At 68.6% G+C, this 55,629-nt stretch carries 55 protein-coding genes and 2 tRNA genes (2 of these 57 running past the window's edge); 37 read left to right on the top strand and 20 right to left on the bottom strand.

Annotated features, from left to right (window positions below):
- Positions 1-383, bottom strand: the 5' portion of a protein-coding gene (locus tag BMX93_RS05100; RefSeq protein WP_091968661.1) for a MogA/MoaB family molybdenum cofactor biosynthesis protein. It extends 130 nt beyond the left edge of the window; the window shows 383 of its 513 coding nt (coding positions 1-383); the start codon lies at positions 381-383; its stop codon lies off the left edge, out of view.
- Positions 384-557: 174 nt separating this feature from the next.
- On the opposite strand from BMX93_RS05100, the gene BMX93_RS05095 reads away from it, so the two are divergent.
- The 3 genes from BMX93_RS05095 (at position 558) to BMX93_RS05085 (ending at position 2,453) form a co-directional block, all read left to right on the top strand.
- Positions 558-1,427 (top strand): class I SAM-dependent methyltransferase, encoded by an 870-nt coding sequence (locus tag BMX93_RS05095; protein ID WP_091968660.1) that lies wholly within the window; start codon positions 558-560, stop codon positions 1,425-1,427.
- Positions 1,420-1,836: a cupin domain-containing protein gene (locus BMX93_RS05090; protein ID WP_245725735.1), complete on the top strand. Its 417-nt coding sequence runs from the start codon at positions 1,420-1,422 to the stop codon at positions 1,834-1,836. Before BMX93_RS05095 ends, BMX93_RS05090 begins: the two co-directional genes overlap by 8 nt.
- Before the next feature lie 188 nt (positions 1,837-2,024).
- A complete protein-coding gene (locus BMX93_RS05085; RefSeq protein WP_091968658.1) occupies positions 2,025-2,453 on the top strand; it encodes a universal stress protein in 429 nt (142 codons plus the stop codon).
- 55 nt (positions 2,454-2,508) lie between these two features.
- Here the strand turns inward: BMX93_RS05085 and BMX93_RS05080 are convergent, their stop codons facing one another.
- The 4 genes from BMX93_RS05080 to BMX93_RS13405 all read right to left on the bottom strand — a co-directional run bounded on the left by BMX93_RS05080 (position 2,509) and on the right by BMX93_RS13405 (position 4,790).
- Positions 2,509-3,084, bottom strand: coding sequence for a flavin reductase family protein (locus BMX93_RS05080; RefSeq protein WP_177170073.1), 576 nt, complete (start codon positions 3,082-3,084; stop codon positions 2,509-2,511).
- Positions 3,085-3,245: 161 nt separating this feature from the next.
- Positions 3,246-3,614 carry a DUF488 domain-containing protein gene (locus BMX93_RS05075; protein WP_177170072.1) on the bottom strand — a complete coding sequence of 123 codons (369 nt, stop codon included), beginning with the start codon at positions 3,612-3,614 and terminating at the stop codon, positions 3,246-3,248.
- 97 nt (positions 3,615-3,711) lie between these two features.
- On the bottom strand, positions 3,712-3,981 hold the full coding sequence (locus BMX93_RS05070; protein WP_091968652.1) for a DUF2249 domain-containing protein: 270 nt from the start codon (positions 3,979-3,981) through the stop codon (positions 3,712-3,714).
- Positions 3,978-4,790 carry a helix-turn-helix transcriptional regulator gene (locus BMX93_RS13405; protein ID WP_091968650.1) on the bottom strand — a complete coding sequence of 271 codons (813 nt, stop codon included), beginning with the start codon at positions 4,788-4,790 and terminating at the stop codon, positions 3,978-3,980. The genes BMX93_RS05070 and BMX93_RS13405 overlap by 4 nt, the downstream gene beginning before the upstream one ends.
- A 177-nt stretch (positions 4,791-4,967) precedes the next feature.
- Between BMX93_RS13405 and BMX93_RS05060 the strand changes: the two genes are divergently transcribed.
- The 4 genes from BMX93_RS05060 to BMX93_RS05045 all read left to right on the top strand — a co-directional run bounded on the left by BMX93_RS05060 (position 4,968) and on the right by BMX93_RS05045 (position 10,243).
- Positions 4,968-6,083, top strand: a complete 1,116-nt coding sequence (locus BMX93_RS05060) for a hypothetical protein (protein WP_091968649.1) — start codon at positions 4,968-4,970, stop codon at positions 6,081-6,083.
- Positions 6,084-6,108: 25 nt separating this feature from the next.
- Entirely contained in the window at positions 6,109-7,386 is a 1,278-nt protein-coding gene (locus BMX93_RS05055; protein WP_091968647.1) for a hypothetical protein, read from the top strand.
- The gene (locus BMX93_RS05050; RefSeq protein ID WP_091968645.1) at positions 7,379-8,893 is read left to right on the top strand and encodes a multicopper oxidase domain-containing protein; all 1,515 of its coding nucleotides are present in this window, start codon (positions 7,379-7,381) and stop codon (positions 8,891-8,893) included. The genes BMX93_RS05055 and BMX93_RS05050 overlap by 8 nt, the downstream gene beginning before the upstream one ends.
- A 147-nt stretch (positions 8,894-9,040) precedes the next feature.
- Positions 9,041-10,243, top strand: coding sequence for a cobalamin-independent methionine synthase II family protein (locus tag BMX93_RS05045; protein WP_091968644.1), 1,203 nt, complete (start codon positions 9,041-9,043; stop codon positions 10,241-10,243).
- An 82-nt stretch (positions 10,244-10,325) separates the two neighbouring features.
- On the opposite strand, the gene cobF is transcribed toward BMX93_RS05045, so the two are convergent.
- Positions 10,326-11,093, bottom strand: coding sequence for a precorrin-6A synthase (deacetylating) (gene cobF, locus BMX93_RS05040; protein ID WP_091968691.1), 768 nt, complete (start codon positions 11,091-11,093; stop codon positions 10,326-10,328).
- Between the two features lie 247 nt (positions 11,094-11,340).
- Between cobF and moeB the strand changes: the two genes are divergently transcribed.
- The 3 genes from moeB (at position 11,341) to BMX93_RS05025 (ending at position 14,251) form a co-directional block, all read left to right on the top strand.
- Complete coding sequence (gene moeB / locus BMX93_RS05035) at positions 11,341-12,639, top strand: molybdopterin-synthase adenylyltransferase MoeB (protein ID WP_091968642.1); 1,299 nt, start codon at positions 11,341-11,343, stop codon at positions 12,637-12,639.
- On the top strand, positions 12,626-13,189 hold the full coding sequence (locus BMX93_RS05030; protein ID WP_091968689.1) for a YbaK/EbsC family protein: 564 nt from the start codon (positions 12,626-12,628) through the stop codon (positions 13,187-13,189). The genes moeB and BMX93_RS05030 overlap by 14 nt, the downstream gene beginning before the upstream one ends.
- A gap of 168 nt (positions 13,190-13,357) precedes the next feature.
- The gene (locus BMX93_RS05025; RefSeq protein ID WP_091968641.1) at positions 13,358-14,251 is read left to right on the top strand and encodes a TIGR01777 family oxidoreductase; all 894 of its coding nucleotides are present in this window, start codon (positions 13,358-13,360) and stop codon (positions 14,249-14,251) included.
- Positions 14,252-14,272: 21 nt separating this feature from the next.
- On the opposite strand, the gene BMX93_RS05020 is transcribed toward BMX93_RS05025, so the two are convergent.
- Complete coding sequence (locus BMX93_RS05020) at positions 14,273-15,862, bottom strand: ABC transporter permease (protein ID WP_091968639.1); 1,590 nt, start codon at positions 15,860-15,862, stop codon at positions 14,273-14,275.
- A complete protein-coding gene (locus tag BMX93_RS05015) occupies positions 15,859-16,761 on the bottom strand; it encodes an ABC transporter ATP-binding protein (protein WP_091968687.1) in 903 nt (300 codons plus the stop codon). The genes BMX93_RS05020 and BMX93_RS05015 overlap by 4 nt, the downstream gene beginning before the upstream one ends.
- Before the next feature lie 109 nt (positions 16,762-16,870).
- On the opposite strand from BMX93_RS05015, the gene BMX93_RS05010 reads away from it, so the two are divergent.
- The gene (locus tag BMX93_RS05010) at positions 16,871-17,461 is read left to right on the top strand and encodes a GbsR/MarR family transcriptional regulator (RefSeq protein ID WP_091968637.1); all 591 of its coding nucleotides are present in this window, start codon (positions 16,871-16,873) and stop codon (positions 17,459-17,461) included.
- Here BMX93_RS05010 and BMX93_RS05005 read toward each other — a convergent pair.
- Complete coding sequence (locus BMX93_RS05005; RefSeq protein ID WP_091968635.1) at positions 17,407-20,565, bottom strand: glycoside hydrolase family 2 TIM barrel-domain containing protein; 3,159 nt, start codon at positions 20,563-20,565, stop codon at positions 17,407-17,409. The genes BMX93_RS05010 and BMX93_RS05005 overlap by 55 nt on opposite strands.
- Positions 20,565-21,770, bottom strand: coding sequence for a galactokinase (gene galK / locus BMX93_RS05000; RefSeq protein ID WP_091968633.1), 1,206 nt, complete (start codon positions 21,768-21,770; stop codon positions 20,565-20,567). The genes BMX93_RS05005 and galK overlap by 1 nt, the downstream gene beginning before the upstream one ends.
- Before the next feature lie 227 nt (positions 21,771-21,997).
- Here galK and rarD point away from each other — a divergent pair, with 227 nt between their 5' ends.
- Positions 21,998-22,942 carry an EamA family transporter RarD gene (rarD, locus tag BMX93_RS04995; RefSeq protein ID WP_091968631.1) on the top strand — a complete coding sequence of 315 codons (945 nt, stop codon included), beginning with the start codon at positions 21,998-22,000 and terminating at the stop codon, positions 22,940-22,942.
- 73 nt (positions 22,943-23,015) lie between these two features.
- Positions 23,016-23,537 (top strand): cupin domain-containing protein, encoded by a 522-nt coding sequence (locus BMX93_RS04990; protein ID WP_091968629.1) that lies wholly within the window; start codon positions 23,016-23,018, stop codon positions 23,535-23,537.
- A gap of 92 nt (positions 23,538-23,629) precedes the next feature.
- Here the strand turns inward: BMX93_RS04990 and BMX93_RS04985 are convergent, their stop codons facing one another.
- From BMX93_RS04985 to BMX93_RS04975, 3 genes are all read right to left on the bottom strand, one after another.
- Entirely contained in the window at positions 23,630-25,084 is a 1,455-nt protein-coding gene (locus BMX93_RS04985) for a uracil-xanthine permease family protein (protein WP_091968627.1), read from the bottom strand.
- Between the two features lie 146 nt (positions 25,085-25,230).
- Positions 25,231-26,283, bottom strand: coding sequence for a YdcF family protein (locus tag BMX93_RS04980; protein WP_091968624.1), 1,053 nt, complete (start codon positions 26,281-26,283; stop codon positions 25,231-25,233).
- Between the two features lie 231 nt (positions 26,284-26,514).
- Positions 26,515-27,729, bottom strand: coding sequence for an MFS transporter (locus tag BMX93_RS04975; RefSeq protein ID WP_091968622.1), 1,215 nt, complete (start codon positions 27,727-27,729; stop codon positions 26,515-26,517).
- A gap of 142 nt (positions 27,730-27,871) precedes the next feature.
- On the opposite strand from BMX93_RS04975, the gene BMX93_RS04970 reads away from it, so the two are divergent.
- Positions 27,872-28,189 (top strand): ArsR/SmtB family transcription factor, encoded by a 318-nt coding sequence (locus tag BMX93_RS04970; protein ID WP_091968618.1) that lies wholly within the window; start codon positions 27,872-27,874, stop codon positions 28,187-28,189.
- A 56-nt stretch (positions 28,190-28,245) separates the two neighbouring features.
- Here BMX93_RS04970 and BMX93_RS04965 read toward each other — a convergent pair whose 3' ends face one another.
- Positions 28,246-29,811, bottom strand: a complete 1,566-nt coding sequence (locus BMX93_RS04965) for a dolichyl-phosphate-mannose--protein mannosyltransferase (protein WP_245725740.1) — start codon at positions 29,809-29,811, stop codon at positions 28,246-28,248.
- A gap of 111 nt (positions 29,812-29,922) precedes the next feature.
- Here BMX93_RS04965 and rsmI point away from each other — a divergent pair, with 111 nt between their 5' ends.
- From rsmI to BMX93_RS04935, 6 genes are all read left to right on the top strand, one after another.
- Positions 29,923-30,774 carry a 16S rRNA (cytidine(1402)-2'-O)-methyltransferase gene (gene rsmI / locus BMX93_RS04960; RefSeq protein WP_425438759.1) on the top strand — a complete coding sequence of 284 codons (852 nt, stop codon included), beginning with the start codon at positions 29,923-29,925 and terminating at the stop codon, positions 30,772-30,774.
- The gene (locus BMX93_RS04955; RefSeq protein ID WP_091968614.1) at positions 30,771-31,808 is read left to right on the top strand and encodes a TatD family hydrolase; all 1,038 of its coding nucleotides are present in this window, start codon (positions 30,771-30,773) and stop codon (positions 31,806-31,808) included. Before rsmI ends, BMX93_RS04955 begins: the two co-directional genes overlap by 4 nt.
- The gene (rsmA, locus tag BMX93_RS04950) at positions 31,801-32,670 is read left to right on the top strand and encodes a 16S rRNA (adenine(1518)-N(6)/adenine(1519)-N(6))-dimethyltransferase RsmA (RefSeq protein ID WP_091968612.1); all 870 of its coding nucleotides are present in this window, start codon (positions 31,801-31,803) and stop codon (positions 32,668-32,670) included. Before BMX93_RS04955 ends, rsmA begins: the two co-directional genes overlap by 8 nt.
- A 76-nt stretch (positions 32,671-32,746) precedes the next feature.
- On the top strand, positions 32,747-33,727 hold the full coding sequence (locus tag BMX93_RS04945) for a 4-(cytidine 5'-diphospho)-2-C-methyl-D-erythritol kinase (RefSeq protein ID WP_245725734.1): 981 nt from the start codon (positions 32,747-32,749) through the stop codon (positions 33,725-33,727).
- A 75-nt stretch (positions 33,728-33,802) separates the two neighbouring features.
- On the top strand, positions 33,803-34,321 hold the full coding sequence (locus tag BMX93_RS04940) for a MarR family winged helix-turn-helix transcriptional regulator (protein WP_091968608.1): 519 nt from the start codon (positions 33,803-33,805) through the stop codon (positions 34,319-34,321).
- Positions 34,314-35,087 (top strand): hypothetical protein, encoded by a 774-nt coding sequence (locus BMX93_RS04935; RefSeq protein WP_091968606.1) that lies wholly within the window; start codon positions 34,314-34,316, stop codon positions 35,085-35,087. Before BMX93_RS04940 ends, BMX93_RS04935 begins: the two co-directional genes overlap by 8 nt.
- On the opposite strand, the gene BMX93_RS04930 is transcribed toward BMX93_RS04935, so the two are convergent.
- Positions 35,075-35,731: a TetR/AcrR family transcriptional regulator gene (locus BMX93_RS04930; protein ID WP_091968604.1), complete on the bottom strand. Its 657-nt coding sequence runs from the start codon at positions 35,729-35,731 to the stop codon at positions 35,075-35,077. The two genes, BMX93_RS04935 and BMX93_RS04930, sit on opposite strands and share 13 nt — an antisense overlap.
- A 96-nt stretch (positions 35,732-35,827) precedes the next feature.
- Positions 35,828-36,871: an aspartate carbamoyltransferase gene (gene pyrB / locus BMX93_RS04925; protein WP_091968602.1), complete on the bottom strand. Its 1,044-nt coding sequence runs from the start codon at positions 36,869-36,871 to the stop codon at positions 35,828-35,830.
- A 164-nt stretch (positions 36,872-37,035) separates the two neighbouring features.
- Between pyrB and BMX93_RS12880 the strand changes: the two genes are divergently transcribed.
- The 14 genes from BMX93_RS12880 to BMX93_RS12875 all read left to right on the top strand — a co-directional run bounded on the left by BMX93_RS12880 (position 37,036) and on the right by BMX93_RS12875 (position 50,514).
- A tRNA-Gln gene (locus tag BMX93_RS12880) sits at positions 37,036-37,114 on the top strand.
- A 34-nt stretch (positions 37,115-37,148) separates the two neighbouring features.
- Positions 37,149-38,666 carry a bifunctional UDP-N-acetylglucosamine diphosphorylase/glucosamine-1-phosphate N-acetyltransferase GlmU gene (gene glmU / locus BMX93_RS04920; protein WP_281245638.1) on the top strand — a complete coding sequence of 506 codons (1,518 nt, stop codon included), beginning with the start codon at positions 37,149-37,151 and terminating at the stop codon, positions 38,664-38,666.
- A 62-nt stretch (positions 38,667-38,728) separates the two neighbouring features.
- Positions 38,729-39,715: a ribose-phosphate diphosphokinase gene (locus BMX93_RS04915; RefSeq protein ID WP_091968599.1), complete on the top strand. Its 987-nt coding sequence runs from the start codon at positions 38,729-38,731 to the stop codon at positions 39,713-39,715.
- A 302-nt stretch (positions 39,716-40,017) separates the two neighbouring features.
- The gene (locus BMX93_RS04910; protein ID WP_091968597.1) at positions 40,018-40,665 is read left to right on the top strand and encodes a 50S ribosomal protein L25/general stress protein Ctc; all 648 of its coding nucleotides are present in this window, start codon (positions 40,018-40,020) and stop codon (positions 40,663-40,665) included.
- 79 nt (positions 40,666-40,744) lie between these two features.
- Positions 40,745-41,335: an aminoacyl-tRNA hydrolase gene (pth, locus tag BMX93_RS04905; RefSeq protein ID WP_091968595.1), complete on the top strand. Its 591-nt coding sequence runs from the start codon at positions 40,745-40,747 to the stop codon at positions 41,333-41,335.
- Positions 41,336-41,461: 126 nt separating this feature from the next.
- Complete coding sequence (gene mfd / locus BMX93_RS04900; protein ID WP_091968594.1) at positions 41,462-45,160, top strand: transcription-repair coupling factor; 3,699 nt, start codon at positions 41,462-41,464, stop codon at positions 45,158-45,160.
- The gene (locus tag BMX93_RS04895; RefSeq protein ID WP_091968592.1) at positions 45,157-45,693 is read left to right on the top strand and encodes a hypothetical protein; all 537 of its coding nucleotides are present in this window, start codon (positions 45,157-45,159) and stop codon (positions 45,691-45,693) included. The genes mfd and BMX93_RS04895 overlap by 4 nt, the downstream gene beginning before the upstream one ends.
- Before the next feature lie 53 nt (positions 45,694-45,746).
- Complete coding sequence (locus BMX93_RS04890; protein ID WP_091968684.1) at positions 45,747-46,355, top strand: nucleoside triphosphate pyrophosphohydrolase; 609 nt, start codon at positions 45,747-45,749, stop codon at positions 46,353-46,355.
- 143 nt (positions 46,356-46,498) lie between these two features.
- On the top strand, positions 46,499-47,791 hold the full coding sequence (gene eno, locus BMX93_RS04885) for a phosphopyruvate hydratase (RefSeq protein WP_091968590.1): 1,293 nt from the start codon (positions 46,499-46,501) through the stop codon (positions 47,789-47,791).
- A 157-nt stretch (positions 47,792-47,948) separates the two neighbouring features.
- Positions 47,949-48,614, top strand: a complete 666-nt coding sequence (locus BMX93_RS04880) for an FtsB family cell division protein (RefSeq protein ID WP_091968588.1) — start codon at positions 47,949-47,951, stop codon at positions 48,612-48,614.
- Between the two features lie 49 nt (positions 48,615-48,663).
- Entirely contained in the window at positions 48,664-49,209 is a 546-nt protein-coding gene (locus BMX93_RS04875) for a DUF501 domain-containing protein (RefSeq protein WP_425438757.1), read from the top strand.
- Positions 49,209-50,162, top strand: coding sequence for a Ppx/GppA phosphatase family protein (locus BMX93_RS04870; RefSeq protein ID WP_091968680.1), 954 nt, complete (start codon positions 49,209-49,211; stop codon positions 50,160-50,162). The genes BMX93_RS04875 and BMX93_RS04870 overlap by 1 nt, the downstream gene beginning before the upstream one ends.
- A gap of 30 nt (positions 50,163-50,192) precedes the next feature.
- Positions 50,193-50,265: transfer RNA gene (locus tag BMX93_RS04865), tRNA-Leu, on the top strand.
- 30 nt (positions 50,266-50,295) lie between these two features.
- Positions 50,296-50,514, top strand: coding sequence for a GNAT family N-acetyltransferase (locus BMX93_RS12875; protein WP_177170071.1), 219 nt, complete (start codon positions 50,296-50,298; stop codon positions 50,512-50,514).
- On the opposite strand, the gene BMX93_RS04855 is transcribed toward BMX93_RS12875, so the two are convergent.
- Positions 50,489-51,106: an SRPBCC family protein gene (locus BMX93_RS04855; protein WP_245725732.1), complete on the bottom strand. Its 618-nt coding sequence runs from the start codon at positions 51,104-51,106 to the stop codon at positions 50,489-50,491. The genes BMX93_RS12875 and BMX93_RS04855 overlap by 26 nt on opposite strands.
- A 177-nt stretch (positions 51,107-51,283) precedes the next feature.
- Between BMX93_RS04855 and BMX93_RS04850 the strand changes: the two genes are divergently transcribed.
- Positions 51,284-52,135 (top strand): Bax inhibitor-1/YccA family protein, encoded by an 852-nt coding sequence (locus BMX93_RS04850; RefSeq protein ID WP_091968586.1) that lies wholly within the window; start codon positions 51,284-51,286, stop codon positions 52,133-52,135.
- A gap of 108 nt (positions 52,136-52,243) precedes the next feature.
- Here BMX93_RS04850 and BMX93_RS04845 read toward each other — a convergent pair whose 3' ends face one another.
- Together BMX93_RS04845 and BMX93_RS04840 are read right to left on the bottom strand one after the other, a co-directional pair.
- Positions 52,244-52,873 carry an NUDIX hydrolase gene (locus BMX93_RS04845; protein ID WP_245725738.1) on the bottom strand — a complete coding sequence of 210 codons (630 nt, stop codon included), beginning with the start codon at positions 52,871-52,873 and terminating at the stop codon, positions 52,244-52,246.
- A 177-nt stretch (positions 52,874-53,050) separates the two neighbouring features.
- Positions 53,051-54,013, bottom strand: a complete 963-nt coding sequence (locus BMX93_RS04840; RefSeq protein ID WP_143052815.1) for a hypothetical protein — start codon at positions 54,011-54,013, stop codon at positions 53,051-53,053.
- Positions 54,014-54,091: 78 nt separating this feature from the next.
- On the opposite strand from BMX93_RS04840, the gene BMX93_RS04835 reads away from it, so the two are divergent.
- Together BMX93_RS04835 and BMX93_RS04830 are read left to right on the top strand one after the other, a co-directional pair.
- A complete protein-coding gene (locus tag BMX93_RS04835) occupies positions 54,092-54,718 on the top strand; it encodes a DNA-3-methyladenine glycosylase (protein ID WP_091968581.1) in 627 nt (208 codons plus the stop codon).
- A 92-nt stretch (positions 54,719-54,810) separates the two neighbouring features.
- Positions 54,811-55,227: an SRPBCC family protein gene (locus BMX93_RS04830; RefSeq protein ID WP_091968579.1), complete on the top strand. Its 417-nt coding sequence runs from the start codon at positions 54,811-54,813 to the stop codon at positions 55,225-55,227.
- Between the two features lie 60 nt (positions 55,228-55,287).
- Here the strand turns inward: BMX93_RS04830 and BMX93_RS04825 are convergent, their stop codons facing one another.
- Positions 55,288-55,629, bottom strand: the 3' portion of a protein-coding gene (locus BMX93_RS04825) for a mycothiol transferase (protein ID WP_091968675.1). 174 nt of this gene lie beyond the right edge of the window; the window shows 342 of its 516 coding nt (coding positions 175-516); its start codon lies beyond the right edge, outside the window; the stop codon is at positions 55,288-55,290.

Genomic DNA, 55,629 nt, shown 5'->3' with positions numbered 1-55,629 from the left:
ACGCCCACGACCTCGCGCGACAGCGGGGACAGTGCGGTGTGCTCTGCGCCGTGGGCGCGGATCCGTTCGGCGATACCGGGGATCTCGACGTCGATCACGCTTCGGACCACCTCGGGTGCCTCGTTCGCCACCCCGAATCCGCTGCCCCCGAGGATGAGTACCAGACGGTCACCGAGGATCAGTGCCTGGCGCAGCGTCATGTCGAGGGCGCGTCGTTCCTCGGCGACGACGACGGTGCGCACATGGCCGAGACCCGCATCGGTGAGGCGCGCGACGCACTGGGGGGCTGCCTTGTCCTCCTTCTGCTTGGCCACAGTCCGGTTGCTGGTGGTGATGATCGTGGCGCTGATGGTCGAAAGATCGTACGCGGGGCGAGATGACATGTCGTGACCTCCAGTTGTCGACGCTCCTCACGCTAGCAAGCGGTGCCCTGTGCGGGTGATGGCCGGGATGACCGCAGCCACCATAATTCGATAGCTTAGCCTTACCTAAGATCTCACGAGGGGATCGTCGGGCGAGGGCTGGCCAGGCGTCATCGGCCACCGGAAGGCGGGGGAATGACTGCACGGGATCAACGCACGGTGCCGCAGGCACAGCGGCGCATCGAGGATGTCCAGGGACACTGGTTGCTGGCACGCCTGGGCAAGCGAGTACTGCGCCCGGGTGGGGGCGCGCTGACGACCGCGATGTTGACCGATGCTCGGATCGGCGGCGCGGATGTCGTGGAAATGGCGCCGGGACTGGGGCGTACCGCCGCAGAGATCCTGGCGGACGGGCCGCGCTCCTACCGCGCCATCGACCAGGATCGTGACGCCGTCACCCGGGTGCAGGCCGTTGTCGGAACCCGCGGGGTCGTGAGCCAGGCCGAAGCAGCAGACACCGGGTTGGAATCGGGCAGCGCCGACGTCGTCGTCGGTGAGGCGATGCTCACCATGCAAAGTGAGCGCGGCAAGGCAGGCATCGTCTCGGAGGCGGTCCGGTTGCTGCGCCCGGGGGGACGCTATGCCATCCACGAGCTGGGCCTCGCCCCCGACGACATCGACGACGCGATTGCCACCGACATCCGCAAGTCCTTGGCTCGCTCGATCAAGGTCAATGCCCGTCCCCTCACCATCGCCGAGTGGCGCGGCCTGCTCGAGGATGCGGGACTGAAAGTCACTCAGGTGCGCACGGCGCCGATGGATCTGCTGAAGCTGCGGCGCAATATCGAGGACGAGGGCTGGTCCGGGGTTGCCCGGATCGCCTTCAATCTGCTGCGCTGGCCTGGTGCCCGCCGCAGGGTGATGGACATGTCGAGCACCTTCAGGCGCTATGCCGACTACCTGATCGGCGTGTCGCTCGTCGCCGAGCTGCCCGGGAACGGCCCGGACGGACTTCCCGGGAGCAGCCCGGATCACAAGGAGAACAAGGAGAATCCAAATGAGTGATGAATTGGGTGTCGAGGAAACCACAAGCGGAAAAGACCTGTCCCTGGGGCCAGCCGGTGTCATGACCCACCTGCCCGATCTGGCGTCGATGGTGAGCGTTCAGGAGGACGCGACGGTCTCGCGGACCGTGCTCAAGGCAGATGGTGCGCGCGTGGTGCTGTTCGCCTTCGACGCCGGCCAGGTGCTCACCGAGCACACCGCCGCCATGCCCGTCCTGCTCGTCGCCCTGGACGGGAGGTTCACGATCAACGGCGGTGGCACGTCCGTCGAGCTCATACCCGGTGGGCTCATCCACTTCGACACCCGCTTGCCTCACACCGTGGTGGCCGAGGAGCCGAGCCGCCTGGCGCTCATCATGCTCGACAACCGCGCCAAGCCCCTCCACGACGCTGCCGGCATCCGCGACTGAGGGCGGGGATGCGAGATGGTGCCCGGCGGACGGGGCCATCTCGCGTCTGCCTGGGACTGCTCTGTTAACCTGGGAACGGAGGGCGGGGCCACTGCTCGGCGGTCGCGGTCATCTGGTGGCCGGGCAGCCCTTCTGCGGCGGCTCCACACTTCGGACATGGCCGTTCGAGTGCACCAAGGAGCCTTGACATGACGTACAAGCGGATTCTCGTCGGCGTCGACGGATCGGAGCAGGCCACTCGGGCCTTCCACGCTGCATGTGAGCTGGCCGCATCCCAGTCGGCCTCGGTGCATGTGGTGCAGGTGATCGACCGCGACCGTCTCGTCCGCTCGCCCTATGGTGGGGGCGAGGAGTTCTACGAGCACCAGGTGAACCGGGCCAGGGAAAACGTAGCGGCCTGCCTCGCCGAGGGACGTCGGCTCGGAATCGACGTCCAGGGCGAGACGATCTCCGGCAGCGCGAGCCTGCTGCTTGGGCGCGAACTGCCCAAGGAGTACGAGATCGATCTCATCGTGCTGGGCAGCACGGGCCTCAGTGCGGTGGAGCGGCTGCTGCTGGGGTCACGAAGCAACTACGTGCTGCGCAACGCGCCCTGCGATGTGCTCATCGTGAGGTGACCCGGCCGGGCGCGCCCCCATCCGCAGCCAAGCACCCGGCGTGATGCATGGCTGTTCAGTGCAGCCGGTACTCGGTCGCGGAATCGACTCCGTAGAAGCGCCGGAACACGTCGAGACAGGGCTGCCAGGTGTCCGAGGCGATGTTCGTACCGTCGTCGGCCACGATCTGCGGCGCCGCCCACACGCGCAGCACCTCCACCTCGACGATGTGATAGGCGCCGACGCCCCGGCGGTCATGGCGTACCGCGGCCTCCATCTGAACCATGCATTCCGCGACCCTCGGCGGGTCCACGAGCTCCGAGGCCTCGGGTGTGAGGCCGGCCTCGCCGAACTTGTCGTGGACGTAGCGGTGATGGGCCGCCTTCGCGGCGGGGACCGGGTTGCGCCCGGTGGTCCCGGCGAGCCGTCCGACCGCGGACAGGAGCTGTGGAGAGGGGAAATTGATGGTGATCTCTGGACGGCTCTGCAGATTCTCGTAGGTCTGGCCGCCGTCCTCCAGGCCGAGGCATGCCATCGAACCGAGCGCCCAGTAGGAGGAGGCGGGTGCCAGATTCGGGGTGCCGTCGGGATTGAGCGTGGCCAGCAGCATGACCGGACTCGCGACGTACAGCGAGGACGGCTGTACTGCCATGTGGCCGGTGGGAACTGGGGTGGCGCCCGGCGCTGTCCCGGCTGACGGTGTGTCGCAACTCATGATCGACCTTTCAGGGTGACCGCGTACCGCGGATCGGCTTTCCACAGTGACCGCGTACCGCGGTCACTGCGTTGACGGTGGGTGATGCCAAGGAAGGCTCAGCTCACGGTCTTCTCGTGCAGATAGTCCGCGAGAACTCGCGCCTGATTCAGCGTCGGATCCTTCGCCCCATAGACGAGGGTGATCTTCGTGCCCTGGCCGAGCAGCTCGAGCAGGCGTCCAACTGCCTCCTGGGCGGGGGCAAGGGTATCGAGCTCGTGACGGTATCGCCTGGTGAACTCGGCCATCCGGGACGGTTCGTGATTGAACCAGGTGCGCAATTGCGCCGTAGGAGCCACCTCCTTCTCCCAGGCACTCAGCTGCGCCCGTTCGTGGGAGATACCCCGCGGCCACAACCGGTCGACGAGGATGCGCTGCCCGTCGGCCTCGCTCGCTGCCTCATAGACCCGTTTGATGGCGACTGGCATGATGATGGCTCCTCAGGTCCCCGGGCAATGGCACCGATCAGGAGCCCCGCGCCGCGATGCCCGAGGATTCGGCGCGGCGCAGGGACGGATCACAGGGTCACGGCTTGGTGAGCTGCAGACGCCACTCCACCGGTCCGGACTGCAGATAGCTGACATCGAGATCGGCGACCTCGCGCAGCTGGTCGAGCAGCGGCAGCGGATTGTGCGGTGCCACGAGCACCATCGAATTGCCCGGACGCAAGGACTGGAAGGCACCGATGATCGCGCCGTGCCGGATCTCGTGCGGGATCTCGGTGGCCACGAGAACGGGAATGTCCCCCGCGTTGATCGGGATCGCCTGGCCGATCTGCCGGTTCTCACTGCTCATCTGGATGTCCTTTCGGTTTCTTCGACATGCCCGGGTGGCACGACGGGCCGGGACCGGGACGGATCGTCCTCCCCCGGGTTGTTCGGCCCCTCGGGGCCGAAGACGAGATGACAGGCGCCCGGCTCGGCGAAGGGCCGAAGCTCGACACGGCCCGGGGTGTTCGGCCCGAGCCGGCCGAGCAACCCGCGCGAGAGACCCAGGTGCACGGCACACACCACATGGGGGTGGCGGCGCGCCGACGCGATGAAGGGACACGATGCCAGCGACAGTCCCCACGGGGCCGCGGTCGGGGAGAAGCCCAGGCGGCTGAGCAACTGCCGCAAGGCCTCCGCGCCGAACTGGTCGGGGTTGTCTGAGTTCGCGCCATGATCGTGGCCCCCATCGCGGTGGTCGTCGAGGATCTGCTGGGCCCAGGTCGTCCCGGCCGCCACCGCGTTGGCGTGGCCTCTCGGCCCCTGGGCCTCCAGAGCGGAGGCGAGGGCCTCGATCAGCGGTATCCAGACCTCGGCTGCATCGGGATTGGCCTGTGGCACCGCCAGATAGCAGGTGGCCGGGCGTCCGCGACCGCCCTGGCGGCGCAGCTGCGTGGTGACCAGGCCCTCGGCGACCAGCCGATCGAGGTGGAACCGCACTGTCGTGGGGTGAAGATGGAGCCGGTCGCCGAGTTCGCGGGCGGTGATCGGCTCCGGTGCTGCCCGCAGGGCCTCCAGCACCCGGGCCCGGGCACTCGTGAGCATCGCCGTCGCAGGGGCAGTGGTCGCAGGGGCAGTGCCAGTCGCCGGTGCCTGCGACGCGCTCAACTCGACCATAACTAAAGAGTAACATCCTCCTTAATATTGATTGTCGTTCTGCATGTCCCCGGGTCTCGATCCGGGGCCGAGAGGATGGGAATGGGCAACGTCAGCGCGCCGTCCACGAGAACGGCTCCCCCTGCTCGTCCCGCGAGACCGATACCGGCCCGTATCCCCTCGGCGAAGGATTCTCCGGTGTGGCACCGGGTGATTCTGCTCGTCGGTGGCGCCGCAATGCTGCTCACCGGCCTCGATGCCGCATTGCTGCGACTGGGTCTGCCGGCGCCGGTCCAGGGAGCAGAGATCGGCCAGATGCACGGCCCCCTCATGGTCTATGGCTTCCTCACGACGCTCATCTCACTGGAACGAGCTGTCGCCTTGCGAGCCGTCGTGGCCCGCTCGGGCTGGGGATATGCGGCGCCGGCAGCCGGAGTGCTCGGCGGCCTGCTGCTCATCGCCGGCGTCGCCGGTGCCCCGATCCCCGGCCAATTGCTCGCCGGCGCAGCGTGGGCGGCAGCCTGCACCCTCTTGTTGACGATCTACATCGTCATGTGGCATGCCCAGCCCAGCGCCGCGCTGGGCATCCAGATGATCGGGGCTGTGGCCGGAATCGGGGGTGCCGCCCTGTGGGCGAGGGGTCTGGCCATCCCCCAGATCTTCCCGTGGTGGGCGGTGCTGCTCGTGCTCACCATCGGCGGCGAACGCCTCGACCTGGCCAGGCTCGCCTTCCAGGGGCGTCTGGAGCGCCAGATCATGGGCTGGGCAGGACTGGTGCTGCTCACACTCCCGCTGACCCTGCTCACACCCGGGCTCGGCTATGCGGCACTCGGCTTCATGCTGGCCGTCCTCATGGCCGACCTCGTCACCCACGACATCGCGCGGCACACCATCCACGGGCACGGCGCAGCCCAGCTGATGGCCGCCTGCATGCTCGGCGGCTACGCCTGGGCATTCCTCGCGGCGCTGTCGTGGCTCGCCGCTGGCCCCGTCTACAGCGGATACCGGTACGACTTCACAGTGCACGCCATCACCCTGGGCTTTGTCGTGTCCATGATCCTGGCGCACGCCCCCGTCATCGTGCCGGCCATCGTGCACCGCGAGCTGCCATATCACCCGGTGCTATGGGCGGTCTGGGGGCTGCTGCAGGCGGGACTCATCGTGCGCGTCGCGGGAGGTTTCCGCGACGCCATCGGTGCCTGGCATTTCGGCGGGGCCCTCGATGTCATGGCCCTGCTGGCGCTGCTCGGCTGCGTGGTCGGCCTGGTGCTCAGCTCCGGGACGAGACGCACCGCCACGAGGGCCCGGCGATGAACAGCCCCGCCACGAAGGCCCGGCGATGAGCCGGGTGGTGAGCCGGGTCCGTGCCGATCGCTTCGCCACGGCCTGGATGATCATTGCCCTGGTGGTCCTCGCGATCGGCCTGCTCACCCGCGGCGTGCTACCCGTTCCGTTGTGGACGATGGTCCACGTCGTCACCCTGGGGGTGCTGGCCAATGCCATCCTCCAGTGGTCCTGGTATTTCGCGCGCACACTGCTTCACCTGTCGGCCGATGACCGGCGGGCCGGGCTCAACAATGTGATCCGCGCCGTGACCTTCAATGTGCTGCTCGTGGTGCTGTTCGCCGCGATGTGGACCGGTGCGGCCTGGGCCGCCGCCAGTTGCGCCGGAGCGGTCGCCGCAGTCATCTGCTGGCACGGTCTGGACATGGTCCTGGCGGCCCGCCACACGCTCGCGACGCGCTTCGTGATCGTCATCCGCTACTACGCCGCGGCGTCCGGTTTTCTCGTGCTCGGCAGCATCATCGCCGGTTTTGTGGCGGTCGCGCTCGTCTCACGCCACCCGGCCGGCTGGCTCGTGCGCTGGCAGGACCCGCTGACAGTTGCGCACGCCACCGCGAACGTGGCGGGCTGGGTCGGTCTGACGATGGCCGGCACGCTCATCACCCTCGGCCCGACCATGATGCGCACTCGGATGGACCCAACAGCGGTCTCGCGGGCGACCCGCGGTCTGGGGTGGATGTGCGCCGGGCTGCTCGTGGCCGTGGTGGCCGCCGGATTCGACATCATGGCCGGTGTCGGACTGGGCCTGCTCGTCTTCACTGTCACGCTGGGCGTCGACGTTCTCATTCCGCTGGTCAACGCGGCCCGGGCCAGGGCGCCGCGCAGCGTCGCGACGTGGACGCTGGCGGCCGGCGTGGCCTGGACGCTCGCCTGCCTCGGCGCAGTGATCTGGCACGCCCTTTGCGCCGGCAACGCCACGGCGCTGCGGGCCGCCAACCTCGGCTGGCTGCCGCTGCTCGGCGCTGCCGGGCTGGCCCAGATCTTCATCGCCGCCCTCACCTATCTCATGCCCGTCGTCATCGGCGGAGGACCCGCCGCCTTGCGGGTGGGCATGGGTGTGCTGGAAACGAGCTGGCCCGTGCGGTTCAGCGTGCGCAACACCGCTCTCCTGCTCATTGCGGTGGCTGATGACGGCGCCACCCTGCATGTGCTGTGGTGGCTGCTCGTGCTCGCCTGCTATGGCACCGACATTGTCCTGTTCGCCCTGGCTGGGGTGCACCAGGCGACGGCAAAGGCTGCTGCCCTGAGATCGCGAAGGATCGATCATGACTGACAAACCACCCGTGGGCCCGAACCCTGCCGGCCCGGCGAAACCAGCCGGCACATCCGGGGGCAAGCCGGCACCGGCGAAACTGCCCGGCGAGCACACCGACCCGATCTCGCGCACGGCCGGACTCATCACCGGGCTGGTGATCGTGGTCTGCGTGACCGTGGCGGCACTGCTGGTCCACCCCGGGCCGATGGCTCGCAGCACCCCCCAGTCAGGCCCGGGCACCGCGTCGTCCCAGCCGCCGGTGGCGCCGACCGGCCAGACCACCACTGTGCAGGTGGAGGCCAAGGGGATGAGCTTCACCCCCAACCGGATCGACGTCCCCGCCGGCAACCGCTTGGAGATCACGCTGACCAACAAGGACTCCCAGAGCCATGACCTGGTGCTGGCGTCGGGAGCCGCCCTGCCCACCCTGGCACCCGGTCAGTCCGCCACACTCGACGCGGGCATCATCTCCTCGGACGTCGACGGGTGGTGCTCGCTGACCGGGCACCGCCAGATGGGCATGACCCTCCAGATCGTCACCGAGGGCGGCTCGCCGTCCGGTGCCGCGACGAGCGCAGCGAGCGGGGCCATGGGCACGCCGGGCGGGGCCTCCGGCTCGGGCGATGTCGCCATTCCCACCATGACCCAGCTCAAGGACCAGGCAGCCACCGAGGATCCCTACCCGGCCTCGCTGCCGCCCCTGGACGGATCAACCGAGCACAACGTCACGCTGACCGTCACCGAGCACACCCAGCAGCTGGCCCCCGGGGTGACACGACAGGTGTGGACCTACAACGGCACCACGCCAGGCCCGGTGCTGCACGGACGCGTAGGGGACACCTTCCACATCACCTTGGTCAACCAGGCCACCATGGGACACTCGATCGACTTCCACGCCGGCTCGCTGTCGCCCGACCAGCCGATGCGCACGATCTCCCCCGGACAGTCGCTGCAGTACGACTTCACCGCCACCAAGGCCGGCATCTGGATGTACCACTGCTCGACGGTGCCGATGTCGGTGCACATCGCCAGCGGCATGTTCGGGGCCGTGGTCATCGAGCCCGACGGACTGGCCCCGGTGGACAAGTCCTATGTGCTCATCCAGTCCGAGCTGTATCTGGGCGCCAACGGCCAGCCCGCCGACGCGACGAAGGTGGCCACTGCCATTCCGGACCTCATGGCCTTCAATGGGATGCCCTTCCAGTACGACTCCCACCCGCTGAGCGCGCGGGCGGGGCAGCGCGTGCGGATCTGGACGCTCGACGCCGGGCCCAACGACTCCTGGGCATTCCACGTGGTCGGGGCCCAGTTCGACACCGTCTGGACGGAGGGGGCCTACCGAATCCGCGATGGCCGCTCCGCCCAGATGCCCGACGGATCGGCCGGCGCGCAGGTGCTGCCGCTGTCCGCGGCCCAGGGCGGGTTTGTGGAATTCGTGCCCCCGGCCGCGGGGCACTACGCCATCGTGAACCACGAGATGAGCCTTGCCGAGAAGGGTGCGCATGCCACCCTCGCGGTGAGTTGAGCGCACCGCGGGATCCTCACCGGACCGATGGAGATCGCCAGGGTCACGACGCGAAATGTTTCACCACCTGCCTCGGCGTCGGGCAGGTTTCGCCGGTAGTGTCCGAATCCGGGTTCACAACGGCCCGCACACAGGGAGAGATGTCGCATGGTCAGTATTGCCACAACCACCGCGGGGAGTCTGCCCCGCACCCCCGCGCTCATCGCAGCCAACGCTGCCAGGCCGGTCGCGGCCGATGGCTTCACTCTCGGCACCTCTCCCGAGGTCGAGGCCCTCACCGGGAAGGCCGTGGCCGATGTCGTGGAGCGTCAGCGCCAGGCCGGGATCACGCTGCTCGGCGATGGTGAGTTCGGCAAGGCGATGTCCAGCGCCGTCGACTATGGCGCGTGGTGGTCGTACTCCTTCCAGCGGGCCAACGGGCTCACCCTTTCGACGACCGATCCGTTCACCGAGCCGGCCAAGCGGTCCACCCCGGGCCATATCGTGCTCACCTCCTTCGCCGACCGGCGTGACTGGACCCGGTTCGCCGACGCCTACGCGGAGTCGATCGACTTGGGTACGGGGGCCACCGCCTTCCCGACCACCACCGGCCCGCTGAGCTATCGCGGCCAGGAGGCGGTCGCTGCCGACATCCGTCATCTCAAAGCTGCCCTGAGGCCCGGCGAGCAGGGTTTCCTCACTGCCGTCTCACCTGGCTCGGCGGCCCGGATCGGCAACGAGTACTACGCGACCGAGCGGGAGCATCTCTTCGCCTGGGCCGATGTCCTGAACGAGGAGTACAAGGCCATCGTCGACGCCGGTCTGGTGCTGCAGATCGACGATCCGTCGCTCGCGGAGAGCTGGGACCAGATCAATCCCGAGCCGAGTGTCGCGGACTACCAGGAATTCATCCAGGTCAGGGTGGATGCGCTCAACCACGCCCTCGAGGGCCTGCCCAAGGAGCAGCTGCGGCTCCATCTGTGCTGGGGTTCCTGGCACGGCCCGCACACCACTGACATCCCGATCGCCGACATCCTGCCGGTGGTGCTTGGGGCGAAGGTGGGTTCGCTGTCCTTCGAGGCGGCGAACGCTCGCCACGAGCACGAGTGGACGGTCTGGCGCGAGGTCGACATCCCAGAAGAGCTGGTTCTGGTGCCCGGTGTGGTGGGCCACGCCACCAATGTCGTGGAACATCCTGAGCTGGTGGCCCAGCGGATCCTGCGCTATGTCGAGGCGGTCGGGCCCGAGCGCGTCATCGCGTCCACCGATTGCGGGCTGGGCGGACGCGTGCATCGCGACATTGCCTGGGCCAAACTCGCCTCGCTGGGCGAGGGTGCCAGGCTGGCCGGGGCGCGGCTCCACGAGCACTGACCGCGACGGCGAAGCGCGGCGCGGCTCCACGAGCACTGACCGCGACGGCTCCGGCCCGCGCCGACTCCCGTCGGTGAGGGCCTCAGCGTCGCCTGAGCAGATAGCTGTCGAAGACCCAGCCCTTGCGTTCGAGCGCAGCGGCCCTGGCATCGAGGATCTGCTGTGCGACCTGCGAGAGCGGTCCGCCGATGAGGATCTCATCGGGAGTGCCGAGATAGGCGCCCCAGTAGATGTCGATTCCCGTCGGGTCGATGGACGCGAAGGTCTGGCGTCCGTCGAGCATGACGACGGCGTCGTCGATGCCCGGCGGCAGGCCCTCGCGCAGCAGCCGGGCCGGCGTGATCTGCACGGCCCGGCCCTGCCGGTTGAGGGGGATCTGGTGGCGGGCGGCCAGGGCCAGCACGCTGCTCACTCCCGGGATGACTCTCAGCGCGATCGGGGTGCCCGCGGCCTGCGCCGACCCGACGAGCTCTCGGGCAATGGTCAGCGTGCTCTCGTACAGACTCGGGTCGCCCCAGACGAGGAAACCGCCGCTTCGCCCCTCGCCCAGTTCGTCGGCGACAGCGGCGCTCCACTGAGCGAGACGCTGCTCGCGCCAGCGGGCCACCGCCGCCGAGTAGTCGGGTGCGGTGCGCCATGGACGTGGCGGATCGTTCAGTTCCACGATGCGCAGCGGCCTGGTGCGGTGACGCCTGATGATCTCGCGGCGCGCTTCCACCAGGTCGTCGAGGTTGTCCTGCTTGAGCACGACGAAGAGCACATCGATCTGCTGCACTGCCCTGACTGCCTCGAGCGTGATCCAGTCGGGGTCCCCCGCGCCGACGCCGATGAGTACCAATTCGCGTGCCATCTCGCCAGCCATAGCCTCAGCCTAGGATCTGGGGTGAGTGCGGACTGCCCGGTCCCCAACCGGTCCCCGGATATCCTCGTCGGGGGGGCAGCCCGCCCAGCACCGCACGACATGTCGGGCGCCGACACACAGATCCGCTCGCTGCACGCTCACCAGAGCCCGGTGGCCGCCGCCACCGCCCTTCCCGCGGTGCCCGCGATCGTCGGCCGGGACGCCCGATGACGCACTGGACAGATGAGGTGAATCGATGACAGCAGTCAACGAATCGATCATTCCCGATGGGCGCTGCGAGCCCCTCAGCGGCGCCGACAGCGAGCGGTACAGCCGCCACATCCTGCTGCCCGAGGTGGGCCGGCAGGGCCAGGAGAGGCTGCGGGCCGCGCGGGTGCTCATCGTCGGCGCCGGCGGGCTGGGTGCGCCGCTGGCGCTCTACCTCGCGGCAGCAGGCGTGGGTACCATCGGGCTGGTCGATTTCGACACGGTGGAGGCCTCGAACCTGCAACGCCAGATCATCCACACCACCCGCGACATCGGGCGTCCGAAGACTGCCTCTGCCGAGGAGAGCATCCGGGCGATCAATCCCGGCGTCGAGGTCATCACCCATCAGCTGGCGCTCTCCAGCGAGAACGCGCTGGACATCGTGCGGGGTTACGACGTGGTCGCCGACGGCACCGACAATTATCCGACGCGCTATCTCCTCAACGATGCGGCAGTCTTCCTCGGCAAGCCGGTGGTCTATGGCTCGATCTACCGGTTCGACGGTCAGGTGACGGTCTTCGATGCCGAGCGCGGGCCGTGCTACCGCTGCGTGTATCCGAGCCCGCCGCCCCCCGAGCTGGCCCCCTCCTGCTCCGAGGGTGGAGTCCTTGGCGTGCTGCCCGGGCTCGTCGGGACCCTGCAGGCCACCGAAGTGCTCAAGCTCCTCATCGGCGGTGCCGAACCCCTGATCGGCCGGCTGCTGCTCGTGGAGGCCTGGGGCACCCATTTCCGCGAGGTGGCCCTCGCCAAGAATCCGCAGTGCCCGGTGTGCGGCGAGCATCCGCGCATCACCCAGCTCATCGACTACGACCAGTTCTGCGGCGTGGGCGCAGACAGGGCGGCGCAGCCGGTAGAGGGGCTCGCCCCCGTCGAGCTCAAGCGGCGCATCGATGCCGGTGAGCCCGTGCAGATCGTCGACATCCGTGAACCCCACGAGCGGTCACTGGCACCCTTCCCGCAGGCCCAGCCCGTTCCCCAGGGGCAGCTGGTGGGGCGGTGCGAGGAGTTCGATCGCGATGTCGATCTCGTCATCGTGTGCGCGCACGGCCGGCGTTCGCAGTCCGCCGTCCGGGCCTTGCGCAGCGCCGGCTATCCGGGGCGCCTGCTCAGCCTGGAGGGCGGGGTCCACGCATGGCAGCGCGACCTTGGCTGCCCCGTCCCCGACACCATCCCAGGACGGGCGGGCGGGGCCGCCAGGGGCGACGTGTCGCGCAGCGCGCCCCATCGCGAGAAGCTGGGGACATTGACAGCTCAGCTGGAAGGACATGGTCGAGATGACACACGGTGAAGCAGACACGAAGGCGACGACGACGGGTGTCTTCGACGCATTGCACCCGCTCGCGGCGGCCCAGCATCCCGAACTGCTCGCCCCGCCGGTCTTCGAGGCCTTGCACCTCGTCCCCGAGGCTGTGGTCTTCGAGATCGACCCGGACCTGTCCGATACGGAGGTGATGTGCGAGGCGCTGGGCCTTCCCCTCCACGTCATGGGCAACGCGGTGCTCGTTGCGGGGCGTCGCGCGGGCCAGGAACGCAGATGCTGTGCCATGACTCTGGGCGACCGGCGCGTCGACGTCAACGGCTGTGTGCGCCATCGCCTCGACGTCCGCAAGGCCTCCTTCGCGCCCCTGGAGGAGGCCACCGGCACGACAGGGATGGAGTATGGCGGGATCACTCCCGTCGGCCTCGACGCGAAGTGGCCGGTCTGGCTCGACGAATCGGTCCGCGACGTCGAATGGCTGTGCATTGGTTCGGGGGTGCGCCGCTCCAAGCTCGTGCTGCACGGCAGCTCCTTGCTGAACCTGCCCGGTGCCCAGCTTGTCGAGGGCCTGACCCGCTGAGCACGGGCGGGCGCGCCGGCCGCCGGGGAGCGATCGTTCGCCTACCATGGTGAGCATCCCGTGTTGTGCTCCGGGCCGAGCCGGGATCCCGCCCGGCCGCCATGATGCGGCGATCATCGCCGGGCCGATGCGCGGGTGCAGGCCAGCGCCGGCTGAAGGGGGAGTGATATGCGAGTCGTCGTGAGCGGTGCCACAGGTCTGATCGGTGGCGCGCTGGTGCCCGCCTTGCAGCGCAGCGGCCACGAGGTGGTGCGCCTCGTGCGCCACGAGCCCCGTCATGACGGCGAACGGCAATGGGCACCGGGCTGCGAGCCCTTGGCGCCCAGCGTGATCGCCGACGCCGACGCGGTGGTGAACCTGTCGGGATCGCCGATTGCCAGGTTGCCGTGGACCTCCTCGCGGAGGGCGGAGATTCTCGGTTCCCGGATCGACACCACCGCAAGCCTCGTTGCGGCGTTGCGCCAGCTCGCCCGGGACGGCAGCGGTCCGCGCACCCTCATCAACGCCTCGGCAGTGGGCTACTACGGTGATCGTCCCGGTGTCGTGCTCTACGAGTCCGAGTCGATGGGCGCCGGATTCCTGGCCAAGGTGGCCAGGCGATGGGAGGAGACCGCCAACGCGGCACCTGAATCGGTGCGCGTGGTGACGATCCGCACCGGAATCGTGCTGGCGCCCCAGGGCACGGCCGCGATCCTGCGGTTCATGACAGCGCTGGGAGTTGCCGGCCCGCTCGGCACCGGCCGTCAGATCTGGCCGTGGATCAGCCTGCGCGATGAGGTCGGCGCGATCGTTCACCTGCTCGGTTCCCAGCTGCGCGGACCGGTGAACCTCGCTGCGCCGGCACGGAGCTCGTCGGCTGAGCTGGGGCGTGAGCTCGCGCGTCAGATGAGGCGGCCCTACCGGCTCACGGTGCCGCGTCCGCTGCTCGCCGCGGCGCTGGGGGATGCTGCCCGAGAACTGCTGCTGGCCGACCAGCACGTCGTCCCGGACAGGCTGCTCCAGGATGGCTACCGGTTCCACGACGTCACGCTGCATGATAGCATCGCACAGACCCATCGTTGAGGCCCACACGCCCGGCCCGGCTCATCCGACGGGCATGTCGCGGCGCCGGTAGCCCACCATGGCCACCCCGATGAGCAGGGCCGAGAGGGCGCACAGCACGATCACCCCAGGCCAGGTCATCGCGTCGACCGGACGCTGGGGAAGGTGCGGGAAGGGCGACAGCTCCATGAGCCGGTGCGGCAGACCGATGAGCCCGCCGAGTTCCTGGACCACGACGACCCAGCCGAGGACCGCCCAGCCCAGCCAGTCGAACCGCGGTGCCCAGGAAAGCGCGAGGAAGGCGATCGCCGCGATCAGCCAGATCCCCGGCAGGCTCACCAGGGCGGGCGAGAACTCGCGCCACCAGCCGCTCGACCCACCGGCCAGCACGTGCGCCGACGCCACGCCGAACCCCAGCGCAGCCGCCAGCCCGACCGGCCCGCACAGCGCGAGTCCCAGATGCGACCAGGCATAGCGCAGCCTGCTCACCGGTGCAGCGAGCACCGGCTCGAGGCGCCCCTGGGTTTCCTCGGTACGCAGCTGCCCGACGGTGCTCACGGCATAGGCGGACGAACCGAAGGCGGCAAAGGCATAGACGAGCGTGAGGTAGAGATCGTCGAGATGGCCCGCGCCGCCCATCGCGCGCAGCAGCTGCGCGTCGTCCTCGGTGATGAGGCCGCGAAGTGAACCCATGATGGCGCCGCACAGCACCCCGAAGGCGAGATAGCCGACAAGCCATCCCCACAGCGGCGCCTTCTGGAGCGTCCACGTCAGGCCCTGCACTGTGCCGATCCGTCCCGTGCCCGGCCCGGGGCGCGCTGCCAGCAAACCGGCGCCGAGATCGCGCCGGGCACTGAGCCGGGCCGCCCATGCCACGGTGAGAAGGCAGAACAGCGGCGCGATGGGCAGCGCCCAGGCATGGTTCCCGTCGTAGGGACGCGCACCTTGCGCCCAGCCGAGCGGGGAGAGCCACGACAGCGCGGCGCCGGGCTGGTTCCAGCGGACATCACCCACCATGCGCAGGAGGAACGCCACCCCCAGCGCGCCGTAGGCCCACATGCTGGCGCTGCGGGTGCTCGCGCTGAGCTGCATCGCCAGGGCGGCGAGCCCGGTGAAGCTCAGCCCTACGCCGGTCTGGGCAAGCCCCAGGAGCAGGGAGCCGGTGAGCGGCCAACCACCCGCCCACAGCGACAGCACCGAACCCAGCCCGCAGATGACACAGGCCGAGGCCGCCACCGTCACGGCGACCCACAGGGCTCGTGCGCGGATTCGTGGTGTGGCACCGAGCAGTTCCAGCCGGCCTCGCTCCTCGTCGTCGCGGGTGTGACGGCGCACGAGGGCAATGACGAGCAGGGCAAGGGCGATCATGTCGATCATCGCCACCTTGTTGGCACCGACACCGCCGACCGACGCGGTGTCGTGGACGTAGCCGTACATCGCCACGACTCCGGGGGAGGCATTCGAGGCCTCATTGGCTGCCACGAGGCTGGCCCGGTCGGGATACAGATCGCGCATCGCGACGACGGAGTAGTAGTTGAGGATCCAGATGGCCAGTGTCGTGGCAGCAAGCATGACCCGATCGCGGCGCACCGCCAGCCGGACGAGCACCCGGGTGCTCGCGTCCGCCGTCATCGGGAGCCACCGGCTGGCTGATCGCCGTAGTGGTGCAGGAACAGCTCCTCCAGGCTGGGCGGCTGGCTGACCAGGGAGCGGATGCCGGCCCGGCCAAGCAGTGCGATGGCGGCGTCCAGATGCGCGGCGTCGACGGAGAAGTCGACCCGCTCACCGGTGACGCGCAGGCCCCTGACACCCGGAAGTGCCCCAAGTCCGCTGACCGGGCCCGCCAGCGTGGCCGAGACGGCAGTGGCGTGCAGGGCCCGCATCTGGTCGAGGCTCGCGGTGCGCACGATGTGGCCCTGCCGGATGATGCTGATCCGGTCGCTGAGGCGCTCCACCTCGCTGAGAATGTGGCTGCTCAGCAGGACTGTGGCGCCCTGGTCGCGCAGTTCCTGGACGCACCGCTCGAAGACCTCCTCCATGAGGGGATCGAGCCCGGAGGTGGGCTCGTCGAAGATGTAGAGGCTCGCCCGGTTCGCCAGGGCGGCGACGAGGGCGACCTTCTGCCGGTTGCCCTTGGAGTAGCTCCGGCAGCGTTTCGTGGGGTCGAGCTCGAAGCGCTCGAGAAGGACGCGGCGCCGGGCGGGGTCCGGGCGGCCGTGCAGGCGAGTGAGCAGGTCGATCACCTGGCCTCCGGTGAGGTTGGGCCACAGGCTCACCTCGCCGGGGATGTAGCTGAGTTCGCGGTGCAGCCGCTGGGGCTCGGCCCAGGGATCGGCGTCCAGAACTCGCACGGTCCCGGAATCGGCCTTGAGCAGGCCGAGCAGGATCCGCAGTGTCGTGGACTTGCCGGCGCCGTTGGGTCCGAGGAAGCCGTGGATCTCGCCGTGCTCGACGCTGAGATCCAGCCCGTCGAGGGCGCGGGTAGGTCCGAAGGTCTTGACCACGTGGCGCAGCTGGAGAGCAGTGCTCATGCCACTCACCATACATATCATTCACAATAATGTGAATCATCGGAAGTGAGTGGATACTTGGGCATGGTCCCGGTCGTCACCGCAGGACCGGCGGAAGGGGGAGCGGACGATGGCGCCGGACAACGGCACAGAAATCGGGGCGGCCGATCGAGGCGGCATCGACGACTTCGTGGCGAACTTCGGGGCATTGATGGCGGCCAGTGGCATGCCCGGGCTCACCGGCCATGTCTTCGCCCTGCTGCTTGCCGCCCCCGATGCGCAGCTGACCGCCCGCCAGATCGGCGAGTCACTGCACATCTCGCCGGCAGCCGTGTCGGGAGCAACGAAGTACCTGGCCGACGTGGGGATCACGCGCCGGCTCCGTGTGCCGGGCAGCCGGCAGGTCATGCATGCCCTGGTGAACGAGGACTGGTACGACATCCTGCTCACCCGCAACAACGTCATGGAGGCCACCCGCAGCCTCCTCCTGGCGGGCTGCCAGGCCGCCGGTGGGCCCGATACGAGAGCTGGGCGGCGGCTGTGGCTCAATGCGGAACTGTTCAAGCGCCTCGGTGCCGCGCTCGGCGAGACAATGGAGAAGTGGCGAGCTGAGCGCCCCGGGATCCTCGCCCAACTGCCCAGGCCGGACGAGGATCCCCGGGGAGCTCAGCCGAGTCGCAGGGTGAAGGACACACAGGCCGCGCGGGGCCTCGCCGAATGATAGGGCAGCACGTCCGGCCCGCAGCTGCGGCTGCCGATGCCGTGCTGCACGGCATCGAGGTTGAGCCACAGCCCGCTGGGCTCGCCGAGCTCGTCGTGGTGGGCGGTCTGCGATAGCTCGACCGCCGACCAACCACTGAGCGAGAAGCTGGGATGGCCGAACTGTGCCTCCGCCTGGGTGCTCAGCCGCAGGCTGCGCCCCTCACAGCTCAGTTCGAGCTCTCGCAGCCCTTGGCGGTTGCCGGCTTCCTGCGGGCGGATCGTGGGGGCCCACAGCTCCTGCCAATCGGCCCGGAAGCGTCCGACGCGCACGCCCTCGGCCATGTCGACATAGTTCTCGGTGGGGCCGGTGCCGAACCAGGTCGCCGTCCAGTCGCCGACCGGCAGCCGCCAGCTCAGCCCCAGTCGCGGTACGACGAGGGGCCAGCCTGCGCCCGAGGGAACCAGCGAGGCCCACACATGGACGGCCTCGCCGTCGAGGCGATAGCGCAGCTGGGTGTCGAGGACAAGGTCATGGGAGGGCACGCCGCCGCGCAGCCGCACCGCTAGCTCGTCACCGCAGTGACGCACCTCGACCAGACGCTCGGTGAGCATGTGGAGCCGGGCGGCCCGCCAGCGGCTGGCCGAGCTGATCGCCGCATCACCGCGATCGGCCTCCAGCGAATCGCCTGGATCGGTGAGCCAGGACGACTCGCCGAAGAAACCCTCGTCGTTGTCGGTGGGGGCCCGCCAGATCTGTGGGGACAGCGGGCCGGTGTCCCACTCTCCCAGGCCCCGCAGCGTGCCATGCGCCGGGTCGAAGCGCAGCGGGCCGAAACGCCCGTCCCATGGCGCATCGTCCCCGATGGGCTCGACAACCCGCCGGGCGAGGGGCTTGCGAGGGCCCTCAGCCAGGTGCTGGCGGATGGACAGGACCCGCCTGCCCTGCCCGTCGCTCTCCCCGACACCCGGCAGCAGCGCGCGGCCATCCGGTCCGATCTCGCGGGGCTCCCGGGCGCTGATTCCGGGCGTGTGGGGGTCGAGCACGGCCACTGTGACGGCCCTCGGCTCCCCGCCCGACGCGCCGAGGGCACCCAGAGCCGTGCGCAATCCGGGCGCATCGATGTCGACGACCGTGCCGGGCGACAGGCTTGGCAGCCGGACCTCCCCGGTGCGTGCCGCCGACGGCGTGACCACCTGCCAGGCCAGCAGCAGACCGTCCAGCGCCTCCAGATCGCGACGGCAGTGCACCTGGACGCGGCCCTGGTCGTCGCTGCGGGCGAACACCGGGGCAACGGCATTGGCCCAGGCCACCAGACCGGAGGAGGGCCGTGAGTCCGCGTCGACGAGGCCATCGCATACGAAGGTGCCGTCGTGCACCGCTTCGCCGAAGTCGCCGCCGTAGCCGAGCGTGAGCCGCCCGTCGTCGAGCCGGCGATCGAGGGCATGGTCGCGCCATTCCCAGACGCAGCCGCCGGCGTGGTGCTCGTCGCTCATCTGCTCGATGTAGGCGCTGATATTGCCCGGCCCGGTGCCCATCGCATGGGCATACTCACACAGGAAGAAGGGCTTGTGGGCAATGGCTGCCGCGTCCGGCACCGGCACCCCGTGCACCGAGCGATGCGGGGCGAGCGGCGAGTGCGAGCCCCTGAGGAACTCCGCGACCTCGCGTACCGAGGGATACATCCTCGAGTAGAAATCGGAGTATCGCCCCTCGTAGTCGCCCTCGTAGTGGATGGGGCGGGAGGGGTCTCGCTGACGCACCCACTGCGCGGCCTCGGCGAGATTGCGACCGGTGTGTGCCTCGTTTCCCAGCGACCACACGATGACGCTCGGATGGTTCTTGTCCCGCTCCACCGTGCGGCGTTGGCGGTCCAGCAGCGCCTCGCGCCACATCGGCTCGTCGGTGGGGTTGTCCTTCCAGCCGCTCAACTCGAAACCGTGGGTCTCCAGATCGTTCTCCAGCACCACCCAGAAACCCATCTCGTCGGCGAGCTCGATGACGCGCGGGTGGGGCGGGTAGTGCGAGGTGCGGATCGCGTTGACGTTGAAGGACTTCATGAGCGCCAGGTCGTCGCGCACCCACTGCTCGTCGAAGCACCTGCCGAGGTGCCGGTTCACCTCGTGGCGGTTGACCCCCTGGAGGGTGATCTTCGCGCCGTTGACACGCAGCACGCCATCAGCGATCTCGACATGGCGGAATCCGGTGCGCAGCGTGAGGGTCTCGCCAGCGCACCGCACGGTGAGCTCGTAGAGCCGCGGCCTCTCGGCGCTCCACGGCTCGACGGGCCCCACCGAAAGAGCGACTGACGAGCAGGCCGACTCGATGAGTTGGTCGACTCCGAGCTCGGGAATGCTCAGCCGCACCGGATAGGCGTCCGGCTCGGCATCCAGCTGCACTGCCAGGCTGCCGGTGCGGGTGTGCGGATCGAAATCGGCGACGACGAAGACATCATCGAGGCCACCCTCGGGGCGCTTGAGCAGCTCGACGGTGCGGAACAGTCCCGGAAGCCACCATTCGTCCTGGTCCTCCAGATAGGACCCGGGCGACCACTGGCTCACGCGGATCGAGAGCACATTGCCGTGGGCACGCAGCAGACCGGTGACATCGAACTCGTGGGTCAACCGCGAACCCTGGGTGAGCCCGATCCACGTGCCGTTGAGCCAGATCTGCGCTATCGACTCGGCGCCGAGCAGCCGCAGGAGATCGTGTCCGCCCTCACCCCAGTCCGCTGGCAGGTCGAAGGTGCGCCGGTGGTCGCCGGTGGGGTTCTCGTCGGGCACATGGGGCGGGTCGAGAGGGAAGGGATATTGGACGTTCGTGTAGGCCGGGTGCCCATGGTCGCCCAGCTGGCGGCCGAAGTGGTCGAGAACCCAGCTCGACGGCACCTCGATGTGCTGCCAGCCCAGTGCGTCGAGATCCGCGTCGCCTAGCGCAGGATCCGCTACCGCCGGCAGCTCCCGGTCCGTGCCCTCGTCGGCCCGCTCGTGCAGCAGGAAGCGCCATTGGCCGGACAGATCGATGTGCGCAGCATCGGAATGCAGCCATGACCGCGGCGCGCACACCCGTCCGCGGTCGGGAGTGGGGACCGTCGGGAGGGTCCACGGCTGCTCGTGCCCGGCCATCACTTGTCGGCCCCGTCGGTGAGGATGTCCTCGTCGGCCACCCGATGGGCGGGTCCGCAGGCCTGCACCGCGAAGACACTGGGCGTGTTCCAGCCCTGGGCGGCGAACGCCTGTTCCACGGACTGGGTGATCTCGTGCACTCTGTCCGCGGGAGCGAGCGCTATCGCCGAGCCCCCGAAGCCACCACCGGTCATCCGGGCGCCGAGCGCGCCGGCCCGGGTGGCGGCCTCGACCGCGGTGTCCAGCTCTGGGCAGCTCACCTCGTAGTCGTCGCGCAGCGAGGCGTGGGAGGCGTTGAACAGCTCGCCCACGGTGGCGAAGTCGTCGACCTCCAGGGCGGCGCAGCACTGCCGGACACGCTCGATCTCGGTGAGGACGTGACGGACTCGCCTGCCGGTGGTCTCGTCCTCGAGTCGTGCCAGGGCCCAGTCCAGATCGCTCACCGTGAGCTGGGAGAGCAGATCGACACCGAGCACCTTCGCGGCCTGCTCACAGCTTTCGCGTCGCTGGGCGTACTGGCCGTCGACGAGTTTGTGCTCGGCGCGGGTGTCCATGACCACCAAGGACAGGCCGTGACCGGCGGTGTCGAAGGGGATGGGGCTGGCCGACGCGCCCTCGGCGAAGTCAATGAGCAGAGCATGACCGGCCTGGCAGCGGATGGAGGCGGTCTGGTCCAGCCCTCCGGTGGGCGCCTCGACGATGTAGTTCTCGGCGCGTCGGCAGGCCTCCACGAGGGTGGTGCGCGCCGTGTCGTCCCGGAGCAGGCCGAGGTCGAAGATCCCGGAGGCGGCGGCTCCCGCGGCCGCCTCGAGCGCAGCGGAACTGGACAGGCCCGCCCCGATGGGTACCTCGGAGGTGATGGCCAGATCGAGCCCGTGCACGAGGAAGCCGAACTCGCGCAGTGCCCAGATCGTCCCTGCGACATAGCCCAGCCATCCCGAGGGCACGCCCGGGCTCACCTGCGCGAGGTCAATCTGCGCAATCGTGTCGAAGTCGAGCGAGGCGACCCGGATGATGTCGTCGGTGCGGGGTGCTGCCGCCGCGTAGGTGCGCTGGGGAAGGGCGATGGGCAAGCACAGCCCGCCGTTGTAGTCGGTGTGCTCGCCTATCAGGTTGACCCGGCCTGGAGCTGCCCAGATCCCCTCCGGTTCCCGGTCGAAGATCTCTTCGAAGCGTTGCTGTGCGCGTCCCGCCAGATTGCCCATGACTGCTTCCTGTTGGCAGATTGTGTGTCGGTGCGTCCATGCACCGCGCGCCCGCCCCGCGGCCGGCGCCTCCCGGTTCTTCGAGACGAATCTACCGAGTTTCCATGGGAACGTAAACACGCGCTCCCGGTGAACGGCGCTCCAGGCGATACCGCGCGACGTGCGGGAGCTGTCCCATCGCCTGGCCGCCGGACCGGGGCCCTGCCCCGCCATGGAAGAATCCGGGGGTGAACGAGGTCGAGCAACGCAACGGTGCCGTCTACGGTTTCGCCGCATACCTCATCTGGGGTGGTTTCCCGCTGTTCTTCCAGTTGGTACGGCGCAGTGGCGCGTTCGAGATCATCGCCTATCGGATCGTCTTCTCCCTCGCCTTCTGCCTGCTGCTCGTCGCCCTGACGCGCGGCTGGCGACGTATCCGGGAGATCCTCTCGAATCCCCGCGGGCTGGGTCTCCTGGCGCTCGGCGGGTTGCTCGTCATGATCAACTGGACGGTCTATGTCTGGGGTGTCAACAACGGGCACACCATCGATGCCGCCTTGGGCTACTTCATCAACCCCCTGATGTCCGCCGTGCTGGGAGTGAGCGTGCTGGGGGAGAGACTGCGTCGTGCGCAGGTGGTGGCCTTCGGTATCGGCGCCCTCGCGGTCGTCGTGCTCGTGGTCGGCTACGGAAAGGTCCCGTGGGTCGCTCTTGGCGTGTCCACCAGCTTCGCGCTGTACAGCCTGGTGAAGAACCGGGTGGGCCGGCGGGTCGATGCGCTGAGCGGACTGGTCATCGAGACCGCCAGCGTGTTTCCGCTGGCAATCGCCTATCTGTGGTGGCTGGGCGCTGCCGGCGGCTCGACCATGGGCTTCGCCGGCGGCTACGGCTGGCTGCTTGTGCTCTCGGGACCGCTTACGGCGCTGCCCCTCCTGCTGTTCGCGGCGGCGGCCTCGCGCGTGAGCCTCACGATGATCGGGATCTTGCAGTACATCTGCCCGATGATGCAGTTCTGCATCGGCTGGCTGGTCTTCGGGGAGCGCATGCCGATCAAGCGGTGGATCGGGTTCGCGCTCATCTGGGTGGCCATTGCGGTCTTCGCGGCAGACTCGGCCCGGCGAAGCACGATCGGATCGGTGCGCAGGCCCCGGATCGCCGGCCGGCGATCCCAGGTCTCGCAGGCCCGCCCCTAGGCACGGGCCCCGAGACCACCTGCGCCCTCGAGACCACCTGCGCCGGCCTTGGGATCGGCCCTAGCCTGGCTCCATGAGCGAGCAGACCCCCCAGTCTCGGATCGTCGAGCCCACCAAGCATGTCATCGCCGACAGCCCCACGAACCCGGGCAACTCCGTGCCGGTCCTTCACTATCGCCAGGCGGTCCAGTCCACGGGGGACCTCACAGTGGAATTCGACCAGCTGTTCACCCGGCACCGCTGGCTCGGCGCGTGGACGGCCCAGCTCTACGACGTGGACCATGTGCACCCCGATGCCTTCGAGGTGCTCGGCATCGTGCGGGGTGAGGGAGTCGTCGTGTGCGGGGGTGTGCCCGGCACGGGCATCGACGTAGCACCCGGCGATGTGCTCGTCATTCCGGCAGGTGTCACGCACCGGTCCGGCGCCGGCCCACTGACCGTGGTGGGAGCCTACTTCGAGGACGCCCGGCCGAGCACAGTGAAAGTAGCGGGATCCGACACGGTGATGATGGCCGAGCAGGCTGCCAACGTGCCCGCCCCGGACATGGATCCCATCTTTGGCGACAACGGGCCGCTCGAGAGGATCTACGCCTAGTGCCCGTGACGTGCCCTGTGCACTGATGGCGACCTGTGACGCGCATGTGCATTGTGGCGTGCGCGAGACGCGCACGGCTGCGTCGGGGCGCTTCAGGCCTTCTCGTGAGCGGTGCCCGCACCGATATCGGGCTGCTCGGAGTACATGCCGGGCGCGTCCAGCACGATGCCCGATCCGCCGGCCGCATCGCGCAGCGTCTTCGGGGCGATGAGCCGTGCCAGGTGGTACATCACGACGGTGACGATGGTGCCCAGCGCGATACCGCCCAGCGTGAAGTGGTTGCCCACGACTATCGAGACATTGCCGATGCCGATGATGAGGCCAGCCGCAATCGGCACCAGGTTCACCGGATTGCCGAAGTCGACGCCATTCTCCTTCCAGATCTTTGCGCCGAGCAGGCCGATCATTCCGTAGAGCACCACGGTGATGCCACCGAGCACTCCCGAGGGGGTGGCCGAGATGATGGCGCCGAACTTGGGGCTCAGCCCGAAGAGGATCGCGAAGAGCGAGGCCACCGCGTATGCCGCCGTCGAATAGACGCGGGTCGCGGCCATGACGCCGATGTTCTCGGCGTAGGTGGTGGTGGGCCCGGCGCCGACGAAGGTGGCCAGCATCGAGGTGAGGCCGTCGCCGGCCAGGGCACGCCCCATCGAATCGTCGAGTGACTTCCCGGTCATCTCGGAGACGGCCTTGATGTGACCGGTGTTCTCGGCGATGAGCGCAATGATGACCGGAAGCGCGATGAGCGCGAAGGCGAAGTTGAAGGTCGGGGTGTGGAAGCCCACGACATTGTCGGGCGAGCCGAGTTTCCAGGTGGACAGCTCGGTGACGGGAGGAAGCCCGATCCACTTCGCGGATGCCACCTTCGTCCAGTCGACGCGGAAGACCCGACTGATCGTGCCATCCGCCCCGGTCTGCGTCATCGGGCCCGCCAGCAGGTCTTCGAGCCAGCTCAGCAGATAGCCGAAGACGAGGGCCAGGAAGATCGCGATCCGGCCGGCGAAGCCGCGCAGGCCCACCGACATGAGGATGACGGCGATCATCACTACCAGAGCCGTCCACTGATCCTTCGGCCAGTAGGACGAGGCCACCACCGGAGCAAGGTTGAAGCCGATGAGCATGACGACGGCGCCGGTGACTGCTGGGGGCAGTGCCCTGCGGATGGGGCCGGAGCCCATGAAATGGATGATGAGGCCCACGATGAACAGGCCAACACCACACCAGAACATCGCGCCCGAGACATGGGTCGGGTTGCCGCCCTGCGCATAGATCGAGGTGGCGACGCCGACGAAACTCGCCGAGCTTCCCAGATAGCTGGGCACCTTGTTCTTGACGACGAAGAGAAAGATGAGAGTGGAGATGCCACTCATCATCACGGCGAGTTGCGGGTTGAGCCCCATGAGCAGCGGGAAGACGAATGTGGCGCCGAACATGGCAACCACATGCTGGGCGCCGAGTCCAATGGTCTTCCCCCAGCCGAGCCGCTCATCGGGGGTGACCACCTCCCCGGGGAGCAGCTTGCCGTTGTTGTGGAGTTTCCAGATCATCACGCACCCTTCCGCTGTGGCCGACGGACAGTGTAGGGGGCGCATGGGTCGCTCCTGTTACGCCGGGAGGAGTGAGATGGGGCGATTCCGGCGTTCCCGGGCAGGCAGGATGGGTGTGGTTTCCCCATGACCGGCTGGAGCGGTGCTCACGTCGCGAAACGCAGGATCACGATGATCAGCACCGAGGCGACGGCAACGCAGATGTTGAGCGGCCAGCGGTAGGTGAGGATCGCGAGGTACTCGCGGATGAACGCCCCCGGCGCGTAGAACCAGGCCGTGGGGGCACCCACGACATGGATGCTGCCGAGCCCCAGATCCGCCGCGAGGACATCGGTGCGCGTCGCATGGTACGAACTCGTCACGGCCAGTACCGGCCCCTCGATGCGGCGCTCACGCAACAGGGCCGTCGAGTTGACGAGGTTCTCCCGGGTGTTGCGGGAGGCGTCCTCGACCAGGATGCGCTCGGGTGCGACGCCGTGATCGCGCAGGTACTCCGCCATCGCGGCAGCCTCGGATCGCGGCTCATCCTCGCCCTGGCCCCCCGACACGAGGAAGAGCGGTGCCCGGCCGTCGACGGCCTCCTCGGCTGCCAGCTCCCGCGCCCGATCCAGGCGGGTCGCCAGCAGCGGCGGGACCTTCCCGCCGATGAGTCCCGAGCCGAGCACCAGCAGCACATCGGGATCGGGCACCTTCTGGCGCCCTCCGAACACGCGGCGCACCACCCACTGGGCTCCCAGCACGACGAGGAAGCCGCCCAGATACAGCCCGAGGAACAGCAGCAGCACCGCCACCGTCCCCGACCATGCCGAGCCGAGCTCGATGAGGTACCCGGCGACGAACGGCAGGGCCATGATGAGCAGGCCGGTGCCCAGCGCCAGGAGGCCCGGGCGTGAACGCGGACCCTCGTGGACGAGAGTCACAATGCCGTCGACGATGAGCAGCACCGGCAGTGCCAGCAGAGCGAGAGTGACAGCCAGGACGACCAGCCCGGTGATGAAGGTGCCTATGGCGCCCGCGATGGGGTTGAGCTGGTTCCCGAGCACGTGCAGCAGGATGGCGAGCGCGCTCACCGTGATCAGCAGGAGGATCCCGCACCGCAGTCGTCGAGGGTCCCGGCGCACCGAGACCAGCAGGGCGGTGGTGCTGGCCGCCGCAAAGGCGAAGGCCAGCAGAAGTGCTACCAAGTCGGAGGACGCCATGTCTGGATTCTGTCATCGTGACATGGTCGGTTTTCGTGGTGAAGCCGACCCTCGCACAACCAAAAGTGGGCATGTGAGGCCGGCTCTGTCACTGTTGCGGGTGGCCGGTCTGTGGCGCCCGATTCTGGTTGCGGCTGGCTGTCAGGCCTCAGCCGTTATGACTCGGCACTCCGGTTCCGCTCCCCACGGCGATCGGCTGGACACATGGACCGGCCCCGGATACCGCGGGAGCTACGCGCGTTCCTTCAGGCGCCGGCTGGTGAAGACGGTGGTCAGCGCGAGTGCTGCGGCGATGAGACCGAGCACGGTGTAGTTGTGCGTGAGCGCAACGACGAGGGCGGCGACCGACGCTGCGGCGAACTGGGCGAGGTACTGGGCCGAGCCGTTGAGCGCCAGCACGGTGCCCTGTGCCCGGGGATCGAGGGTGGCGGCGAGCGTGGTGAGCGCCGGGGTGCCCGCCACGACGCCGACACTCCACACGAAGTTGCCGAGCACGGACAGCTGCAGTCCCGGCGCGAGCACCATCGTAAGCACCCCTGCGATCGCTATGACGCCGCAGATGACCAGATAGGTGCGCGCGCCACAGCGCGCCAGCAACCGGCTGCCGAAGACCGAGGCCAGCGTCCCGGCAATCCCGACGGCGAAGACGATGCCGGACATTCCCGCGGTCGAGACAGCGAACCTGGTGTGGTAGAAAGCGCCGATTGAGGTGAACAACACCGCCTGCCCCCCGGTCCACAAGAAGGTGCAGGCGAACACGAGAAGCACCAGTGGGTTCGTCACCGTGGTGGCAAGCAGTTTCGAGATGGCCGAAGACGCTCGTGGCTCCGAGGGCTGCTGGGGCATCCCCTCGAAGATCCGTGCCGCGGGAACCAGGCAGACGAGCGCGGGAATCGCGATCACGTGGAAGACCCACTGCCAGCCGACTGCGGACGCCAGCAGCGCGCCCAGCGGGACGCCGAGCACCGTGGACAGCGGCATCAGCGATGTGACGAGGCCGATGTTCGCCCCACGGGTCTGTTGCGTGGATCGGGCCGAGACCTCGCCGAAGACGACGGGCATGATGGAGCCGGCACCGATCCCGGCGACCGCGCGGCTCGCCAGGGCGAACCCGAAACCGGGAGCAAAGCCGGTCAGCGCGGTACCGACGGCGAATACGACGATCCCGCTCACGGCCACGCGCCGCCGGCCGGTCCGGTCGGCCATCGCACCGAAAACGGGGCTCGTCATGGCATAGCCGAGCGCATACGCGGAGATCAGCAGGCTCGCGGCCGCGATACCGGTGCCCCAGTGGGAGAGCATCGCCGGGGCAATCGGTGCGACCACCATCGAGTCGCTGCCCACCAGGAAGGCGAGAACCCCGCCGACCGCGATGGCCACTCCCGGGCGTCGCCGAACGAGTGCGGTTTCATCCTGCTGGACGGCAGAGTCTGGTCTTGATGTCATGGACGGTCCATTCCGAAGACGAGATGGACACCGAAGCGGAGATGTTCGGTGTTCGTAAAACACAGTACACCTCACATAGTATGGGTAACCGACGAGACGTCACAACGGATCTCCGCTGTGCCCGCCGAGAAGGAAGGAAACGATGACACCGCAGTCACTGCCGCAGCCAGCCGTGGAGGATCTCGATCTGTCCGACGTCCTGCACGCGCTGAGCGACCACAGCCGGCGCACGATCCTCACTGTCTTGGCGTCCGGGCCATGCCGTTGCGGGAGCTTAGGACTACCTCTCGCGAAATCGACGGTCTCCCATCACTTCAAGGTGCTGCGCGAGTGCGGCCTGATCCATGTCGAAGCCCGCGGAAACACCCGGACCGCCACATTGCGCCGAGATGACATCGAACAGCGCTTCCCCGGGCTGCTGGCCGTCACCGGCATTCTGGACGCAGCACTGCAGCGCTGAGGGCCCACCGCCGTCCAGCTGGCAGTCCTCAGTTCCGATTCCGCAGTGCTGCCGGTTCAGATCCAGCTGCGGAACCACATGCGCAAGAGCCACGCCTTCCGGGTCATCAGTTGATCGGTGAGGATCGGGTAGATGAACATGAAATTCGCGATGACGAGGACCGTTACTGCGGTGACGATGATCGTCCCGGTTCGCCGTCGCTGCGGTGGCGCGTCTGTGGGGCCGAGTATCTTGCCGAGGATCATCGCGAGCACTGTCGCGGTGAACGGGATGATCATGATCGCGTAGAAATAAAAGGTGGGACGGTCGGCGTTGGGAAACCATCCGATCCACGTGGCGGCGCCGGCGATGATGGGCACCCCGAAGCGCCAGTCGCGCCCGCCGACCCAGAAGAACAGGCCAGCGATGACGGCCAGGGCCGCGAACCACCACAGGAACGGTGTCCCCACCCCGGAGATCACCCGCAGGCAGGTGTCGTTCACGGCCTTGCAGCCGTCCACCCCAGGCTGGATGTCATTCACCGCGTCGATCCCGATGACCCGGCCGATGACCGGCCAGCCGAAGGGATGGGCTTGGTAGGTGTGGGTCTGGTGGGCGATCCACGTTCCGGTGTGGAACGCGAAGATCTCCTTGTGGTACTGCCACAGACTGGCCAGTGGCGCGCCGATGATCTTCACGAGCGGATCGTCGGGGTGCTGGGCACCCCACTGCCGGTCATAACCTCCCTGCGTGAACAGCCAGCTCGACCAGGTGAGCAGGTAGACCACCATCGCCAGCACGACCATCGTCGCGGCGTGCGGAACACCCTCGCGCCACAGTGAGTGGAACGCACTGCGGCGGGCACCGGCCGTGAGCCGGGCGCGGTAGTCGAAAACAAGGCTCAGCACAGCGAAGCACGCCAGGACGTACACCGCATTCCACTTCGATCCGCAGGCGAGCCCGAACAGCACGCCTGACAGCAGGCGCCATGGCCGCCACAGCAGGAGGGGCCCATAGCTGCCTGCCAGATTGAGCGCCCCGTGCTGTCGCAGATGATCGGCGAGGCGGTGCCGAAACCAGTCGCGGTCGGCGAGCCAGGCGGCGACCGCGGCGACCGTGAAGAAGGCCTGGAAGATGTCGAGGAGCGCGATCCTGCTCATCACGAAACTCAGTCCGTCCACCACGATGAACAGGCCTGCCAACCCGCCGATGAGCGTCGAACGGGAGAGCCGGCGGGCCATTCGGACCACGGCGCCGATGAACAGCGAGCCGATCACCAGCGAGGCGAACCGCCAGCCGAACGAGTTCATCCCGAACAGGTGCTCGCCGACCGCGATGAGCCACTTGCCGACCTGGGGGTGCACGATGAACTCGGCCGATTTCTCCCAGATGTCGGTGGTGCCGGCGGCGATCTGCGGATCGGCATTGGACGGCCAGTTGCGTTCATAGCCGAAATGGAGAATCGACCAGGCGTCCTTCGCGTAATAGGTCTCGTCGAATTCCAGCCGGTTCGGACGCGAGAGATTCACCAACCGGATGAGGAATCCGATGACGACGAGGACGGCAGTGACGATCCAGCTCCGCAGTTCGTCGCGGCGCAGCGCTGCGCCGTCGTCGAGCTTGTCGATGGTCGACGGCAGCACGTCACGCAGTAGGCGCGGTGACGGCGAATCGATGGCAACGGGCTGCGGACTCACGGCGTCATCCTAGGGGCCCAGCCCATGAAGACCGGTCCGTCCGGCTATCGTCGCGGGGTGGACACCAGTGCTGTGGGACGACTCGTATTGGCCGGCACCCCCATCGGTGCGGCCAGCCAGGCTTCGCCGGAGCTGTGCCGCACGCTCGCGGACGCCGATGTGATCGCCGCCGAGGACACCCGCCTGTTGCGTACCCTGCTCGCCCGCACCCAGACCCAGACGCAGGCCCGCATCGTGAGCTATTTCGAGGGAAACGAGGCGGAGCGCACCCCCGGTCTGCTCGAGGACCTGCTGGCCGGCGCCACCGTCGTCGTCGCGACCGATGCCGGCATGCCCTCGGTGAGCGATCCGGGCTTCCGGCTCGTCGGTGCCGCCATACAGGCGAGCGTGCCGGTCACCTCGGTACCCGGCCCCAGCGCCGTCACCACGGCCCTGGCCGTATCGGGACTGCCCTGCGACCGTTTCTGTTTCGAGGGCTTCCTGCCCAGGGGCTCAGGCCCCCGCAAACGCCGCCTCGCCGAGCTGGCGGCGGAGCCACGCACGATGGTCTTCTTCGAGGCCCCGCATCGCCTGGCAGAATTCCTCGCCGACGCCGCCGCGGCTCTGGGACCCGAGCGTCGCGCGGTGCTGTGCCGCGAGCTCACCAAACCCTGGGAGGACATCATCCGCGCCAGCCTCGAGGAACTGACCCGGTGGGCCGAACGCCATGCCCGAGGCGAGACGACGATCGTCGTCGCGGGACGCCCAGAGCGGGCGGGCGAGGGTCTGGCCGACGCGCTCGAGATCGTTGCCGAGCGGATCGGTGCCGGCGAGCCGCTCAGCTCTGTTGTCAGCGAGGTGGCGGCACTCACCGGAGTACGGCGCAAAGAGCTCTACCGCGCGGCCCTGGCAGCCCGGGACGCCCGATGAACGCCGCGCGGCCGCCATCGAGCGGGCCCGGCCTCACCGTGCTGGGCGAGCAGGGGCCGGTGGCATCGCACCTCATCGACGAGGAACTCGCCCGCCGTGGACTGCCTGGCCTTCCCGAGCCTCTGCCGGGCCCTGTCGCCGACGACCACACCCATCTCGACGCTGTGCAGGAGATCTCCGGACTCGATCCCGAGTTCACCCTGGCGGCCAGCGAGTGCGTGGGTGTCACGAGGGTCGTCCAGGTGGGCTGCGATGTGGCGAGCAGCCAGTGGGCGCTCGACTTCGCCCAGACCCACGACCAGGTGGTGGCAGGCGTCGCCGTCCACCCCAACGACGCTGCGCGGCTCGTCGAGCGAGAGGGCGATGCCGCGCTGGATGCAGCCATCGGGCGCATTGCGGAGCTTGCCGGCCATGAGCGCGTCCGGGCGGTCGGGGAGACCGGCCTGGACTACTTCCGGACGCGCGACGAGCGGCAGCAGGCGATCCAGCGCCGGGCGTTCGCCGCGCACATCGAGCTCGCGAAGGCCACCGGCCGCACCCTGGTGATCCATGACCGCGACGCCCACGAGGACGTCTTGGCGGTCCTGGATGCCGAGGGCTGGCCCCGCGCAACGGTGCTGCACTGCTTCAGCGGTGATGCCGAGTTCGCGCGGGCCTGCCTCGACCACGGTGCCTGGCTGAGCTTCGGTGGATCGATCACCTTCAAGCCGAACGAGGAGCTGCGCCGGGCGCTGGCCGCCACGCCCGCGGACCGGATTCTCGTGGAGACCGACGCTCCCTATCTCACCCCGGTGCCGCTGAGGGGCCGGCCCAACGCGCCCTATCTGGTGGCCCACACCCTTCGCTGGATCGCCCATCTGCACCGCGGCGGCGCCCTCGCCGCCGGTCCACAGGTGCCTCGCGGCGAGCTGGAGGAGTGGTGCCGCCAGATCGACCACAACACCGACGAGGCCTATGGCGGGCACTGGGGCCCGGCCGTCGGGTCACCCGATCATGAGCCTGCCACGGGCGGGATCGAGCCGCGTCATGGCTGAACTGCTCGATCCGAGCACGCTGCGCCGCTATGCCCAGACGCTGGGACTGCGTCCTACGAAGACGCTCGGACAGAACTTCGTCGTCGACGCCAACACGGTCCGCCGGATCGTGGCGCTGGCCGAGGTGGGCGCCGACGACGTGGTCCTGGAGATCGGCCCGGGGCTCGGTTCCCTGACGCTGGGCCTGCTGGAGACGGGTGCGCAGGTCACCGCGGTGGAGATCGACCCTCTGTTGGCCGGTGCGCTGCCCGCCACCACAGCGAGCCATCAACCGGACCATGCGGGCCGGCTGCGGGTGGTGGGTGCCGACGCGATGACCATCGACGAGCTGCCCGGCCCGGCTCCCACCCGGCTCGTCGCGAACCTGCCCTACAACGTCTCCGTGCCCGTCCTGCTGCATGTCCTGGCCCAGTTCCCCAGCTGGACCGCGGGGCTGGTCATGGTGCAGCTGGAGGTCGCCGACCGGCTGGCCGCCGAGCCGGGTAGCAAGGTCTACGGCGTGCCGAGTGCGAAACTCGCCTGGTACGCCGATGCCGTGCGTGTCGCCACCGTGCCCTCCAGTGTGTTCTGGCCGGTGCCGAAGGTGGCGTCGGGGCTGGTCCGCCTCACCCGCCGGGAACCGCCGAGCACCACGGCGAGCCGTCAGCAGGTCTTCGAGGTCATCGATGCGGCGTTCAACCAGCGGCGCAAGATGCTGCGCTCCGCCCTGGCGGGCCTCGCGGGAAGCTCGGCGGCGGCCTCGGCGGCCATCACCGCTGCGGGCCTTGACCCGACTGTGCGCGGCGAACGGCTCGATGTGGCGCAGTTCGCGGCCATCGCCGAGCAGCTGGCGCGGCCGGCCGGCCGGGGGCCGCGCCGATGAGAGCCACCCCATCCGCAGCTGCCCGAGCCTTGCCGCGCGAGCGCCCCGCTGCAAGAACTCGCGATACGTTGGGCCTGTGAGCGAGAGTGGCACGTCGGCGGATGACAGCACCGGCCCCGGACTGAGCGCGGAGGACACCCGTGTCAAGGTGAGGGTCCCGGCGAAGGTCAATCTCAGCTTGCGCCTCGCGCCCCGCGACGACGATGGCTATCACCCGGTGAGTACGGTTTTTCAGGCCGTATCGCTGTTCGACGAGGTCGTCGCGGAACGGCGCACCGGCGGGCTCGTCGACGTGTTCATGCACGGGGGCCAGGCCGACCGGGTGAGCGATGACACGACGAACCTTGCCGTGCGGGCAGCGTTGTTGTTGCGCGCGGAACGGGGAGATCCCGAGCTGGGCGTGCACCTCGACATCACGAAGGCCATCCCGGTGGCGGGCGGTATGGCGGGTGGTTCGGCCGATGCCGCGGCCTCGCTGCTCGCCTGTTCGGTGCTGTGGGACCTGGACACCACCCCCGATGACCTCCACGAGCTGGCCAGCCGGCTCGGCTCCGATGTGCCCTTCGCGCTGCTGGGGGGCACGGCGATCGGCCACGGCCGCGGCGAGCAGCTGGTCCCGGCCCTTACCCGGGGCAGCTACCAGTGGGTCCTGGCGGTGGCACCCGAGGGCCTGTCCACCCCGAGCGTCTTCGCCCACTTCGATGCTCAGCTGGCGCGCGGAGCGGTGAGCCCGATGCCCTCGGCCGGCGCGGAACCCCCTCGCGAGCTTCTCAATGCGCTGTCCGGCGGGGACGCCGAGAGTGTGGCCGCCCACCTCGGCAACGACCTCCAGGAGGCAGCCTGCGAGCTGTATCCGCCACTGCGCCGCACCCTCGACATAGGGACGCAGGCAGGGGCACTGGCGGCGATCGTGTCCGGTTCGGGCCCCACCTGCGCCTTCCTGTGCGCCAACCAGGCCGATGCCCGCAACGTCGAGGCCGTGCTGCTCGGATTGGACCAGGTGCTCGAGGTGCACCGCGTCAGCGGCCCAGTCCCCGGAGCCCAGCTCGTGAGCTGAGGGAGCCGCAGCGATGTCGTCACGCAGAGGAACGCCGCGCGGTGGGGCGCGGCGCCGGCCTGGAACACTGGGATCATGACCAGCGAGGATCCCGGATATGACAGCGACGAGGTGGATGCCCTGGTCGCCAGCTGGTCGCGCGAACGCCCCGATGTCGACGTCTCCAGCCTGGAGATCTGGTCGCGCGTCTGGCGGCTCTCCCAGATCCTGTCCGGGGTGCGCGCCGGGGCCTACCAGGAGCACGACCTGGCCGTGTGGGAGTTCGACGTGCTCTCCGCGCTCCGGAAGCTGGGTCTGCCCTATCGGGCGAGCGTCGGACAGCTCATGCGCGACAACCATGTGACGAGCGGGACGATGACCAATCGGGTCGACAGGCTGGCCGAACGCCAGTTCGTGCGTCGTCGCCCCGATCCGCACGACCGGCGCAGCGTCCTGGTGGAGCTGACCGCCGCCGGGCGCGAGCGGGTCGATGGTGCACTGAGCAGCCTCGCCCGCGCGGAGGCGCGGATGCTCGCCGGCATCGACGAGGCGGATCGACGCGTGCTGCAGGACCGCTTGCGGGCCCTGCTGGCCAGCCAGGATGGCGATGAGTGAGGCTGCCGGTACGCCAGCGGGAGGGACGCCGGGCCGGGCGACGGATGGCACACTCGGCAGGACCGCGGCCGGCGAAGGCGCGGCATCGGGGCCCAGCTGGCTGGGGGCAACGGTGTTCCTGACAGCGGGGCAGGAACGAACCGAGCCCGGTTGGCAGCGTCTGGACGAGCTGCTCGCCCCCGATCAGCTGCAGGCCCGCCAGCGTGCCGTGTCGCAGCAGCTCTCGCCGCTGGCGGCCCGGCCCGAGGCCGGCGAGGAGTGCGCCTGGGCCCTCGTCGCGCTCAACCTCACCGGCTGGATCCTCGCGCCTGCCACGGCCTATGGGTTGGACGGGCTACGACCGCGCAGCAGCTGGCCAGACGCTCTCCGGGTACGGGCTCAACGGCTCGGCCCCCTGGAACTGGGCATCTGCACCGACCGGGTCGAGCATCCGGTGGGAGCCGGCGGAGCTGCTCCGGGCCCGGCGCTCGCCGACCTGGCGGCACTGCTGGCAGCGGGCCTGCAGGCAGCCGGCGCCCCCCGCATCCAGGTGACCAGCGCACTTGCCAGCACGCTCAATACCCTGGCGGCCGAGCTGCCCGCCCACCTGGGGGGCACCGAGGCACTCGTCTCCTGGCTGTGGGAGGCCCTGGTCCGGGCGCCGGCACGCCTGTCCGGGCGCCCGGGCAGCGGGCAGTTCCGCCGTCCGGCCTGCTGCGGACTGGTGGGAATGAGCGGCGACCCGCGGTCTGCCTGTGGCGACTGCCCGCGCAGTCACCGGGGCTGAGCACCCGCGGCGCCGGCGTCGCGGGTGATCTGGGCGGTCTCGCGCGGATCGGTGAGCAGCGTGGCCCGGTGCTCCAGGCTGGACAGCCCGTTCCAGGCCAGGTTCACCAGCTCGGCCGCCACCTTCGCCTTGTCCGGGCGGCGCGTGTCCACCCACGACAGGCCGGCGGAACTGACCAGCCCTACGAGGGCCTGGCTGTAGACCCCGGCAATCACCGGATCGTATCCGCGCCGCACCAGGGGAGGGCCGAGCAGGTCCTCGACGCGGGTGGCGATGTCATTGAGGATCGAGGCGAACGAACCGGTGGTGCTGCCGACCGGCGAGTCGCGTGACAGGATCCGGAAGCCGTCGGGACGGTCGTCGATGTAGTCGAGCAGCGCCAGCGTGCCTCGCTCGATCACCTCGCGGTAGCTCTTGGAGGGCTGGGAGATGGCCGATTTGATGGCATTGTCCAGTGTGGTCACCTCGCGATCCACGACGACCGCGTAGAGGCCCTCCTTGCCGCCGAAATGGCCGTAGACCACTGGCTTGCTCACCTGGGCCCGTGCTGCGACCTCCTCGACGCTCGTACCGTCGAAGCCGCGTTCGGCGAACAGCGCGCGCGCCACGCTGATGAGCTGTTCGCGGCGCTCGCCGCTGCTCATCCGGGTCCGGCCCCGTCGTCGCCCTGCCGTGCCAGAGGTCACAGAGCCCAGTCTCCCACAGCGCCTTCCGGCCGCCGCTGCGGGCAGGTCCTGTGCTCAGCGGCGACGCCAGGTGGCGGGTCGCAGCTCGTCGGCGACCCGGTCGGCCACGCCCAGCGCGATGGAGAAGATTGCCATGCGCACCAGCAGGCCGTTGTCGGTCTGGCGGAAGATCGCCAGACCCGGGAAGCCGTCCACATCGGGGGACAGGTCGAAGGAGTTGTGGCGCGAGTCGCGGGGCAGTGGATGCATGACGATCGCATCTGGGCTGGCGTGCTCCTGGAGGATCGCGGTGTTGAGCAGGTCACCGTGCAGGTGCACCGCCTGCTCGTCCTCCTCGCTGAGCCTCTCCTTCTGCACGCGCGTGCAGTAGATCACGTCGGCGGGGGCGATCGCCTCATCCACCGAATCGCACTCGACGATCCGGTTGCCGGTGGATGCCACGAGGTCGAAGAAGCCGGAGGGCAGGGCGAGGGCGGGCGGTCCGAAGACACGGAAGCTCACATTGTCGTAGAGACCGAGGATCTGCAAGAGGGAATGGACGGTGCGGCCGTAGCGCAGGTCGCCGAGAACGGCGATGGTTGCCCCGTCGATGCTCTTGTCGCGGGAACTCAGCTCCTCGCGCATCGTGAACAGGTCGAGCAGCGACTGGCTGGGGTGCTCGCCCGAGCCGTCTCCCGCATTGATGACCGGCACCACCGAGGCCTGCGCGAACTGGGCCACCGATCCGGTGTCGGGATGACGCACCACCATCGCATCGGAGTAGCCCGACACCACCCGTGCGGTGTCGTGGATTGATTCGCCCTTGGCCATCGACGAGAAGGTGAAACCGGTGGTGGAGACCACCGATCCGCCGAGGCGGCGGAAGGCCGACTCGAAGCTGAGTCTCGTGCGGGTGCTCGGCTCGAAGAAGAGGCTGCCCAGCACCGCTCCCTCCAGGATGCGGCACACCATCCTCCCCTCGCCAACCGGCCTCAAGCTCTCGGCGACGGCGAAAAGCCTTGTCAAGGCGGCGCGGTCCAGCTGGCTGACGCTGAGCAGATGCTGTCCGGTGTCGAAGGGCGGGAGTGCGGATGGCGGGTTCGTGACCTCGGTGCTCACGGCTGAAGCCTAGAGGATCGGGCCGGGACCGTTCGCCGCCGCTCAGGGCGTGCCCCGGCCGGCCCGGAGCCCGGGTCGCCCAGACGCGGTGGGGCATGCGCCGATGCGATTGTCCCCGCGGGCCGTCCAGACCCTAGAATCAATGGGTCGCCTATGGCGATCGTTCCCTGGTTGGTCTGCCGGCAAGGCCCGCCTGACTTTGAATCAGGACTAGCGACGCAGGTTCGACTCCTGCCCAGGGAGCCGCTCAATGAGGTGTGTCCGACCGGGAGGAAAAGTGAGCACCAGCACCGAAGATCTCGACCCCGGGGCCGCCGATGTGAGCGCCGTCATCGTGCTCGCAGCGGGGCACGGCACCCGGATGAAATCGACTACCTCGAAACTCCTGCACAAGGTGGCAGGCAAGTCGATGCTCAGCTATGCGGTGCAGGCCGCCAAGGCCCTCTCGCCCCAGCACCTCGTGGTCGTCGTCGGGCACGGGCGCGAACAGGTCCAGGCTCACCTGGGCGAGATCGCACCCGAGGCCACCATCGCCGTCCAGGAGGAGCAGCTCGGCACCGGCCACGCGGTGCGCTGTGGTCTGGGAGCCCTTCCGCCCCAGGTGCGCGGCACCGTGGTCGTCACCTACGCGGATGTGCCGCTCCTCTCGGGCGAGACACTCGGCGAGCTGGTGCGCACCCACGCCCGCCAGGCCAATGCCGTCACCGTCCTCACCGCCGAGCTCGATGACCCCACCGGCTATGGCCGCATCGTGCGCGATCACGGGCGCGTGCTGCGCATCGTCGAGCACAAGGACGCCACTCCCGCCGAGCGAGAGATCGGCGAGGTCAACTCCGGGATCTATGTCTTCGACTCCGAGCTGCTGCGTGAGGGGCTTGCCCAGATCGGTCGCGACAACTCCCAGCGTGAGCTCTACCTGACCGATGTCGTGGAGTACGCCAACCGGATCGGACGGGGCGTGGGTGCTTTCCAGACCACCGACGCCTGGCAGACGATGGGCGTCAACGATCGGCTTCAGCTGTCACGGATGAACGCCGAGGTGAACCGGCGGATCTGCGAGAAGTGGATGCTCGAGGGCGTCACCATCGCCGATCCGGCAAGCACCTGGATCGAGGACGATGTCACTCTCCAGCCCGATGTCACGCTGCTGCCGTGCACCCAGCTGCTCGGCGCCACGAGCGTGGCCGCCGGGGCGGTGATCGGACCCGACACCACCCTCAAGGATGTCGAGGTGGGTGCGGGTGCCCGTGTGCTGCGCACCCACGGCGAGCTCTCGGTGATCGGCCCCAATACCGATGTGGGGCCGTGGGCGCGGCTGCGCCCGGGCACCGAGCTGGGGGAGCACGGCAAGATCGGCACATTCGTGGAGACCAAGAACGCCAAGATCGGCGCGCGCAGCAAGGTGCCTCATCTGAGCTACTGCGGGGACGCCATCCTCGGCGAGGCTGTCAATATCGGCGCCGGCACGATCTTCGCCAACTACGACGGCAAGCACAAGTCGACGAGCCATCTGGGCGACGATGTGTTCATCGGCTCCAACTCGGTTCTGGTCGCGCCTGTCGACATCGCCTCGGGGGCCTTCGTCGCGGCCGGGTCGACCGTGACCGAGGACATCCCGGCTGGGGCGCTGGCAGTGGCACGGGGGCGTCTGCACATTTCCGAGGGTTGGGTCCACAGGCGTCGTCCCGGAACCGGGGCCGACGTGGCAGCACTGCATGACAAGGGCGCCATCCATCCTGCCGTCCAGGCGAGCCGCGAGATCCTCGACGCCGAGCGCGGCCCCGGCCATCACTGATCTGCCCATCACTGATCTGCACCGAATCACGGATCCACCACAACACCAAGGGGAATAACCGAATGAGCGGCCTCAAGCGCAACAGCGAGCAGCATCTCATGCTGTTCTCGGGCAGGGCTTACCCGGAGCTGGCACACAGCGTCGCCGAACTCATGGGGGTGGAGCTGGTGCCCAGTCGCCTCATCGCCTACGCAAATTCGGAGATCTACGTCCGCTACGAGGAATCGGTCCGGGGCAGCGACGCCTTCGTGATCCAAAGTCATCCCGCACCGGTGAACGAGTGGCTCATGGAACAGCTCATCATGGTCGACGCCCTCAAGCGCGCCTCGGCCAAGCGCATCACCGTCGTCGCGCCGTGCTTCCCCTACGCCCGCCAGGACAAGAAGCATCTGGGCCGGGAGCCCATCTCGGCGCGGCTGGTCTCCGATCTGTTCCGCACGGCGGGTGCCGACCGCATCATGTCCGTCGACCTGCATGCCGCCCAGATCCAGGGCTTCTTCAACGGCCCCCTCGACCATCTCTCGGGCCTGCCGGTGCTGGCCGACTATGTCGAGAAGAAGTACTGCGACGACAACATGGTCGTCGTGAGCCCCGACGCCGGGCGAGTACGGCTGGCCGATATGTGGAGCGACCGCCTCAAGGTGCCGTTGGCGATCATCCACAAGCGTCACGATCCGACGCAGGCCAACCTCGTGAAGGTCTACGAGGTGGTCGGCGACGTCGAAGGACGCACCTGCATGCTCGTCGACGACATGATCGACACCGGCGGCACGATCTGCCAGGCGGCCAACGCCCTCCTCGAACGCGGCGCCGCCCGGGTCATCGCGGCGGCGACCCATGCGGTGCTGTCGGGCCCGGCCGAGGAGCGGCTCAATGCCACGCCGTTCGAGGAGATCATCGTCACCAACACGCTGCCGGTGCCCAAGGGCATCGACATTCCGAAGATGACCGTGCTGTCGATCGCCCCGCTGCTGGCCCGCGCCATCCATGAGGTCTTCGAGGACGGTTCGGTGACGAGCCTGTTCACCAACGGCGCCAACGTGCACTGAGTACACCGGCGCGCCAGCGCATTGTCGTCCTGCTCGCCGCTTCGCTATGATGAGCAGGTTGCTTGGCGAGGGCTCAGAAGGCGCTGATCCGTGATCGACTGGCACGAGGTGGGTTCTCCCCCTTCGGTGCCTGGTCCATCGGGCACCTCCAGAAATGTCCCGAGTCGCGTAACCACGCGCCCGCGCCGTGCCCTCACGCACACGCACGAGGACGGCCAGGGAAGCGGCACGGCCGGGATCCCTGCCCGCCGCTGGCGTCGGCGCACCATGACACTGTGAACGGATACTGACAAGGAGTACCGATGGCTGAGATTCAGCTCGACGCTGAGGCCCGCACCGAGTTCGGCAAGGGCGCGGCCCGCCGCATCCGCCGCGCCGACAAGATCCCCGCCGTGCTGTACGGGCACGGCACCGATCCGGTGCATCTGACGCTCAAGGGCCACGAGACGCTGCTGGCCCTGCGCCAGGAGAACGCGCTGCTGCACCTGCATCTGGCCGACGGCATCGAGCACCTGGCCCTGCCCAAGCAGATCCAGCGGGATCCCATCACCAAGTTCATCGAGCACGTCGATCTGCTGCTCGTGAAGCGTGGCGAGAAGGTCACCGTCGATGTGCCGCTGGAGTTCCTCGGCGAGCCTGCTCCCGATTCGATCCTCAACGAGGAGCGCACCCACCTGTCGATCCGTGCGGAGGCGACGAACATCCCCAACCTCATCACGGTCTCGGTGGAGGGTCTGTCCGTCGGCGAGCAGATCCTGGCTGCCCAGGTGACACTGCCCGAGGGATGCGAGCTCGAGGACGATCCCGAGCAGCTCATCGCGTCCGGCACCGCCCAGATCAGCGAGGCTGCTCTGGAGGCCGAGCTCAACGAGAACCAGCCCGAGACGGCTGGCGGGGCGGAGGACCAGGAGCCGGCAGCTGAGGGCGCGGAGTCCGACTCCCAGGCGTGATCGCCTTCTTCGCGAGGCAGCTGGCCCCGATCGGGCGCGCGTGCTTGATCGGCGCCAGGTGCTGTGAGGTGCAGACGCGATGACATGGCTGGTGGTGGGGCTCGGTAACCCCGGCGCGCAGTACGCGGACACCCGACACAACGTTGGTTTCATGACGCTCGACGAGCTGGCCCGTCGCGCCGGGGTGCGCTGGAAGAACGGTCGCGGCATGCACGCCCAGGTAGCCGATACGCGCATCGGGGCACGCGGCATCGGGCTGCCCGGCGGCGAGGCGCTCGTGCTTGCCAAACCGGTCACCTTCATGAATGAGTCCGGTCAGGCTGTCAGCGCCCTCGCCCGCTTCCATCATCTGGGACCCGAGCAGATCGTTGTCGTCCATGACGAGCTCGATCTGGCACCGGGCCAGCTGCGCATGAAGAAAGGTGGCGGCGACAACGGCCACAACGGGTTGCGCTCGATCCGGGCGCACCTGGGTGGCGGTGAATTCCATCGGGTGCGCATCGGCATCGGGCGCCCGGGTGGGCACCGGGCCGGTGCCGACTATGTGCTCGGCCACATCCCCCCGGCGATGCGCGAGGACTTGGCGCTCGACATTGCCCGGGCGGCCGACGCCGTGGTCATGCTGTGCACCGAGGGTTTGGGTGCTGCCCAGAATCGGTTCAATGCATGACAGCGCCGAGCGGTTTCGCGCGGCTCACCGGGCTCGGGCCTGCCCTGGACCTGCCACAAGGCGCAGTGCTGGCAGCCCGGCTCACCGGCGCCGAACTGGTTGGGCACGCCAGGTAGTCTGGATCAAGTGAATCTGCGTGGCCTTCTCACCACTCTTGGCCGAGATCCTGGCGTGGCGGAGGCCATCGACCAGGCGGGCGCCGGAGTTGACGCACTGGACATCACCTGCCCGGCCTCGGCCCGTTCGCTGTTGTGCTGCGAACTCGTTGCGTCAACCCATCGGCCACTGCTCGTCATCGCCTCGACCTTCCGCGAGGCCGAGGCCTTCACCGACGAGCTGTCCGGGCTGCTCGGGTCCGGGGCCGTCGCCTACTATCCGGCCTGGGAGACGCTGCCGCACGAGCGGCTCAGCCCGCGCTCCGATACCGTCGGACGCCGGATCACGGTGCTTCGCCGGCTCGCCGGGAACGATACGGAGCCGGCGCCGTCGGTTGTCGTCGCCCCGGTCCGTTCGGTGCTGCAACCCCAGGTCAAGGGGCTGTCCCAGCTCGTGCCGGTGCACATCGCAGTGGGCCAGGACTATGAGCTGGCCCAGCTGGAGACCGATCTGGTGGGCGCGGCCTACAACAGGGTGGATTTGGTGGAGCGGCGCGGCGAGTTCGCCGTGCGCGGCGGCATCGTCGACATCTTCTCCCCGACCCATGAGCACCCGGTCCGCGTCGACTTCTTCGGCGACACGGTCGAGGAGATCCGCTATTTCACCGTCGCGGACCAGCGGTCCACCGACGAGACACTCCAGGACTTCGTGGCAGTGCCCTGCCGCGAACTGCTCATCACCGACACGGTGCGCGAGCGGGCAGCGCGACTCATCGACACCCACCCCGAGCTCTCGGAGATGCTGGAGAAGATCAGCCAGGGACAGGCCTGCGAGGGAATGGAAGCCCTCATCCCTGCCCTGGTCGACCAGCTCGAACTGCTCGTCGATGTGATGCCAGCGAACACGCTCGTGCTCGTGGCCGATCCCGAGCTCGTCCGTTCACGTGCCGAAGACCTGGTGCGCACCAGCCAGGAATTCCTCCATGCATCGTGGGCGGCCGCCGCCACGGGCGGCAAGGCACCGATCGATCTGGAGTCCTCGGCCTACCGGGAACTGTCCGCGGTGCGGGCCCGGGCGCTGTCGCGGGGCCAGGCCTGGTGGTCGCTCTCGCAGTTCACCGCCGGCCCGCCAGAAGATGCCGCGAGTCCGGCCCTGCGGCAGGAGATCACCGGCGGCGCGTCCTCCCCGGTGGCTTCCCTTCGGCTGGACATTGAGGCGATGCCGAGCTGGAGCGGCGATGCGGAGGCGGCAGTGACCGCCATGAAGGCCGATCTCGGGCGGGGCTGGCGGGTGGTGCTCAGCGTCCCCGGCAAGGGCCTGGCCGCGCGGATGACTGAGCTGCTCGGCGATCGCGATGTGCCAGCCCGGATCGCGGATCTCGACACCCAGGAGCCGGTGCCCGGGGTGGTCGAGGTGGTCGTCTCCACTGTGCAGCACGGCTTGCGCGCTCCCGCCATCGAGCTTGCCGTGATCGCCTCCGGTGACCTCTCGCACCAGCCCGCCGAGACCCACTCCAGCCGCAGGATGCCCGCCAAACGGCGCAATCAGGTCGTCCCCCTGGAGCTGCGGCCTGGGGACCCGCTCGTTCACGAGCAGCACGGCGTGGGCCGCTTCGTCGAGCTGGTGCAGCGCACCGTCTCCGGGGCGACCAGGGAATACATGGTCATCGAGTACGCGCCCTCGCGGCGCGGGCAGCCCGGCGACCGTCTCTATCTGCCGATGGACCAGCTGGATCAGGTCACCCGCTATGTGGGCGGCGAGACGCCGGCGCTGGACAGGATGGGCGGAGCGGACTGGAAGCAGCGCAAGTCACGCGCCAAGAGGGCAGTGCGCGAGATCGCTGCCGGCCTCATCAAGCTCTACGCTGCCCGGCAGGCCACCCGGGGCCACGCCTTCGGCCCCGACACTCCCTGGCAGCGCGACATGGAGGACGCCTTCTACTACACGGAGACGCCCGATCAGCTGGCATGCATCCAGGACGTGAAGCATGACATGGAGAGCGTCGTCCCGATGGATCGGCTGATCTGCGGTGATGTCGGCTACGGCAAGACCGAGATAGCGGTGCGGGCCGCGTTCAAGGCCGTCCAGGACGGCAAGCAGGTTGCGGTCCTCGTGCCCACCACGCTGCTCGTGCAGCAGCATGCCCAGACCTTCATCGACCGCTACGCGGGTTTCCCGGTGGTCGTCGAACAGCTGAGCCGTTTCTCCACGCCGGTCCAGACCAAGAGGACCGTCGAGGGGCTCCAATCGGGCCGTGTCGACGTGGTCATCGGCACCCATCGGCTGCTCTCGGACCAGATGAAGTTCAAGGATCTGGGCCTGGTGATCATCGACGAGGAGCAGCGCTTCGGCGTCGACCACAAGGAGGCCCTCAAGAAGCTGCGGGTCAATGTCGATGTCCTGTCGATGAGCGCCACGCCCATTCCGCGCACGCTGGAGATGGCCGTGACGGGCATCCGGGAGATGAGCACGATCGCCACCCCGCCCGAGGAACGCCACCCGGTGCTCACCTTCGCCGGACCCTATGACGAGGGCCAGGTGGTGGCGGCGATCCGCCGTGAGCTGGCGCGCGAGGGCCAGGTCTTCTTCGTCCACAACCGGGTGCAGAGCATCGACCGCACGGCCGCCCGGATCCGCGATCTGGTGCCCGAAGCCCGTGTCGCGGTGGCGCACGGCCAGATGAACGAGAAGGCGCTGGAGAAGGTCATGGTGGACTTCTGGGAGCGGCGTGCCGATGTGCTGGTCTGCACGACAATCGTCGAGGCCGGGCTCGACATCTCCACCGCGAACACGCTCATCGTGGACCGGGCTGACCATATGGGGCTGTCCCAGCTCCACCAGCTGCGCGGACGGGTGGGGCGCGGACGTGAGCGCGGCTACGCCTACTTCCTCTATCCGCCGGACAAGCCCCTCACGACCACCGCCCACGACCGGCTGGCCGCACTGGCCGCCAACAACGACCTCGGCGCCGGCATGGCGATCGCCATGAAGGACCTGGAGATCCGCGGTGCCGGGAATCTGCTGGGCGAGGAGCAGTCCGGGCACATCGCCGATGTGGGCTTCGACCTGTACCTGCGCCTGGTGGGCGAGGCAGTGGCGGAGTACAAGGGCGATGGGCCCTCCGAGGGCGAGGCCCCCATCCGTATCGAACTGCCGGTGGACGCCAGGCTGCCCATCGACTATGTGGAGTCCGAGCGGCTGAGACTGGAGATGTACAAGCGGATCGCCGAGATCCGCACCCGTGAGCAGATCGGGGCGCTGCGCCAGGAACTGGTCGATCGCTACGGGCCGCTGCCGGCGCAGGCCGAATCGCTGCTCACCCTGGCAGATTTCCGCAGGCTGTGTCGCGAAGCCGGTCTCACCGAGGTGATGGCGCAGGGCAACAACATCCGGTTCGCTCCGCTCATCGGGCGACGCAGCCCGGAAGGTACCGAGCTGAGCATCCCCGACAGCCGCCGGATGCGCCTGGAGCGGCTCTATCCGGGCAGCGTCGTGAAGAACGCCGCCAATATGCTGCTCGTGCCACGTCCGCGCACCGCCACGGTGATGGGCCAGCCGATCGCCGACGACGAGCTCGTGGAGTGGGCGAAACGCTTTGTCACCGACATCCTGCTGCCGCCGCGTCCCGGTGCGGGTGACGCGCCAACCGACCAGCCCGCTGGGCTAGGCTCGACATCGGATGGGCGACGTCGCCCGCGCGCCCGTGCAAACCAAGGAGTCTCCCGATGATGCACCGCTCGCTGCTCGTGCGGCTCGGCCTGCCACTCGCCGCGATGGGGACCTTGGCGAGCTGCGCGCCCAACCCGGGTGTCGCGGCAGAACTCGGCGGGGTGCGGGTCAGCGAATCTGCTGTCGACGCCTACTCGAGGGGATGCGTCGAAGTGCTCGACGAGATGGGGATCGCCGGCAACGTCACCGATGGCGACGTGCGGCGCAATGTGGTCTCCTGGGCGGCCTCGGGACTGATCGCCGACCAGCTGGCCGCACGCTATGGCGTGACCATTGAGGACGCGGACAAACGCGCGGCACTCGCGAGCCTGCAGGACGGCGCCCAGTTCGCCCAGAACCCCGAATGCGGCCGGGCCCTGGACGGGCGGGTGCGGCTGCTCGCGCTGGCCATGCGCCACGATGTCGGCGAGGTGAGTCGTGACGCCGCCGCGGCACCGGTGATCGTCAACCCCCGCTATGGCACGTGGAACGGCGCGGAGCAAATCGTGAGCGGCACCGGATCGCTGTCCAGCCCCGGGACGGGTGGATCGTGACCGAGGTGCCCGAGACCCCCGCAGGGAGCGCGCTGCCCCGGCTTGCCGAGGTGATGGCCAGGCTGCGCGCAGACTGCCCCTGGGATGCCCGTCAGACCCATGTGAGTCTCGTGAAGCACCTTGTGGAGGAGTGTGCCGAGACGGTTGACGCGATCGAGACCGGCTCACCTGCCGATCTGCGCGAGGAACTCGGGGACGTGCTCATGCAGGTGGTCTTCCACGCGCTCATTGCCAGCGAGGACGGCTGGTTCACGCTCGATGACGTGATCAATGCCACCGCGGACAAGCTGATTGCCCGCCATCCCCATGTCTACGAGGGGGCTGAGCTCCCGGCGGATTTCGATGCCAGCTGGGAGAGGCGCAAGAGGGCGGCCAAGCATCGGGAATCCTGCCTCGACGGCATTGCCGATTCGCTGCCGACCCTCGCCAGGGCGGCGAAGGTTGCCCAGCGCGAACACAATGGCGGCCCTGACCGCGCCAGCGCAGGCGCCGAGCCGATCACCGCCGAGCAGGCCGGGGAGCAGATCCTGCAGATCGTGCGGCGTGCCCAGATCGGCGGAGTCGACGTTGACCAGGCGACCCGGACGGCAGTGCGTGCCTGGGAGCAAGAGATCAGGGAGCAAGAGGTCAGGGCCCGCGAACAGGGACTGGCAAGCGCCTGAGCAGGCCGGCGGCGGACCCCCGGCACTGAGTCGGTTGTGGCCCGCAAGCCGAGGGCGGATCTGGCGGGTGCGAGCCGGTGCCGAGCGGATAGGCTGAGCGCCGGGAGCGTATTGCTCCCCGAGTCAACGAAAGGTCAAAACCCGTGGCAGCTATCGAACACATCGAGGCTCGCGAGATTCTCGATTCGCGCGGCAATCCGACCGTCGAGGTCGAGGTCTATCTGGACGAGCCAGGCGTCTCGGCCCGTGCAGCCGTTCCGTCCGGTGCATCCACCGGTGCCTTTGAGGCCGTCGAGCTGCGTGACGGCGACAAGGCCCGTTACGGCGGCAAGGGTGTCCAGAAGGCCGTGACGAACGTCGAGGAGGCCATCCAGGAAGAGGTCCTGGGTATGGAGGCAAGCGACCAGCGGGCTCTCGACGAGGCCATGATCGCTCTCGACGGCACCGACAACAAGGCCAAGCTCGGCGCCAACGCCATCCTCGGCGTCTCGCTCGCGGCGGCGAAGGCCTCTGCGGTCTTCGCAGGACTCGAGCTCTACAAGTACCTTGGTGGCCCGACCGCCAATGTGCTCCCGGTGCCCATGATGAACATCCTCAACGGCGGCGCCCACGCCGACAGCAATGTCGACATCCAGGAGTTCATGATCGCTCCGATCGGCGCCAAGAGCTTTGCCGAGGCGTTGCGGATCGGCGCGCAGGTCTACCACGCGCTCAAGGGCGTGCTCAAGGACAAGGGTCTCAACACAGGTCTCGGCGACGAGGGCGGTTTCGCGCCGAATCTCGACTCCAACCGCGAGGCCCTCGATCTCATCGAGGAGGCCATCAAGAAGGCCGGCTTCGTTCCCGGGAAGGACGTTGCGCTGGCTCTCGACGTGGCAGCCTCGGAGTTCTACTCCGACGGCAAGTACACCTTCGAGGGCTCGCAGAAGTCGAGCGCCGAGCTCATCGAGTACTTCGAGAAGCTCATCGAGGACTACCCGCTCGTCTCCATCGAGGATCCCCTCGACGAGGAGGACTGGGACGGCTGGGCGACGTTCACCGAGCAGGTTGGCGACAAGGTGCAGATCGTCGGCGACGACCTGTTCGTGACCAATGTGAAGCGCCTCCAGAAGGGCATCGACACCGGGGCCGCGAACGCCCTGCTGGTCAAGGTGAACCAGATCGGTTCGCTCACCGAGACCATCGACGCTGTCACGCTCGCCCACCGCAACGGCTTCCGTACCATGATGAGCCACCGTTCCGGCGAGACCGAGGACACCTTCATCGCCGACCTGGCGGTGGCCCTCGGCACCGGGCAGATCAAGTCCGGCGCGCCGGCCCGTGGCGAGCGCATCGCCAAGTACAACCAGCTGCTCCGTATCGAGGCCGACCTCGATGACGCAGCCGTGTACGCCGGCGCCAGCGCTTTCCCGCGCTTCGATTCCTCGAAGTGGTGAAAGAGCAGCCCTTGAGCTGACGATGCACTTGAGCTGACGATGCACAGGGGTGCCGCCCACAGGGCGGCGCCCCTGTTGTCTTGTGCCCCCCAAGGGCGGCCGCCGTGAGTCCTGCGCCGTCCTTGGGGCATCCGGGTGGGTGAGCAAGAATGGGGCCATGGCTTCCCCTCGATCAGGCAGGCCCCCGCGCGGCCACAGCTCGGCGGGGGACACGCCCAGCAGGCGTACCAGTGCCCGCGCCGAGCGGCGGGCCTCGCGGGGCGCCACGCATCTGCAGTCCGCGTCGGCCGGCGCAGGCCAGCCGGATGGTGAAGAGTCCACCGCGACCGGTCCCGTGGTGCGCTCGGGAGTCCGCGCGACACGGCGCCTGACGGCGATCATGGTGGTCCTGGCGATTCTCGTCATCTCGCTCGTGTCGAGCCTTCGGGTATATGTGGACCAGCGCTCCGAGATGGCCAGCGCGCGGGCCCAGATCGCGCAGAGCAACGAGCAGATTGCTGCCTTGGAGCAGCAGAAGCAGCAGTGGGACGACCCGGACTTCGTTCGCGCCCAGGCACGTGACCGGCTCGGCTGGGTGATGCCGGGGGAGTCGGGCTATCGGGTCGTCGATGCCAAGGGGGAGCCGTACGGCGGAGGTACGACGATTGACCGGACGACGTCCGGCGAGGCGGCCAACCAGAGTTGGTGGCAGCGCCTGTGGTCGTCGGTGCGGGCTGCGGACCAACCCACAGCCACCCCATCGGTGCCGGCTGGCGACCGGATCATTTCGGTCTCCCCAAGTCCTGAGCCCACGCCGGTTCCCTCGGGTGCGGCCACCCCCTGACGGGCAGGCAGCTGCACCATGTCGTCTGGCGGCGTGCTCGTCTGGCGGCATGCTCGTCGTGGCGGCGTGGAAGAATGGTGGGGTGCGAGAGCTGGAGTCGATGAGCAGCGAGGACGAGGTCGTCATCGCCGAGCAGCTCGGTCGCCCGCCCCGCGGCGTCGTCGGTGTCGCGTGGCGCTGCCCCTGCGGGCACCCGGGTGTCATTGCCACCAAACCACGGTTGCCCAACGGCAGCCCGTTCCCGACCTTCTACTACCTCACCTGCCCACAGGCTGTGGCGGCCTGCTCGCGCCTCGAGGCCTCCGGCCTGATGGCCGAGTGGACGGCTGAGATTGCTCGGGATCCGCATCTGGCGCGCGCGCATCATGACGCCCACGAGGCATATCTCGCCGATCGCGCCCGCTATGGCGCGGTGCCGGAGCTGGCCGGGATCAGTGCCGGCGGGATGCCCACCCGGGTGAAGTGCCTCCATGCGCTACTGGCGCATGCCTTGGCGGCCGGACCGGGCGTCAACGAGCTCGGCGACGAGACGGTGCGCCTGGTCGGGGAGTTCTGGAGCTCGCCTCATGAGTGTGCGCGCACAGGGGAGCAATGATGAAGGTCGCTGCCATCGATTGCGGCACGAACACGATGAGGCTGTTCGTTGCCGGTCAGGAAGCCGACGGCTCCCTGCGCGAGTACGACCGACGGCTCACCTTCGTGGGGCTGGGGGAGGGCGTGGATGCGACGGGTGCCTTCGCGTCCGATGCGCTGAGCAGGGCATTCGTGGCCTGTGAGCAGTACGCGGAGGTCATCGCCGATCTGGACTGTCGGCGGGCTCGTTTCGTGGCCACCTCGGCGACCAGAGACGCCTCGAATCGTGAGGAGCTGTTCTCCGGTGTGCGGGCCAGGCTGGGCATCGAGCCCGAGGTGATCAGTGGCCTCGAGGAGTCGCAGTTGAGCTTCCGCGGCGCGCTCTCCGGCATTCGCTGCCCGCGCAGTCCGGTGCTCGTGATGGATTCCGGGGGCGGGTCGACGGAACTTGTCAGGGGGACGGTGGACGCCGCGGGAGCCCGTATCGAGACCGGGGTGAGCCTGAACATCGGTTCGCGCCGGTTGCGCGAGCGGATCCTGCACGATGACCCTCCCAGCGCCGAGCAGATCGCCCGCGCCCGGGCCCTCGTGGACGAGCAGCTGGACGGGTGCGGTGTCGGGCTGGGCGACATCGGCACATTCATCGGGGTTGCCGGCACGGTCACCTCGATGACTGCCGTGGCCCTGGGCCTTCGCCGCTACGACCGTTCGCGCGTGCACGGCGCCGCGATCGCGCGCGATGTGGTGCGCCGGACCGCCGAGCGACTGCTCGGTGCCACGGTGGCCGAGGTGACGAGCTGGGGGCCGGTGCAGCCACAGAGGGCCGAGGTGCTGTGCGCTGGCGCCCTCATCGTGGCCGAGGTGACCCGACGTGTTGGTGCCGCAGAGCTGGTGGCCAGCGAGGCCGATATCCTCGACGGCATTGCGTTGGGGATGCTCAACGACGGAACCGGCCAGGTACTCTCGCCGCGCTGAACCCGATGGTCCGCGCCAAGGGCGCGGTGGGCCCCCGTAGCCCAATGGCAGAGGCAGGCGGCTTAAACCCGCCCAAGTGCGAGTTCGACTCTCGTCGGGGGTACGGCTGGCCGGGCCGCGCCATCATGGAGTGGTGACAACGGCCATCAGCGGCGAGCCCTGGCGCCGCGCGGTGGAGACCCTGCTCGCCGTGGCCCGCGCTCACCCGGATGTCAGGGTGCTGAGGGCAACCATCGGTCCCGACAATGAGGCCTCCCGGGCCGTGATCGCCGGCCACGGCTTCGCCCGGGTCGGGGAGCAGTGGGACGAGGAGGACGGCCTCGAGATCATCTGGGAGCTTCCGGTTGGCTGATCTGCGGATCTGCCGAGGCGCTGTGTCGATGGCGCTTCTGACAGATCTCGAGCATTGAGGCCATGGTGTCGAAGAAGCGCTGGTAACCGGCGCGGGTTGTCTCGTACTGCTCTGGGCTGAACCGGGAGGTCTCGCCCTGGGTGAATGTCATTCGGGTCCCGCCGTCGACGGCAGCGAAGTCGACGGTGAGCGGTGCGCGTTCGGGCTGGTCGGGCTCATCGGTCAGCGTCAGCGCGAGGTGGCGGGGCCGCTGCACTGCCGTGTACTCACCGATCCAGTGAACGACGTCGCCGCCGGGCAGGACCATGTCGGCCTGCCAGTGCCCTCCCGCCCGCACGTCGAGCTTGACGGTGTCCAGGGGGACGTCGATCTCGGAGCCACCAAACCAGCTCGCGAAATGGGCGGGCACGATCCAGGCATCGAAAGCTGCTTCGAGGGGAGCGGCGAATGTGCGGGTGATGGTGAGTGTGCCCGGGGTCATGGGGGACATCTCCTCCTTGTCCGAATCGGTCTCGTCCGTGTCGGTGCTGCGACGCTGCTGGCTGGCGCGGTGGGGGTCCTTCGGGCGGGATGCTGTGCGGCCTGTCGCCATCCGTGGCTTCGGCACTGCGCCGGGCGGTAGAGCCTGCCCCTCTCTCCATGGTGGCAGGGGGAGCCAAATGCCCCCTCGCGGTGCGTCGTGCGTCGTTCCTCGCGGTGCGTCCTGCGCAGCAATCCCGGGGAGGATCCGGGGCGCCAGCCCAGGGATCTGACAGTGCGGCCCGTTAGCATGGCCGTGTACGCCCGGGAGCATCGGGCGCCCCACCGAAGGATCGGAGTCGAAGTGCGGAGCAGCAATCCCGTTCTCACCAGATCAGACACGTTCACTCCGGGTTATCGAGAAGCCAGCTACGGCGACATCGGTCAGCTCAGGGGTTCCGGATACGGCGCGCCGGTCAGCCAGGCGCCCACCGGGCGGATGACGATGAACGATGTCGTCGCCAAGACAGGCACCCTGTTCGTCATCCTCGTTGCCGTGGCGGCCCTCACCTGGCTCGCCACTCCCGTAGCGCTGCTCTACCCGGTCGCCATTGTGTCCTCGATCACCGCCCTGGTCGCGGCCGTCGTGGTTACCATGAGGCACAGCACCTCGGTGCCGGCGATCATGTTCTACACGGTTGCCGAAGGCGTATTGATCGGCGCATGGAGCGCCGTGATGGAGTTCCTCTACCCCGGGATCGTCTCCCAGGCGGTGCTCGGCACCTTCGCCGCGGCCGCCGTCGTACTGGCCAGCTACCGCTATCTCGGTGTGCGGGTATCGGGCCGGGTGCGCAAGATCCTCGTCTTCTCGATCATCGCCTTCGCCGTTGTCGCGGCCCTCAATCTCGTTTTCTTGCTGTTCGGCGCGAATCTCGGCTTCTTCAACGTCGGCCCGGGCGCTGGAGTACTGAGTTGGTTGTTTGCCGGACTCGGTGTCGTGCTCGCCGTGGGCAGCCTGCTGCTCGATTTCGAGGAGTGCGAGCGCGGTGTGGCGATGGGGGCACCGGCCAAGGAATCCTGGCGGGCCGCCTTTGGTCTCATGGTGACGATGGTGTGGCTCTACACGAACCTGCTGCGCCTGCTGAGCTTCTTGCGCAACTGAGCGGGCGCAGGCCACTGGCGCCGAGCCCGGGCGAACGACCTCCGGGTGCGTGCGGGGACTTTCGCACCACCCGTGAAGGTACGCCGGTCCGGGCCAAGCCCAGATCGCTCAGGACGCAAGCCGCGGATCGCGCACCGTGTCGAGATACTTGTCCAGGGCCGACCGTGCCCCGGAGGTCCACGGCAGTGCCCGCCAGTGTCGCATCGACACCCACCGGGCCGTTTGGGTCGTTCCACCCACGTCGAGTACTCGCGGGGCGGTGGGATCCGGGCACACCGCCGTGTAAATGATGCGCAGCGCCTGGAAATCCTCGAGCTTGCCCTCCGGACTGCGCCCGACCCAGTGATCCGACTGGAGGTCGACGACCCGCAACAGATGCACGTGCTGGGCGGTCTCCTCCTCGATCTCGCGGATCACCGCCTCGCTGGGCGTCTCGCCGCGTTCCAGGCCTCCGCCCGGCAGCTGCCAGCGGCCGGGGACTGCCGTCCGGTCGCTGCACATCGTGCCGAGCAAACCCCGATTGGAACGCACGACGGCGTAGGCGGCGATGCGCTGATGGGGAACAGGCACCTCTCCGGGTGCCGGGCAGGCGTCCGAGAGGGCATGCAGTCCATGTCGTCTGGGCAGTCTCGTGGTGGGGGTGCGGCGCCTTACTTGGGCGGCCAGGCAGATGTCCTCATCGCGGCCGGTGGCCGACAGCCAGTGCGTCACCGCCCACCCGCGGCTCCACAGCAGCATGCGCGGATCATCGCCGTGATGCACGGATACCTGCACAGCAGGGCCCTCATCCAGGCGATGGAACCCTGTGATGTGCATCCGTCAATCATCCCACGTGCGGGGGCGCCTCCCAAGGAGGCCTACCGCGACTGGCCTGCACGCTGCTCGTGGAGTTGCTCGGAGCCGAGGCAGACGAGCTCACTTGCCCGCGAGGATCTCGCCGGCCAGTGTCGTGTCGACCTCGGTCCCACCGACCTGGAAGCGCATTCGGGGGGCGTCCTCGCCGCTGCGCTGCTCAATGGTCACCTGAACGCTCGTCGAGGCAGGCTTGTTGAGCCTGGCGGGCAGCTCGTCGGTGAGCCGGGCGATGACCGCCGGCTGCACGAGGCTGGGGGAGAACTGCGTGCCCGAACCCGAGTCCTTGAGGGTCGCGATGATCGTGGGCAGCGCCTTTTGACGGGTGCGGCGCTGGATCGTCCCCGGTTCGGCGCGCACGTCGACCGAGAGGCTGTCCGGCTTGATGACGATGGCCGTCACCTGGGGCGCAGTGCGCACGGTGTCGGACAGACCCTCGGCGATGCCTGCTGTGGTCCGGAAGTCGAGCGGATGGATGGCGCTGCCATCGGCGCGGAAGAAGACGGTGCTCGACTCGGGTGTCGTCGTCACCGTCATGATGACATTGCCCTTGTCGTATTCGTTGATCTGCAGATCCTGACGCTCGCGGGAGCCCGAGATGGCGCCCGCCTCGTCGAACAGCTTTCCGACATCGTCGATGGCGAAGGAATCCGGATCGAATTCGGCCTGGTGGATGTAGGCGATCGTGGAATCCAGCTTGCTCACCGCACCGTTCGCGAAACCGATGGTCTGGGCTGTCTCATTGTCCAGATAGGTGATGTTCGCGGTGGAGTCGGTGATCTCGACCCGGAGGATCGGACGGTTTCCCGAAGCGGTACGCAGCAGATCGACAATCTGGCGGGCATTCCCGGGCGCCGTCAGATCGAAGGCCGGCGCAGTGGGCGCGTCCGGGCTCGGCGAGGCACTGGGGGACGAGGGCTCACCGGTCGGCCCCCCGGCCGGTGAGCAGCCCACCAGGATGAGCAGGAGGCTGAACGCCAGGCCGGTGAACGCCCGCGTCAGCTTCCTCGTCCTGGGCATGGTCACGCCCACACGTTACGCGGTTGCGCTGGGCTGGTCAGTGTCCACACGGCGCTGCCTGAGGCGCCGGTGCACACTGGAGCCGTGCTCGATTTCGACCGTCCGGCTGACGTGGTGGCGCCCAGACTGCTGGGGGGAGTGGTGCGCAAGGGCGATGTGGCCATTCGGCTCACAGAGGTGGAGGCCTATCTGGGGCCACTGGATCCCGCCTCACACGCCTACCGGGGCAATCGTGGCAGGGCCGCAGTGATGTACGGCCCCAGCGCACATCTCTACGTGTATCTCAACTACGGCATCCACCGCTGTGGCAATCTGGTGTGCTCGCCCGTCGGGGAGGCCTCGGGAGTGCTCATGCGGGCCGGAGAGGTGGTCGCCGGCCTCGATCTGGCCCGAGCACGCCGCGCTCTCGCGCCAGGACGCCCCGACGATCTGCTCGCCAAGGGGCCGGGCAATCTTGGCCGGGCACTCGGCCTCGATCTGGCGGACTCCGGTGCCCCACTGGGTGGACCCGATGACGAGTTCGAGTTCATTCCCGCCGAACCAGCCTCCTCGGTGCTCGTCGGGCCACGTGTGGGAGTGAGCCGTGCGGCCGAGCGGCAGTGGCGATTCTGGCTTCCTGGTGAGCCCTCGGTGTCGGCCTATCGACGTGGCTCCCCCATGAAGCCCTCGACCTCGGGGCATTCTCTTCAACGGGGTGTCACTGCGGACTAGGGTGTGCTGAAACCGGGCTGCGACGACGCTGCAGGGTTTGACCGCCGCGACCGGTACAGCTGAAGAATCTGTCGAGTGAAACGAGGTTCCCCATGTCGGAACAGACCATCACCGAGGCGCCCGAAGGATCGCAGCATGCCTGCGTCGTCGTCAGCCGTGTCATCTCCCAGCCCCTCGATGCAGTATGGGCGGTGCTCATGACACGTGAGGGTGCCGAAGCCCTCCTGGGGCGCGGCGCGATGCTCGGTGACAAGGGTCACAGCTGGACTGCGCAGGACGGCCGCACCGGCTATATCCGCAGTTTCCACCCCAAGGAGCAGATTCGTTTCCGCTGGCGCAAGAACGACGACACGCCGGCCTCGTCGGTCGACCTGCGCGTGCGCGAGCAGGGGCCGGGCACGACGCTGCTGAGCGTCGAACACAGCGATCTGCGCCCCGATCTCGATCCCGGCTATCTGCGGGGCCGCTGGGAGGCAGCGCTGGAACGGATCGAGAGCGACTGCTTCTGATGCGCTCCAGGTCCGGGGCGGGGCCAGATCCCGCCCCGGACCTGCGGTGACGCTCGCCGCTCAGCGTGCCGTCGTCACGAGGCCCTTCACATAGGCCAGCTGTCCCAGGTGCTGGCTGGCGTCATCGACGACCGAGACGAGCCGCACGGCGGCCGTGACCGGGGGATCCCACCGCTCGTCCACGACGCGTGCCAGATCCTTGCCCCGCTCGGCATTGAGCACCTCATGGACGAGTGCCGAGACGGAGCGGTGGTAGCCGATGAGCAGTTCGGGATCGGACACTGTGAAGTCGCCCACATCGGCCGGGGACTGGCCGTAGCCCATCGCCTCGGGTGGATAGGGCAGTGCGAAACGTTCGCGCCAGCCCTGGCTCCAGACCTGTTGGTGGCCGTCGAGCGGTGC

Origin of the sequence: Propionibacterium cyclohexanicum (genome assembly GCF_900111365.1) — a bacterium.
GTDB lineage: Bacteria > Actinomycetota > Actinomycetes > Propionibacteriales > Propionibacteriaceae > Propionibacterium > Propionibacterium cyclohexanicum.
This window is presented reverse-complemented; position numbering and strand designations above follow the sequence as displayed.

Excerpts from the sequence above, each read along its gene's own strand:
- pth (WP_091968595.1), top strand. The coding sequence starts at position 40,745 with ATGACATGGCTGGTGGTGGGGCTCGGTAACCCCGGCGCGCAGTACGCG.
- moeB (WP_091968642.1), top strand. The coding sequence starts at position 11,341 with ATGACAGCAGTCAACGAATCGATCATTCCCGATGGGCGCTGCGAGCCC.
- BMX93_RS04935 (WP_091968606.1), top strand. The coding sequence starts at position 34,314 with ATGAGTGAGGCTGCCGGTACGCCAGCGGGAGGGACGCCGGGCCGGGCG.
- BMX93_RS04890 (WP_091968684.1), top strand. The coding sequence starts at position 45,747 with ATGGCCAGGCTGCGCGCAGACTGCCCCTGGGATGCCCGTCAGACCCAT.
- BMX93_RS04940 (WP_091968608.1), top strand. The coding sequence starts at position 33,803 with ATGACCAGCGAGGATCCCGGATATGACAGCGACGAGGTGGATGCCCTG.
- BMX93_RS04980 (WP_091968624.1), bottom strand. The coding sequence starts at position 26,283 with ATGGCGTCCTCCGACTTGGTAGCACTTCTGCTGGCCTTCGCCTTTGCG.
- BMX93_RS04845 (WP_245725738.1), bottom strand. The coding sequence starts at position 52,873 with ATGCTGCTGTGGAGCCGCGGGTGGGCGGTGACGCACTGGCTGTCGGCC.
- BMX93_RS04975 (WP_091968622.1), bottom strand. The coding sequence starts at position 27,729 with ATGACATCAAGACCAGACTCTGCCGTCCAGCAGGATGAAACCGCACTC.
- BMX93_RS05095 (WP_091968660.1), top strand. The coding sequence starts at position 558 with ATGACTGCACGGGATCAACGCACGGTGCCGCAGGCACAGCGGCGCATC.
- BMX93_RS05085 (WP_091968658.1), top strand. The coding sequence starts at position 2,025 with ATGACGTACAAGCGGATTCTCGTCGGCGTCGACGGATCGGAGCAGGCC.
- BMX93_RS04910 (WP_091968597.1), top strand. The coding sequence starts at position 40,018 with ATGGCTGAGATTCAGCTCGACGCTGAGGCCCGCACCGAGTTCGGCAAG.
- BMX93_RS05005 (WP_091968635.1), bottom strand. The coding sequence starts at position 20,565 with ATGGCCGGGCACGAGCAGCCGTGGACCCTCCCGACGGTCCCCACTCCC.
- BMX93_RS05055 (WP_091968647.1), top strand. The coding sequence starts at position 6,109 with ATGAGCCGGGTGGTGAGCCGGGTCCGTGCCGATCGCTTCGCCACGGCC.
- BMX93_RS04870 (WP_091968680.1), top strand. The coding sequence starts at position 49,209 with ATGAAGGTCGCTGCCATCGATTGCGGCACGAACACGATGAGGCTGTTC.
- BMX93_RS05010 (WP_091968637.1), top strand. The coding sequence starts at position 16,871 with ATGGCGCCGGACAACGGCACAGAAATCGGGGCGGCCGATCGAGGCGGC.
- BMX93_RS04985 (WP_091968627.1), bottom strand. The coding sequence starts at position 25,084 with ATGATCTGGAAACTCCACAACAACGGCAAGCTGCTCCCCGGGGAGGTG.
- BMX93_RS05075 (WP_177170072.1), bottom strand. The coding sequence starts at position 3,614 with ATGCCAGTCGCCATCAAACGGGTCTATGAGGCAGCGAGCGAGGCCGAC.
- BMX93_RS04990 (WP_091968629.1), top strand. The coding sequence starts at position 23,016 with ATGAGCGAGCAGACCCCCCAGTCTCGGATCGTCGAGCCCACCAAGCAT.
- BMX93_RS04855 (WP_245725732.1), bottom strand. The coding sequence starts at position 51,106 with ATGGCGACAGGCCGCACAGCATCCCGCCCGAAGGACCCCCACCGCGCC.
- BMX93_RS04955 (WP_091968614.1), top strand. The coding sequence starts at position 30,771 with ATGAACGCCGCGCGGCCGCCATCGAGCGGGCCCGGCCTCACCGTGCTG.
- BMX93_RS05070 (WP_091968652.1), bottom strand. The coding sequence starts at position 3,981 with ATGAGCAGTGAGAACCGGCAGATCGGCCAGGCGATCCCGATCAACGCG.
- BMX93_RS04930 (WP_091968604.1), bottom strand. The coding sequence starts at position 35,731 with ATGAGCAGCGGCGAGCGCCGCGAACAGCTCATCAGCGTGGCGCGCGCG.
- BMX93_RS05020 (WP_091968639.1), bottom strand. The coding sequence starts at position 15,862 with ATGACGGCGGACGCGAGCACCCGGGTGCTCGTCCGGCTGGCGGTGCGC.
- BMX93_RS05030 (WP_091968689.1), top strand. The coding sequence starts at position 12,626 with ATGACACACGGTGAAGCAGACACGAAGGCGACGACGACGGGTGTCTTC.
- BMX93_RS05080 (WP_177170073.1), bottom strand. The coding sequence starts at position 3,084 with ATGGCAGTACAGCCGTCCTCGCTGTACGTCGCGAGTCCGGTCATGCTG.
- BMX93_RS05045 (WP_091968644.1), top strand. The coding sequence starts at position 9,041 with ATGGTCAGTATTGCCACAACCACCGCGGGGAGTCTGCCCCGCACCCCC.
- BMX93_RS05090 (WP_245725735.1), top strand. The coding sequence starts at position 1,420 with ATGAGTGATGAATTGGGTGTCGAGGAAACCACAAGCGGAAAAGACCTG.
- BMX93_RS04875 (WP_425438757.1), top strand. The coding sequence starts at position 48,664 with ATGCTCGTCGTGGCGGCGTGGAAGAATGGTGGGGTGCGAGAGCTGGAG.
- BMX93_RS04895 (WP_091968592.1), top strand. The coding sequence starts at position 45,157 with ATGATGCACCGCTCGCTGCTCGTGCGGCTCGGCCTGCCACTCGCCGCG.
- BMX93_RS04830 (WP_091968579.1), top strand. The coding sequence starts at position 54,811 with ATGTCGGAACAGACCATCACCGAGGCGCCCGAAGGATCGCAGCATGCC.
- BMX93_RS04970 (WP_091968618.1), top strand. The coding sequence starts at position 27,872 with ATGACACCGCAGTCACTGCCGCAGCCAGCCGTGGAGGATCTCGATCTG.
- BMX93_RS05015 (WP_091968687.1), bottom strand. The coding sequence starts at position 16,761 with ATGAGCACTGCTCTCCAGCTGCGCCACGTGGTCAAGACCTTCGGACCT.
- BMX93_RS13405 (WP_091968650.1), bottom strand. The coding sequence starts at position 4,790 with ATGGTCGAGTTGAGCGCGTCGCAGGCACCGGCGACTGGCACTGCCCCT.
- rsmA (WP_091968612.1), top strand. The coding sequence starts at position 31,801 with ATGGCTGAACTGCTCGATCCGAGCACGCTGCGCCGCTATGCCCAGACG.
- BMX93_RS04880 (WP_091968588.1), top strand. The coding sequence starts at position 47,949 with ATGGCTTCCCCTCGATCAGGCAGGCCCCCGCGCGGCCACAGCTCGGCG.
- cobF (WP_091968691.1), bottom strand. The coding sequence starts at position 11,093 with ATGGCACGCGAATTGGTACTCATCGGCGTCGGCGCGGGGGACCCCGAC.
- BMX93_RS04850 (WP_091968586.1), top strand. The coding sequence starts at position 51,284 with ATGGCCGTGTACGCCCGGGAGCATCGGGCGCCCCACCGAAGGATCGGA.
- BMX93_RS05050 (WP_091968645.1), top strand. The coding sequence starts at position 7,379 with ATGACTGACAAACCACCCGTGGGCCCGAACCCTGCCGGCCCGGCGAAA.
- BMX93_RS05025 (WP_091968641.1), top strand. The coding sequence starts at position 13,358 with ATGCGAGTCGTCGTGAGCGGTGCCACAGGTCTGATCGGTGGCGCGCTG.
- galK (WP_091968633.1), bottom strand. The coding sequence starts at position 21,770 with ATGGGCAATCTGGCGGGACGCGCACAGCAACGCTTCGAAGAGATCTTC.
- BMX93_RS04915 (WP_091968599.1), top strand. The coding sequence starts at position 38,729 with ATGAGCGGCCTCAAGCGCAACAGCGAGCAGCATCTCATGCTGTTCTCG.